Genomic DNA, 57,671 nt, shown 5'->3' on the forward strand with positions numbered 1-57,671 from the left:
GTGTTTAGACGCTCCTTTCTATCTAGTAGATTTTTATAACTCTCATTAGTAAATGCCTTCTTCTCCGAATTTTTTGGCCAAATAGTTGGAAGCTACTACAAGAATCAAGCCAACAACTGATTTAAACAAACCAACTGCTGTACTGAAGCTGTACTGCCCTTGACTAATACCGACAGCATACACATAAGTATCAAACACTTCGCCAATATCGCGATTCATCGCATTCAGCATCAAGAAGATTTGCTCGAAGCCGGTATCGAGGAAATGACCGAGCCGAAGGATTAACAGTATGACAATCGTGGTACGGATAGCGGGCAATGTGATGTGCACTAGCTGGCGAAACCGATTTGCTCCGTCCATGCGGGCAGCTTCATATAATTGCGGGTCCACTCCGGCCAGTGCGGCAAGGAATATTATCGTACCCCAGCCTGTTTCTTTCCAGATGACCTCGGCTGTAACTAACGTTCGGAACCAATCGGGACTCACCAGAAAATTGATTTTTTGTCCGCCAAATCGCACTAGCAGCTCATTAACAATCCCGTTTTCAGTAGTTAAGAAAATGTAAGCTATCCCGACAACAACAACCCAAGACATAAAATGCGGAATGTAAATCAGGGTCTGAAAAGTCCGCTTAAGAAACTCTTGTCTCAATTCATTCAACATGAGCGCAATAATAATGGGAAGCGGGAAGAAAAATACAATATTATAGAACGCTAAAATCAGAGTATTTCGAAAAAGTACAATAAAGTTGGAATCGTTAAAGAAACGCTCAAAGTGCTTGAGTCCGACAAAGGGGCTATCCCAAAAGCCAAGAAAAGGCTGATAGTCTTTGAATGCAATAAATATTCCGTACATAGGCCAGTACTTAAAAATCAAAAAGTACAGAAGACCAGGTAAGACCATGAAATAAAGCCATCGGTTTCGCAGCAGTTTTTTCCATAGCATGGATGACTTCGAAGCTGCCGGGATACGCGCTTCCATACTCGTTTGCATATTGCCTTCTTCCTCTCATTTCTCATGACTGATGTAATGTTTACACACTCAATGACTGATGAACTGATTACAAGTTTCGTAGCCTTATCATAATGGTGATGCCCAATTGCCGTCCATAGTCTCTACTTGCTCACCTTGCAAAGCCCCCTGCTCCAGAGGGGGAAACACGGTCTGATAGTCATTTGTTGCACATATTGTCACTGGTTGTTCTATGCTATCCGAACGGTAAAATATGAGGCTTGTACGGGTTCTGTGAAACAAAAGGAATGAACCCAAAAAAAACCGTCAGGGTAACTTTGAAGTTACCCTGACGGTTCAGTTTCTTTAATCGGTTCGACTATCGTTGCTATATTGGTGATTTTAGGTTAAAACAACACCATTGTGCAGCAGCACCTTCTGCAGCTGAGCCACATCGACCTCAGCAGCCGTAGTACCCGCAGCGCTGGCTAAAGCTGCTGCTGTCCCTGCAGCTTGTCCGGTCGCCATACAGCTTGGAGTCAATCTTGTTGTTGCCAATGCTTCATGGGTAGTTGACAGGCAGCGACCAGCTACGAGCAGATTGTGCACCTGCTGTGGCACCAAGCAGCGATAAGGAATATCATAAGCGCCATCACCTCGGACCAAAGCCTCCGTAACGCCTTTGCCGGATGGATCGTGGATATCGATCGGATAACCGCTGCGCGCAATGACGTCTCCAAAGCGTCTTCCTGTAACCACGTCATCCATACTAAGACGATATAACCCATCAATTCGTCGTGTCTCGCGTACACCGATCTGTGCAGCCACAGAGGAAATGGAAGCTTGTGAGAATCCGGGAACCGATTTTTGCAAAAACTCGGCCATCATCATCACCTGTCGAAGACCTTCCTCTTCGGCTAAAGTCAAGTCCTCGATGTCCGTACCATCCAGACCTTGGACACGGGTACAGTTGACCAGAATTTCGTCTGGCTCCGGTCCGGCGAATAGCAGCACCTGATCCCGATTAATCGGCAGCTTGGCCGCATTCCATTGGGAGTAAAAGCCTTGAATGCCCGTTAACGGCAATTCATTCAGCTCATGAAACGGTGTTTTATGATAAAAATTAGTTGGATTGTTGATCATCTCCTGGCGAATGGCTTCGAGATCTACTCCGCGCATACGAAATTTCATCGTCATCGGTTGGGTCCGCTTATCACCCTCACGCCCTGTTTGTGTAGGGGCTCCTGACAAATAAGCCATATCCGCATCCCCGGAAGTATCGACAAACATACGACCAGAAACTTGAATAGGTCCCGATTTCCCGGAAAGCTGAACGGACTGGATAACCTTATTTTCCACTTGGACGCCATCCACAAAACTATGTAGGAGCAGCTTTACCCCAGCCTCCTTCAGCATATCGATGGCAAGCAGCTTATAAATCTCAGGGTGATAGGGAGTCACAGTGTGGACAAAGCCGATTGTATCGCGTAAATGTCCAGGTGATCCGCCACGTTCAATCAACCGGTCGATGATTTCCTGAGCGATCCCTTTAATAACCTGCTGCCCGCTTTCCGTATGAAAGGTCATCCAGGGGTAAACCGAGGCGGCGGTTGACATCCCCCCAAGGAAACCATACCGTTCAATCAGTATGGTGCTTGCTCCTTGTCTTCCGGCGGCTATAGCAGCATTAATTCCAGCGGGGCCTCCTCCGACAACCACAACATCTGCCTGTAGCTTACGAGTCATTATCATCACTCCTATTCCTTTAATCCTGTCATCGCTACGCCTTCAATAAATTGCTTCTGTGCGAAGAAAAATACGATTAGCAGCGGCAATGTCGCCATAGTAGAAGCACTCATCAAATGATGCCACGATGTGCCGGCTTCATCCGTAAACAGCGATAGTGCCAACGGCAGCGTCATAAGCTTACGATCATTAATAAAAATGAGCGGTTCAAAAAAATCGTTCCAGCTCGTTAAAAAAGTAAAAATAGTTAAGGTCGCGATGGCCGGCCTGGCTAAGGGGACCATAATATTCCAATAAATACGGAACTGTGAGCATCCGTCGATCATCGCGGCCTCTTCCAGGTCCTTGGGCATTCCAAGAAAAAATTGGCGCATGACGAAGACACCAAAGACACCGCCCGCCCCGAAGATCGGCAGTATAATTAGAGGAAGATGTGTATTGATGAAGCCGATATCCCGCATGAACAGGAACAAGGGAATAGCTGTTACTTCAGAAGGAACCATCATGGTGCTTAACAGCAGCAAAAATATCAGGTTTCTGCCTGCGAAAGGAATTCGACCGATCGCATAACCGGCCAGAGAAGCAAAGAAAATCGTTCCAATGACAACCACAATGGCAATATACAAGCTGTTAAAGTAAAACAGATGAAACGGTATGAGATGTAGAACTTCCGTGTAATTTACCCAGCGGATCGGCGACGGTAAAAATACCGGAGGAAAAACAAAAATTTGGGACGGTTCCTTTAATGAGGTCGAGATCATCCAGATAAAAGGGAACAGCAGCAGGAGCGAGAAAAGCGTTAAAATGGCATAGTGTGCAGTAACACCCATCCGTCTGGAGGCCGTTTCCAGTAAGGATCTAGTTTTCATGAAAAATCCACCTCTTCCTAAGCGCCCACTGAATCAAAGTGAAAGCCATAATCAGAAAGAAAAGAATATAAGCCAAAGCCGAGGCATAGCCGAATTCAAACAGCTTGAACGCTTTTTCCCAAATGTAGTAGACCATCACCTTGGTGCTGCTTCCGGGTCCGCCCTGAGTCATGACATAAATCTGGCCAAACACCTTCATAGAGCCAATGACCGTCATGATAATGGTGAGAAACAAGGTCGGCGTTATGAGTGGAATCGTAACTCGTATAAATTGAGTGAATCGGTTGGCACCATCTATTTTTGCGGCTTCATACAGATGAACAGGCACCTGCTGCAGAGCTGCAATAAACAGCACCATGTTTAAGCCGACGTTCTTTAGCACGCTCGTAATGATGACAGCCGGCATCGCCAATTGAGGGTTATACAACCAGGCAGGCCCCACAATTCCGATGAGCTGCAAAATCTGATTAATAAAGCCGGAATCTGTAGCGAACATGTATTTCCAGACGATCGACCAGACGATTAACGAGGTCATAACAGGAACGAATATTGCCGTGCGGAACCAGCTGATGCCCGGCATGCTTTTGGCTAGCAGTACCGCAAAAAGAAGAGCAATAGCAATATTGAGTGGCACCAGCCCGGCTGCAAAATAAAAGGTGTTGCCGAGCACAACCCAAAAGTCGTGATCGGATAGGATGGTTACGTAATTATCAAAGCCGATAAACTTGGCTTCTCCAAGTAAGGGCCAATCCGTCAGGCTCATGTAAAAGGCTTGGAACAGTGGAACCATCAATATGGCAGCAAACCCCAAAACCATAGGTGAAACAAAAATCCATCCAGTAATATTCGCTTCACGCTTCAATGGATTCATTGCTTTTTTTCTTCTTGCTGAAGGCGTGCTTTCCATATATATTCACTCCTAACTGTCGATCGCATTGCGAAAGTCGTGTATCGCCCGTCTTATTTCATCGGCGCTTTTGCCAATGACGACAGCGCCAAGCAGCAAGGCTTGAACTCCGCTATCCTTTAGAGCCGGAACATCTCCAGGCACCAATTTGCGCTGAGATGGAACGATTACAGGCAAATCAGCTGTTTGCACCAACCAACGATATCGAAGCAGATCAGCAAAGTTAAGGGGTGTTCCATATTGCTCTGAAGGAATAACGGAAGCTTCCAGGGCTTGGATCGGAAAAGCTTTGGCTGCTTCGAGCAGTCTGGCATCAAACGTATGATCAATAGCAAAGGTAGGAGCCAATTGTGGATAATTTAATAAGAACGTTGGCATGTGCCAGGCATAAATCGAAAAGAAGTCTATGCCGAGTGAGATCAGCTGCTCGATTTCCTGCGGATTAATGGCATCAAGCGAGCCTCCAGGAACGATGCCTAAAGGTCCATTCAGCATGGAACGAATTTGGCCGAATGTCTCTGCATACTCCGATAAAGGCCCAAAGCTGTTCCCACTGGCGCGATGATCTACATTGATATGTACCTTCAGTCCATCAGCACCCTGCTCAATGGCCGCTTGCGCCAATGCCAAATCATTGGAAGGCAGGCTGACGAAGAGTTGAAGCTTAGGTTCATGCAACGCTTGGCGTAACCGATTCATAGTAACATCCCATCCTGTAGAGCTGCGGCCCAGTATGAAATGAACCGCAGCTTACATCATTGTTATTTTTTGAGCAGCGGAGTAATTTTATCTTCCATCGTTTTCATAATCTGTTCAGGCTGTGCAGTTTGACCAAAGAGCTGATCAAAGCCACCTAATATCTCATTATCGATTTTTTGCCATTGAACATGTCCTGGCTGTACGACGGCTTTCTCCATCTCGTCAATGACAACTTGTTTAATGATGGACGGGTCGGGGCTGTCAGGCTGTTTAAGAAATGAATCTGAGTTCAGCACAGTCTTGCGTGGTGGTACGAAGAACGTGGAAGAAGTCTGAATACCTTCCTGACTGGCAAAAAACTTCAGCAGGTCCTTTACTTCTTTTTGATGCTTGCTTTCTTTAAACACAACGTATCCTGCCTGGCCCATCATAGGAACTGAGCCTTTGGAACCCGATGGCATTGGAGCGATACTCCATTTAAAATCCTTGATGGTACGGGCTTTAGACATATAGCTGTAGCCATCGAAGAACATACCGATTTTTCCGGTTTCAAAATTGATTTGTTCTCCTGCTTTAGGATGGGATTGATCAACAAACATCATATTTTGAAGCATTTTCATAGTCTCTACACCGTATTGGTCAGACCATGTGAATTTCGTCATATCTTTATTGAACGGGCCACTGCCGTTAGACCATGCGTAGGAAGCAAGCATAATCCAGGTTTTCCAGTCACGGAAGAAATTGGCCCCGTATACTTTATTGGCTCCCGTACCGCTTGTTAGAGCTTTGGCGGATTTGGTAAACTCCTCCCACGTCCATTTCCCTTGCTTAGCCAGCTCGTTAGGAGACGTAAGTCCTGCTTTATCAAATAAATCCTGGTTATAGAACATCACGCTTGGAGGTGTTGAGAACGGCAGTCCATACAATTTCCCTTCCTTCGTAAACAAATTCAAGGTGGAAGGAATAAAATCGTTCAAATTGAAGGCTGCATCACTTTTGATATCAGACACATCGGCCAAGATGTCATTCGCCATGAATTGCGGCACCATCCGCTCGGATACCCAGGCAATGTCAGGCAGCTCTCGTCCGGCAGCAAGCACGGATACCTTCTGCTGATAATCTGCGAATGGGATGGATTCCAGCGTTACTGTGATGTTGGGATTTTGCTTTTTGTAGGTTTCCAGCAGCTTGGCATACATATCCAGATGTGCCTGGTTCCCCCACGTCAAAAACTTCAATGTTACTGGTTTATTGCTGGCATTTCCTGAATTACCACCCGCATTACTGGATACGGCTGCTTCCTGCTTGGAACATGCTGTGGACACGATGACCATAGCTACGACTAGAAGACTGCTTAACCATTTCTTTTTCTTCATACAATTCCCCCCTTAATAATAAGTAAACCTCTACAGCCCTCATTATACGGGTAGCCCTACACCAAAAAAATCACGCAGTTTTCAGATTTGGTCCGTTATTTATATATATTTTACAAACCTTGATCCTCTCGATATGCGCCTGGAGACATGCCAACCTGCTGTTTGAATACAAGCATAAAATGTTTTGGACTCTGGTATCCCGATAGCCGTGCAACATCGTAAATTTTTAATTGGGTCGAAATAAGTAAATATTTAGCTCTCTCTATTCGGGTTTCCATAATGTAATCAGATAAGTTCATAGCTGTTTCCAGTTTAAATAATTGACTGAGATACGTCGGATTTAAATGGATGTATTCAGCTAGAGCTTGCAGCCGCAAATCTCCTTCCGGATGCCCCTGTATGTATTCCTTAATTTTGCGAATAAGCCGTTTTCCGTCACTGTTCTTGATTATGGTTTCATCTGGGGCTGCTTCTGTGTGAAGCGCAGCCCGAGTCGGCTGTCCACCGTTTTCTTGGTGCTCAAGGGTTTGGTGAATACGTTCGAGTGCGGAGACCAATGCCAACCGATTAATAGGCTTTAGCAAATAATCTGATACTCCGAAGCGCATCGCCTTCTGCGCATACTCGAAGTCACTGTAGCCACTTATGATTAATAGCGGCATATGCGCATAACGCTCTCTCACTTTGGCAATTAGCGATAAACCATCCATCTCGCGCATTCGTATATCTGTAATGACCACATCCGGTATTTCAGCTTGCAAATATGCTAAAGCTTCTTTTCCATGCGAAGCTTCTTTGACAACTTCAAATTTACTGGATACTTTGGTAATGAGATTTTTAATACCTGTACGAATGATTTCTTCATCCTCAACCAGCATGATTTTATACATCTTCCTTCGTCCTTTCCGTAATCGGTATGGTAATGGTAAAAGCGATTCCTTGGTCAGGACTTCCATCAAATTGAAGCTCATAAGAAGCGCCAAACATTAATAAGAGACGCTGGTAAATATTTCGCAAGGCAACGCCTCGCTTCTGAACGTTATCATCTGGCAAGGAAGACCTTAAAGACGATCTCAATTGTTCGATTTCATTCTCCGTCATGCCGATTCCATCATCTCGAACCGTCAGCAGCAAATCATCCTCGAATCGAACGGCAGAGATCCATATCGTGCCCCCTTGAGGCCTGTCCCCAACACCATGAAAAATAGAATTTTCAACGAGCGGCTGCAATAACAGCTTGGGGACCAGGGCGTTCTCAAGCTCTGGCTCGATATCAAAAATAAAATGCAGTCTATTACCATAGCGCAGCTGCTGGATTTTTGCATAGGAGCCTACAGAAGCCAGCTCTTCCTTTAGCAGCACCAGCCTGTCGTAGGGATCAACCGAATATCGCATCAATTGTCCCAAGGTGGAGATCATGTCGGATACCTCGTAATTTTCTCGTTCTAGTGCTTTCATATTGATCGATTCAAGCGTATTGTAAATAAAGTGGGGGTTGATCTGGCTCTGCAGCGCCGCTAATTCGGCCTCCTTCTCTCTTAGTCCGATCACATAGACTTCTTTGACCAGGTGATTGATTTCCTCAGACATCCGGTTAAAGCCTTTGCTCAGTTGTCCAATCTCATCCTGCGTTACGACCGGCACGCTTTGATCAAACTGTCCCATTTCGATCAGCTGCATTTTGCGTTTAAGCTGAATTAAGGGACTGCTTAGGTTATAGGAGAAAATAAAGGCCAGAATACCAGTGGCAACAACGAAAATAACGGCTATGATGATAGTGAAGTTGCGTAAATTTTTAGTCTCTAACAGTAAGGAATCCACCGGAATAAAGTCAATAACCTTAAGCCCGGAATAATCGGAATAATCAACAATGGCTATAAAGGGCCTTCCACCCAGAACCAGATTCTTGACCTTATTCTCATTGGATGGATTCGTAGAACGGATAGCTGCTGCTAGACGGGGCTCCAGCGTGGGGCTGCTTTCTTCAAATAAAAACTCATTACGGTCATTTACTACGAGTATGCTGCCCTTATCCTCAAACTTGACATTGGACAATATTTGCCGGAATACGTCCAGCTTTAAATCTATTTTAATCATACCTATTACGTTATTGGTGTCAGGCTCACGAATCATACGGGCTACGGAAAACACTTGCGTGGAGTTTTGGGCGTAATAGCTTGGTTGATGCTGCGGGATGATGACCCAGGCTCCATCTGCTATCTGCGCTCTTCGATACCAATCTTCCTGCCGTACATCCACGTAAAAATTCATCAGAGACGAGTCTACATTGGAAAATATAAATCCGTTATCAGCAATAATCTGAATGCCTTTTACTTCAGATCGATTGTAGGCGGAGCCTGAGATATACAGGAACATTTTTTCCATTTCCGCAAGTGAAGGACGGGTTTGAGCATATTCGGGCTGGCTGTATTTATGCAAAATAGTTAACACTTGTGTATCGTATAGTGGCATCAGAGAGAGTCGCTGCATTTCCATTAGCGTCCGATCCAGGTTGCGGTTAATTTGCCCGACAATTTGCGTTGAATAGTCAGCCGACCTTCTTTGGACAGAAGCTGAAAATTCATAATAGGTAAGGATTCCCTGCAAGCTAAGCGGGATAACCAGAATCAGTATAAAGATCAACAAGATCTTGGAGCGCAGACCTAACTGGGAATATAAGGAAAAAGAAGGGTTTCTTCTGTGATTCATAGCGCACTCTCCTGTAAATAATCAACTAAAAGCAACCTGCTCAAGGGTGGATGTTTTTTCTATGGTAACAGATTTATACGATATTTGTTAATTAACTTTTGCAAAAAAATTATTTCCATATGGTATTGTTGCGTTACATACAAATAGAACCTGCCACCTTGGCAGGTTCATTAATACTTGGCATTGCCACCAAACAATCTATGCATTCCTTGCTCATATCTGGATTGTAGTATCCAATAGTAAGTTTCCCAATAGTATATTACTTTTTTTTACACATTGAATCGAACTCAACTGCCTGTGAGACTTATATTTTAAAGAGAGAAGGGTAAAATAATATAGTTGACAGTACTTTTGTATGGCAGTATAGTATTTTTACTAATCCTATTGTATAAGTGGGTAATGAAGGAGTGAACCATGTGAAAAACAATTTACTTGATGCTTTTCTAACCAATTGGATCAGCTTGCTTGTCTCTGCCATTCTGATAGGTCTGCTTTATGTGCTAGCAAGAAAGCGGGTCAATTTCGGATACCGGGTGTTGTTGGCACTTGGACTTGGATTGGTTGCAGGGATATTCTTTAATACTTTTAAAATTGATGCAACCAGTGTTGGAACCATCGGGACAATCTATGTCAATTTGGTCAAAATGCTCGTTATTCCCTTAGTATTCGTTCTGGTTATTACAAGTATCACCTCAATATCCAGTCTCGGACAGCTTCGTAAAATCGGCATTAAAACCATTTCACTATTTCTAGTTACTACCGGTATTGCAGCATTGATCGGCTTGCTAGTGGCTCTGGCCTTCGATCCGGGTGCTGGAATTTCGCAGACCATGCCGTCTAGCTTTAAGCCGCGGGATATTCCAACATTTTCGCAGGTTATTCTGGACCTGATTCCGACCAATCCGATCAGTGACATGGCAGGAGGTAAAGTCGTGCCTGTGCTTGTGTTCGCTTTCTTCGTAGCGATTGCCATTGTCCATGTCGGCACAAAAAAACCGGAAGCCGTGAAGCCAGTCAAGCAGGTGATCGATTCGTTTACCCAAGTCATGCATCAGGTGACGAAGTACATCATTCGTCTGACACCTTATGGCGTATACGCGCTTATTGCGACTATGGCTGCCAAATACGGACTTGAGACGTTAGCGCCATTAGCTAAAGTGATTGCTGCGACCTATGTAGCTCTGATTATTCACTTTATTTTTACTTTTGGTGGATTGGTTACTTTTGTCGCCAAGGTGAATCCTTTTAAATTTTTCCGTAAGGCATATCCAACGATTGCGATCGCATTCACCACACGGAGCAGCTATGTCACACTCCCGGTCAATCTGGAGGTCATCACGAAGCGGCTGCGCGTATCGCCTCGTATCGCAAGCTTCGTGGCACCTCTTGGTGCTACGATGAATATGAACGGCTGCGGCGGCGTCTGGCCGGCTGTAGTGGCGATCTTCGTTGCTCGGGTATACAATATTCCATTGGGTATCACCGAATATGTGCTGCTGGTGCTGGTCAGCATGATTTCCTCGATCGGGGTGGCAGGCGTACCTGGTCCGGCATCGATTTCGACGACAGTGGTGTTAACGGCATTAGGACTGCCTATCGAAGGCCTTGGACTTGTTCTTGCTATTGACGCTGTCGTTGATATGGGCCGGACCGCAGTGAATGCAACAGGGACGACTGTCTGCGCTCTGTTGGTGGCCAATTCTGAGGGCGAATTCGATAGGGAGTCATTCAATAGGGATGAAGAAGACCAGTTGGAACTTAATCATACTTGATTGGATTTATGAAGGGAGGAGCTGTAATCGGCTGCCTCCCTTTTTGTTGGGTTAGATGCTGGAATAGAAATGGAATTCCGCGTGTGTTTTCTTCAGCGATCTCCAAGGCGGATGTTGAATTCGGACAACCTTAGCGGTAGAATCCAACGCTGTGCTCCTCCAATTCGTTTCGTGTGCGGATCGAACCCCTGACCTGCCATGCAAGTGCTCTCCCGGAGTGGTTAGTTGCATTGCCCATTTCACTTGAAATCAATTTTATTAATGTTAACCCTTTATTTATATCGAACGTTTGTTATATAATAAACAAGGAACAACAGTCATTATCTATAAATGGAGGTGTATAGCAATCCCAAAAGTAGTTGATCATGAACACTTTCGAACGGAACTGCTAGATCGTTGCTTCGACCTATTTGCCAACAAGGCTATATCTTCGGTGACCATGCGGGAAATTGCAAAGCAACTGGGTGTTTCAACAGGAAAAATATATCATTATTTTCCTGATAAGCAACAATTGTTCGAGCAGATGGTTCGTCATCTAACAACAAAGGATATCTTTCAAAGTAATTTTGACATTTCGGGCAATACATCGGAGGAACGGCTTAAACATTTATTCCAGTATGTGTTGGAGCAGGAAAGCAATTATACTCGAAAATTATTATTCATCGTCGATTATTACCGAAGCACCGATCTCGCAGCGGAACATAGAAGCATATTGAATGAAGCGGTAGAGCAGTATATCGCCATGCTTCAGCGGATCGTCCCGAATCGGGAAGACGCTTCTTTTCTCCTTGTTATCATTCACGGCTTGTTGCTTCTAAGATATTTTGACGGGGGAGAGACGTTATTTGAGTTGCATGCAAAGCAAGCTATTGAATGGGTAATTAGTCGGGAAGACAAGTAAATTCAAAATACGAGGGTGAACCTGTATGAAGAGAGAACATGGTTATTTGCTATTAGCTATTGTAGGAACCGTGCTACCTTATTGGTACTTTATTCCGTTCCTCCAGACGCACGGATTAGATGTAAAAGAGTTTGTAAACCAATTATTTGCAAACAAAATCTCCGGTTTTTTTGCCATGGATGTCATCGTATCGTCCGTGGTACTATGGTATTTCATTCTGATTGAGGGGAAAAAGCTTGGAATAAAGCGTCTTTGGGTGTACGTAATCGCAAGTTTGACCGTTGGTGTCTCACTGGGGTTGCCCTTATTTCTGTATACGAGGGAGCGCAAGAAGAGCAGGGGAGTTTAATTGAATGACCTTTACGTCATCGCATTGGAGCCTAGGGGGATGTATGAATCTTGATAAAAATGGCTGACGAAGTAGAATCAGTGAATTCAAGCTCAGCGGTAGATTCAGACGCAGTGCTCCTGCACTGAAGTTTTTCTTCGAAGCTTATTCATCCGCTCCGTCCGTGCGGGCGAACCCTCAGGGGTTCTCTTCCCCAACCCCATAGAACAAAAGAAGCACACGACCATAAATGGCCATGTGCTTCTTTTGTTCTTATATGGAGCCTAGGGGTGACCGCATCGCTGCCAGCTATGGGCTCTCCCAGCTGAGCTATAACCCCAAGTCATCTGTTTCTTACTTGAGGCAGTGTACTGAGTAAATATTATTGCCCATAACCACATAACCAATGCCCTTTGAGCCGCCTGTCACATCTCATTACTGCTTTAGAACCATCAATATTACGCACTCCACAGTGTGGAGACGGTGAAAGGGATATATGCGATTTCAAAAAATGAAATTATGTGTGATTGTCGTAAATACCCTAAAAACTATAAAGTCTTTCGTTCCCCCGAAATAACTAAGTAAATTTGATCTTTTAGGTTCTTCTCAATGAATTCATCATGAACCCATAAGGTATCCGTTATCATGCCTCCACCTATACCTTCTTCCGAAAAATGAATTTCATAATATAAGCCTCTTCCATAAACATCATTACAGCCCCATGCTACCTTATCTAGATCAATCAACAAGGTCTGCAATTCCTCCTCTGAACATTCCACTAAACTCATAGGACAACTCAAATATATTTGTCCACCCCAATCACCTTCCATAATTACGTATGAATGCCCTGTTTCTTTTGCTTCTTGAAAATCCTTAATAAAAATTTCATTTGATAGTCCGTTTACTTCATTTAGAATATGTCTTACTGGGCTATGATGATCGGGTATTTGTTTAGAAACTTTATTATCTGTCATTTTGAAAAGCCTCCCTTTGCCAACCAAATACATACCTGCTTTGGCATACCATTTAACTCCTATTCATATAAAAACGCAAACCTGTTGATTAACCAGATTTTGTAACTCTAACCTCAACAGAAACGTACGTTTGAATGAAGTGCTGAATACGAACCATCCATTCAACGGGTAACTTACCAAGAACTAATAAACGTGAAAACTGAACAAACGGGAGCCTTGCATGCCGACGCATTCACGTGGAAACGGCGTCAAAAAACCAGGTAAGCAGGACATAATAGACCATTAAAGCGGTAAATAACTGGCCGTACACGGCATTTTCGGTGGTGCCGAATAGCGTAGCCAGGTTTAAATGCTGCTTGATCCAGCGAAAAAAGACTTCGATCTGCCAGCGAGCCTTGCACATCTGCGCGATTTGCTCCGCTGTCACTTGCATCAAATCGGTCACCACCCGGATTTCACGGCCTTCGAAATCTCGAAAGATCACGACCCGATGGCGCTTTTCCGAACGGCATTGAGGGGTTCCGAGCTGGCAGGTGATGTCGCGAATGACCGGAGAATCCGTCGGGCTTTGGCGACGCAATGCTTTTGGTTTTTCCAGATGGATATTGTCGCGTAGGCGAATGACAAAGGATTGTCCGTCTATTTTGTAGCGATCCAGACGCTCCAGCTTACCATATGCCCGGTCCATCCCAGGATGAAAGAGGATTGAGTCAGGCTTCACCGGCCCATCGTGTCGGGAGCCGACGGTTTCCACGACTTGCTGCTGTTGCTGCGTCTCGGCCCGAAGGGCCACATGCAATTTGACACCTGCTCGTTCGCCATGATAAGGAGCCCAAGGTAAACGGGTTTTACCTACAGTCACCGTGGTGGAGTCGATGAGCAGCAGTTCCTTCGGGAAAGCCAGTTTTCGCCTGGTTTCCCGGTTGCACTTACGGATAAGTAAATGATGGAGTTCCTTAAATACGGCAAACGGTACTTCGGCCGCTTTACTTGAAAACCGGGAATAATGATCTTCCGACAAGCCACTGAGGGAAGCCCGATCGGCACCGGTGCGATAACTCGGCCATTCTTCATAAGCGGCTGTGCACCAATACTGTAATAACTGGTGTACCGTAAATTTACGAGCTTTATCTTCGTGCCCTACCTCTTTGACGACGGATTCGACCTCTTCTTGGGTCAAAACGGATTGAAGAATAGACAGGATCGTGGTAGACTTTTTCAAATCCAAGCGATTCTTAATCCAATATTTGGTTTGCCCATATTGTTCTCGCCTCCATTTAAGTAAAATACCGGCTCAATGCTTACTTATACTTTTCCATAGATTGTAAGGTTACATTAATATTACCTTTAGCTTAATAAACCAAGGAGCAGATGCCGAGGCGGTCTTCTCTTTGAATAGACATATTTCCTTCTTTTCAAACAAATAATGCATCTTTTGTAATTAAAATCTAATTTTCATTCTCGCTGCAGCGTTTATCTTTTATCGGAACGAGCTGATATCGAGCAGAATTGCTGCATATGATCCACGCAACCAGTTTTCGGATGCAATTGCCAAAGACGCAACTACTCCTATCAAGTTTACTAGGTGCTGCAAAACGAAATCAAATAACCGGCATAAATGGATCTCACCTGTGAAAATGGTTTATGTATCGGCTATGCATTGTTTACTCCGTAAAATAACTCATTTTACAAAGTAAAGCTGTAGGATGACAAGAACTTGAGCCCCTTCCCAAACAAAAATCCGCTTTAGCGGATTTTTTATCATTCATATTGTTAACCTTGCAACATACGGATCAACATATTGACTTAGTAGTTTATTTATACCGCTTTGTTGATCCTTCTAATTAATCTTGTATATTAATCGGATTCACCCCCTAAGTTCATGCTTACTTAGGCTTGTATTTTCTTAGTTTTTCAATTTCATATTCGAACATCCTTAATTGGATATTTATGATATTTCTTGTTTCGTTCAATCGTTGACTTTATACTGTTAATGTTTTTTTCAAAAACTTGGAGTAGCTCGTCCATGACAACTACGTCTTTTCACATATAGATTAGAGCCTGCCGTCAATGCAGACTCGTTAAAGCTTAATATTTTACAACTACCGCTCCACCTTATAAAACTCATGATACAGCTTCATTAACGCACGCTTTTCGATCCGCGACACATACGAATGCGAAATGCCCAGCGACTTGGCAATCTCACGCTGCGTCCGCTCCTCACCACCAGCCTCCAGCCCGAACAGCCAACAACGACCTCGCGCTCACGCTCCTCCAAAATATCCAGATTCCTATAAATTTTCGATTTTTCAATTTTCAGCTGCACCAGATCGGCCACATCATCAGCTTCGGAGCCGAGAATATCGATCAAGGTGATCTCGTTCCCTTCCTTGTCTGTACCAATCGGATCATGTAGGGACACATCCTTGCGTGTTTTCTTTAACGATCTCAAATGCATAAGTATTCGTTCTCAATGCAGCGGGCTGCGAAGGTGGCCAGCCTTATTCCTTTATCAGGTGAAAAAGATTCAATCGCCTTGATCAATCCAATCGTGCCTATAGAGATCAAATATTCCAGATCTTCACCAGTTTTGTAAAATTTTTGACGATATGAACACGAAACGATGCAACTATGTTTTACTTCCGTGGTATAGAACATTATATTCGCTCCTCGCTTCTTCCTAATTCCCTATTGAGTAAGTCGAAGGCTGACGGAGTCTAGACAGCGAAAGCACCAGCACACCAAGTTCGGCAGCACTCCCAATGGACTGGGCCAATGCACCAATCGCTCCATTCCAATCTGGAACAAGCCAAATACCAATCAGGAGTACAACTAAAGTCATAACAATATTTGAACCCTGGGACCACACCATAATACCGGTTTGGCTGCGCAGCATGACAATTCCGTTGCAAAAGTCCACCCAAGGAAAAATAAGCGAGAACAGTACAAATATTTTTAGCGCTTGTGCGGTAGCTGTCAGCAGATCACCGTTAATTCCAACGAGATTCTGTAATACCCAATGTCCAAGCGGGGTGAATCCCAACAAGCAGAGGAAAAAGCCTGGCATAATTCCAAAGATGATTCCAAACTTAAAAACAAGATGAGGTGCTTTTTTGTAATAATTCAGAACGATCTGATGCATATATGTCTGAAAGCTTATCGCAAGCCAGGTAATACTGAATGCGATAGTGTAAGAGGCAATGGCTAGTTCCATATTAACTGTTTTGCCCAGCAGCACATTAATCGCAGGAGTAACACTAACAGCAAGAAATACAGATATGAGCATCGGCCGATAAAATCGAAAAACACCCCGAACATCCCGTGATTCGCCATCATCCGAAAAAGCGGGCAGCTTGTTTACAAGCATACGCCCCTCCGCATAACTCACTGCCGCTTCTACAATCATACCCGCCAAAAAAATAAAAGCACCCGTCCTGCCGCTAATTAAATGCGGATTGCTGATAAATAATAAAGATAATCCGTACATTACGGATAACCGGATAATCATGGCAATCGTTAGCCACTTGGTACGCATTTTGGAAATGATAATTCCCTGGTAAATACATCTAAGTACAGAAAAAATAGTGACGAGTACCAAAACCCTGTAGGTACTGAGAATATCCTTTTGAAGCTCCTCAGAGGCCCCGAATACATATCCGAACAACCAGGCTCCTGCAGGAGTGTATGCAACAACGGAAGAAATCAAAAGAATAAAAATAATCAGGAATAAACAAACAATTAAAAGCGATTTAAACGTACGTTTATCTTTTACCAGCACGGTACACGTTTGCCTCATTAAGACAGCAGCTTCTTCTGTCAAACCAAAAATACTGAAAGCCATCGCATAACCCGTTATCACGATTTCAGGATTGATGATCGCATGGGCCAACGTACTATTAATTATGACATGAGAAACCGATATCAGTAATGCGGAAAAACCCAATGGCAAAAAAAATGCAATCATTGTCCTAAAACGGATAGTTTGGTCTAGTTGAACCATACCGCAATTAACCTCCATGTACATGCTGTTTTGACAACGACATTATCATGAATTTCCAAAAGTTGCAAAGAAAATTTCAGGCACAAACATGACTTATGTCATATAAATTAGAAAATAATGGTAAAAAACAACCGAAATACAGCTGTCCTGATGAATTTCTTCATCTTGGTAAGCATATTTGATTCCTTTATAATAAGAATAGTCAGATAATTTAAATGGTATTGTCGTCCCGAGATACTTTATCCTTTGAATGTAACGAGTAAAAAGACTGAGGATTTGGTAGATTTTGCTGGATAAAAATGGGGGTACATTAATGAAGAGAATATCTTTGGGCAATGTCAGATCATTAAGAAAGATTAGGATTTATATGGACGGATCCAAAAGATACTGCGTTGAAATCGCCGGTTCTTATTTAGATAATTCAAAAGTAAATGGAGTTTACGATACATGGAACACTTTGGAAGATGCATTGGTATGTGCAAGAGGCATCTCCAAAATGTTCAAATCAAAGTTTGGCGTAGTATCCATTGAAATAGGCATCAATGAAATTCGAAAAATTGATTAAAGACGTGCAAAGCATTTCGCATTTTATGATTATGCCAACACACGACGAAACCATTCATAAGCGAGCCTACCCGATATTTCATGCTCACCGTCGAATAGATCTAATTCCAAGTTATCAACAGCACCTAATAAATGATAAATGCCTTGAAGCTTCTCATATGCCTCTTTGGTGGCGTGAACGGGGAAAATCGGGTCTCGCGTTCCCGCTTCAATAAGCAAAGGCTTAGGGGCGATCAGACTCAGCAGATCAGGCATTTCCGCAACAAGTGACAACCCAGGGACGTAATTATCCACACAATGATGCATAGATAAAATACTGGCTTCGAAGGTGTTGGTGAACCCGCTTACAACAGCGGCAGAAATCCGATCATCTAAGGCAGCTGCAAATGAGCAGACAAGACCTCCACCAGAAATGCCCATACATCCTATTCGTTCCGCATCAACATCTTCACGTGTAAGTAAATAGTCCACACAACGCAGTGTCTCAAAAACTCGATACCCCGCCATCGTCTGGCCTATTGCCAGGAGAAACGTAGATAACCTATGGCAGGAGTTCGCTGCCTTGGCATCCTCTTGAAGCTTGCGGTCTCCAAATCCAAACAATTCGGGCGCGATGGTAAGAAAACCTCGATTGACCAGCTCAACGGCAAAATCCTTTTGGTACCCTGGATTGCCCGTTTTTGTCGTGCCATCGGGGTTTAGACCCACGATATCCTTACTACCGTATCCGTGACCGTGGCAGGCGATAACCGCCCCAAGACGGCCTTTACTTTCTTTTGGGATAAGGACATAAATGGGCATATAGAGTTGTGGATAGGTTTGAATTTGAATGCGCTGACGGATATACGTTCCGCAGTCCTCCGATTCGAGCAGAGCCGGTGAAAGACTTGGCACCTCAATAGGAAAACCGCCAAGCAGTTCAACCAACTGTTTCCGTAAACGCCCTCTCCACTCCTCCCATTCCAGCTGCGAGTCCGCACGAAAGCTTTCAACGAGGCGCACGCTTTCATATAAATCCTTAAGATACTCATCCGGGCTCCACACCAAATATCACTCCTACGATTTGTAATCGAATTCATACTTCGAACAATTCGAGATCGTTAGAAAAATACCTTCAAATTTTCAATGCATTGTCCTTAATGGCTGCTTTGCCCTATCTTAACCTAAGACTTCCTAAAAACAGAGTTAGTGGCTTACTCATTACTCATCATATTCCGGATATAAATTTCCTGTTGTTTGAGCATATAATCCGAAGCATTTCTCATCATCTCGGCAAAGAGCAGGCTTTCTTCCTCACCTAGATGCTTAACGAGACCAACGAACATATTGAGGCGGGCCTCATTAATACGTTGTATATGCTTTTTACCTTTATCTGAAAGCTGGATTCTGACAACTCGCCGATCGGCAGGATCGGCATGACGTTCGACAAGTTCCTGTGCTTCCAGACTGTTGATATGCTGCGATACCGTTGGCGAAGTGACATTCAGTTTTCCGCTTATTTCCGAAACCATCAAACCCGGACTGTCATCCTTGACATTCATACTGATGAAATAGAGAACCATGATCTCGCCTGGCTTTTGATTGTATACCGCACGATTCTGCATCATATTTCCACCAACCTGCGATTGGAAGTACGATTCCATTAACTGCTTTGCGATTTCCTTTTGCTCTTTAGACAATCCATTCACTCCTCGAATACGAATACATTGGAAACTACATAGCTTAGTAGATCGGTTCAGATGCAATGACGATAGATTGTTCTAAGACTCCATTACGGCTGCATATCGCGCTGCGATGGTGTAAAATACTTCCTTGGGCTCCCAAGGCATGTCGGGGTATGTCGCTCCCTGGCTTTCTTGCAGAACCCGCACGATCCCATAAGACGCTCGATCAAAATCGTGATTGGGGTCTTCGTCGTACGGCAGGTTGTGGCAAGCAAAGGTACACCAGAATGCTGTGTCGACTCCAGCTTCTTCGAAAATGTTGACGCTATCGTTGAAGTATTGGCTCTGTTCGGACTCATCACGCTCGTAGCTGCCTGTCAGACGAACGGCACGCGCACCGTCCCACTCGACGATGAACATGCCCCGTGCGCCCAGATCGTGTGCACCCTTGAAGGTCGTACATCCGAACTCGGAGATCACTAGAGGCTTATTTGAACTGGAGGCCAGCTTTTTGATTGAATCAGCATATAGATGAGCAACTTCAGTAGAGTTGTAGGCGTCGACAGCGATGAAGTCGAAAGGTTCCCAGTTCACAGGTTCGATAGGCAGGGCCGCGTACGTGACACGACCCCCGAACTGGGCTCGGACTACGTCTACAGCACGTGCTAGGAAGTCGTTGAGAGGAGTCGGTAGTTTCGCGAACGCAGTACGGCTAACCGTCGGTTCGGACAGAGCCGCAATGCGCTCCGACAAAGTCTCGCCGGGCAAGAAGCCGCGGGTAAAGAGCATGAGTTCTGCACCCGTTACCATGACAACCTCAGCTCCTGTAACCCGGAGGCGTTCGGCGCGTTCGGCACAGTCCGCGAGCAAGGCAAGCAACTCTTCTTGGTCAAGATCGTTTGTAAACGGTGAGAACCATACCTCAAGGCCTGCTGCTGCTGCCGCTTGTGCAGCGATCTCCAGACGATCGAGCTCGCCGCCTGTCACTCTTACGGCAGTGCAATGCAGGTCGCACCGTATAATTTCCATCTCCCTATACACTCTCGCCGCATCGAAGTTGGGGTGTGTGCTGGTTCCTTCACTTAGAAATCCCGTGTCATAGGTCAATCCACGCATGCGCATAATGAATAAACTCCTTTCGCTTTCAAAATACATAGTTTACCTAATTATTTGATTACTAATTAAATAGGTAACCTAAGTATATGTGAATAAAAGTAGATAATCAACTACATTGTTGCTTAAACACTGCCTTAAATTCACCTTGAGCTTAATAAAAACAAGGAGCAATTGCCACGGCATACTGCTCCATCTTCAATAAATTAAAGTAATAAAATGTTATGACCTCAACTTCAAGGACTTACGACATTCGTGACAGATTTAATCTTTCTCAGTTTGATTGAAGACAGAGCATCCTCATTTAAGGCAGTAGACAAATCACAGTTAGATCCTAACCAAAAGTCACCATAACGCTCCATGACCAATACGTCCCCGCATCGGTAAAATGTATGAGTAGGTCCCTCTTCTTTGGGGCTAATATAGTACCCATTAAGCCACACATCTTCAATCGGCTTATCAAACAACATCTGTATATTTAGTGCGTTCCTGTGACATACATAACCCAATGCTACTTGCCAATGACAAGAAATGAGAAAAGCACCTCGTAGGGAAGGTGCTAATCCCGTTTGACTATTTGTCATTGTGAATAATCAGTTTTTTCAAAGCCGTTCTTGCGTATTGTCCTTCTCCATCAGACCACCTATTTATTTTTCTAAAATCAGTATTGTCTGTAATCTGATCTATGTTACCGATCAAGCGTTTATCTGCTAACAGCTTAATATCAGCATTGACAATTTGATTCGCAATAAGTCTAGCAACTACTTCACCATTCATCACTTTGAAGGGGCGATCATAAAAGCATGAAACGTCATTAGGAATCTTTTCTGTGACTTTAAGTCCGTTGTGCATATTTGATAAATGTTTGTAAGCATTATTAAATGCATGCTCACGTTCTCTCCATGTAGTTGCCGTTTGTGCAGTCCAAAGATAAGGCATTAATTGATCACTACATTTCAATTGCTTGAATGCTGTGCCAAACCATTTCGGATAAGGAGCATATTGACGCTCCATTAGAAAACAAAGGTTTATGATATCACGGACAAGGCGTGAAGCAATAATAGCGGAGCCAAGTTCGTCGCCTATAAAGCCTGAACGAAGCATTAGATGTTCTTCTTGACCGATGCGTTGCCAACTTGATGCCATTAGGTACAACCAAACATCTTGAGGGTAATATTTGAGTTGATTTCGTAACTTGTATAGTAGTCGATGATCGTCCTTGTAAACTGCTCCCCTAGTTATCTCAAGAAGCGACTGCGAAGGAAATGTGAGCCAATCCACTGACTCTATTGGTCCATCTTGGTTAACAGCCAAGTAGCTTTCAATGAACCTTGGCACCGTTGTAACTACGCTCATTTGTACATCAACCGGGATGCCATGAAACCGTCCCGGAGCTCGTCCCTGTAGAGATACTTGTATTTGATCGGAATCTTGTTCGTTAAGAAAAAGATATACCCGGGGTCCCCAATCGTGATCCGTTGACATTTCCGTATCATAACCCAGCACTTCACTGCCGGGACCCAATAGAGCCGATGAATAGGACAAAAAAGGGTAGGAGTCCGTCATGACAGGCTCAACGACTTCCGTATGAAATCGACGACATATTTCTATTCCATTTATAAAAGACATCTTCATTCCTCCGTAAAAAGCCAGTTATGCAACGGCATAGCTGCCATGTAAGTCTGTCCTCTTCCCTTCTACAAATCCACTATTCAAATGAATCCGAGCTATCGCGCACACACCGACTCCATCGCTCCAGCTCATTCGTGCATACAAGCACATTCGGAAATCTCGCCCGAAAAGCCCTCATCGACGTTTCATCATCAATCGTCCAAGCGATCACCTGAATGCCCTTGCTTTCACATAATTGAACATAGTCCTCTGTTAAATATATGTATTTGACAGCTAAATATTTAGCCTTCAGCTGTTCCATTAGCGGGAAGATGGATGGTGTCGCCCCATAAATAACTAGACCCAGCTCTATTGCAGGCGCCAGCTCACGCATCCGAATGATGGCATAATGATCGAACGAGGTTACAACCACTTGCTCTTCCATCCCAGATTGCTTGATGGCATCCCAGACAGCTCGTTCCATTCCTGGATACCAATCACCATTCTGCTTCAGCTCAATGTCCACAATCGCTCGGCCTTTAGCCAATTGCAAGACATCCAGGAGGAGGGGTATCCGTTCACCGTTACCCGCATCGAACTGCTGAAGCTCCTCCCAAGTGTAATCATACACCTTGCCAGTACCGTCGGTCGTACGATTAATAGTAGGATCATGAATAACAACAGGAATTCCATCTTTGGTCAGATTAACATCCAGTTCAAGATAGCTTAAAGAGCATTCGATCGCTGCTCGAAAAGATGCCAGCGTATTCTCGGGAAACTTCCTCGGATCTCCACGATGTGCCAAACCTGGTATCGTCATAACTAAAGTACACCTCCTATGCATGATAACAAAATTATACAGTCTTCCATACCATATCACCATAATCGTTCCATCTGAAGTTATAATCTGTCTACAGCAGATGTGTTTGTGATAAGGCTGATACACTGACGCTTAATAGCTAGGCTCCTGCAGCTATTTGATCCAGCAATCGCTTAAGTCTTCCCGGATAATCGGTAATGATACCGGACACACCATAGTTAATGGCATTGGCCATCAAGTCCTCATCGTTGATCGTATAAGGGTACACCTGCAGTCCTTGCTCTATAACATCGCGGACATCTTCGTTGCCGAGACGCTTAAAATTGGGATGGAGCGAATAGATCGGAACCTCTGCCGTAGCGGCCATCAAGGAATGTCGTACAGGATTGCAATCATAAAGAAGTCCGAGCTTGACCTCCTCCTCCAGAAGCTTCAGAAACACGAGACTCTTATGATCGAATGACGATACGACTACATTCTCGATTCGGTTATTTCTTTTCATTAGCTCGATCAAGACCGGCTCCAGCTTCCGTCCACGCGAGTCTTTAATCTCTATGTTGATCATCACATCGGGCGGAACCAGCTCAAACACTTCCTCAAGCAGCGGAATCTGCTCGCCTTCATACCTTTCATGAAACCAGGACCCGGCATCCGCCTGCTTCAATTCATCGACTGTCAGCTCGCAGATCGCTCCGCTCCTGTCGGATGTCCGATTGATAGTATGGTCATGGCAAACGACGATCTCACCATCCTTCGATAAATGTACATCAAGCTCAATAGCGTCACAGCCCTGTTCAAGCCCCAGCCGGAAAGCGGCTAACGTATTTTCAGGTGCGTCCCCAGCTGCTCCCCGATGGGCAATTGTTAGTATTCGTTTGTTATACATTCCAGTTCTCCTTCTCTAATCGTCTATTTCTTTATTTTCCCAGTTACTTGAATGTTGAATTGGACATGGCGGTAATAATGTGCTTTTGTGCAAAAACAAACACCACAACAATCGGAATAATGACCGTGACGCTGGCTGCCATCAGCAGATGAAAAGACAAGGCTTCATTGCCCCCGATGGAATCACGCATCTTGGCAAGTCCGACCGTAAGCACACGCATTTTATCCGAATTGGTCATAACCAGCGGCCAAAAGTAAGAATTCCAGCTGCCAATGAAGCTGATAACCAGCAAAGTAACTACCGTCGGCATCGCCATAGGCGCCAATACCTTGTACAGGATCTGCATCCGGTTTGCACCATCCATTTTTGAGGCCTCGATGACATCATTATTGATAGAACGGAACATTTGACGAAGCAGGAAGATCCCGTAGGCCGAGGCAGCATGTGGAATAATAAGCGCATAATAGGTATCGAGCCAGCCAATCTTGGACAGCATTACGTAAACAGGCACGAATACAACCTGGTCGGGTACGATCAAGGCAGCCAGAACAAGAAGAAACAGCTTGTCTCTGCCGATAAAGCTCCCTTTGGCAAATGCAGACGCAGCCATCAAGGCCACATTGATCTGCAGCACCACGATGCCGACCGTCTGGATGATCGTGTTTAAGGAAAAACGGGCGAACGGAATCTTATCAAACACGTTCAAGAAGTTGCTCCACATGAATTTCTCCGGCCAGAAGGTAGGCACGGCCAGCCTTAATTCCTCAGGAGACTTCAATGCTGTGACCCCCATCCAATAGATGGGAAAGAACATAAATAAGGTAACGATAACGGCAGCGATGATACGGGCAGATACGAACACCGAGCTTTTCATGTGATGGACAGCCTACCCTTCGTAATGGACTTTTTTCCTGGAAACATACATCTGAACGATCGTCAGAAGTACAATGATAATGAAGAAAATAATAACGAGCGCAGAGGCTCTGCCCGTCCTGAATTCGCCAAACGCCATTTCGTAGATCCAGAATACCATGGCCTTCGTTGCATCCAACGGACCTCCGTTCGTCATAACGTCGACGGATTGGAAAACTTGCATGGAGGAGATAAAGTTGGTGATAAATAGAAATAGAGTAGTAGGTGACAGTAGCGGAAGGGTAATGTTCCAGAACTGATGCCACTTGGTCGCTCCGTCGATACTTGACGCTTCATAGTAATCCAAAGGCACGCCTCGAAGACCGGCGATAAAGATGATCATCGTAAAACCGACTCCTTTCCAGACGGAAACAACTATCAATGCCCATAACGCCGTTTTCGGATTCATCAGCCAAAGAACGGGCTCGATGCCCATGTTCCCCAGCAATTTATTCAATACGCCGAACTGGCCGTTAAATATCCATAGGAAGATCATCGCAACGATAACCATTGAAATATAATGCGGCATGAAAATCAGGGAGCGCATGAAATTAAAAAACTTCGATGAATGATTAAACAGCAATGCGAGCAGCAAGCCAATCGATAGCGTAAGGGTCACGTCCAAAACTGTATAAGTAAACGTAATTTTCAGAACCTTGTAAAAGGTATCGCTCGTTAGCAAATACGTGTAGTTATCGAATCCGATAAACTTCTTGATAGGATTCGTCATATTCCAGCTTGTGAAGCTCAAATAAAAAGAGTTGATCAAAGGATAATAAACAAATATTAATAAACATAACAAAGCTGGCAAAGCAAAGGAAAAATCCTTCATGCCTTCCATCCAACGAAATCGGGATCGCTTGCTTTTTGAGCTGATAGGCAGCGATTCTGAACTTGCCCGACGATTAGTCATCGTCTTCATGGCGACTCCCCTCTCATTTACAGAATTGACAGTCAAGCAAGCCTGCCCAAGCACTTGCATTGACCGATATGATTGCTTAATGAATACTTATTGATAATCCTTCAAGATATCGTTCATCCCTTTAACTGCATCTTTTAGAAGAGGCACCGGATCCGCATTCTCCAACAACATCTTGCCAATGATGTCCAAATATTTCTTGCTAAACTCCGGATATGCAGGATGCTGCGGCCGCCCTACTATGTTATCGAAGTTGTCGAATAGCACTTTATATTGAGGATATTTCTCAAAAAACTTTTTGCCTTCCTCGGTGTTGATGACCGATTTGTGAGTCGGCAAATATCCAGTTCCATCTGCCCATCTGATATTGTTCTCCTTGTCTGTCAAAAACTTAACAAACTTCCAGGCTGCCTCTTTTTGCTTCTCCGGGGCTTTATCCATAATTACGATACCGGCCCCACCGATATGGGCCTTCCGTTCCTTATCACCCGGAAGAAACGACATGCCCACTTCAAACTTCGCATTATCGAGATAGGTTGCTTTCAAGGTTGCAGACGAATGCTCGACCATAGCGACCTTCTGATCAAGGAACATTTGCCGCATATTATCGGAAGCTCCTGGTCCGTACCCCATTTGTACAGAGCCATCCTGAGTCCATTTACGGAAATTCTCGATCCATCTCCAGCTCTCCGGCTGGTCAAAGCCTACCTTTTTCTTGTCCGCCGTAAGAATAGTACCTCCACCGTTGGTAATCCATGGATCGAAGTACCATGTATCCCAACCGGGCACCGAGAAGGCATACCGGGTTGTTTTGCCATTTTCCTTGACCGTTACCTTCTTGTTGAAATCTTCGATTTCCGACCACGTTTGAGGAGGTTTGACCCCGATCTTATCGAGCATCGTCTTATTGTATATGAACACGCTTGAACTGACGATCAATGGAAAGCCGTACTGCTTGTTATTGTACCCGTAAGCTTGAAGCATCCCTTTGGAGAAATCGTTCAGGTCGATCTGATCGCGCTTGATGAAAGAAGTCAGGTCCGCGAACACCCCGCCCTCTGCAAAGTTAGGAAGGGAAGCCACTTCCACATTAGTAACAGCTGGTACAGAGTTTGCGGCTACGGCCGCCTGCAATTTTTTGTGCAGATCGGGATAGCCGCCTTGGAACACCTGCTCTACCGTAATATACGGATATTTCTTCTTGAACTCTTCAATCATCGTGTTGACTATAGGTATTTGTTTCTCGGCATGGGAATGCCAGTATTGAATCGTGATGGGCGTTGTGTCCTCTACTACGGGCTTGGTTGCTGTAGCGGGTTCGGATCCTTGGGAACAACCGTTAAGCAGAGCCGCCGACATGGCTGCTACAGACAACATAGCTGTCATTTTTTTTAATTTCATAGTTTAAGAATACCCCTCTCATTTTATCTATCATAAAATTGCATTTTGAAGATTCCCTTATTGATGAAAGTATAAAAAAAAGACCATGAAAATACAGAAAAGACAACAGAATGGATCGTATGCAAACATACGATTTCTTTGTCTCTTGGGTAATCTCATGGTCTCCGTAACCCAGAGTGATTCAATTATAATTGGTAATTAAAGCGTTTTCTTTAAGCAATTTTATTATACCTTATGTCACTTTTGCATTCAAATATTATTTTGAATCCAAGATCAATGAAGCACGTCCTTATAATAGATACTTGCCTGCTTGGTAGTATCGGTTGTAGAAACATAGGAAGCAAAGCCAAATGACAAGCGTGCATAGCCCGGGGTGCTAGGATTTGGGATTTGGATGGCCATTCCTTCGGGTTCTCTGTACAGCAGCGAATATCCGGCTTTTGTAAGACCCCGATCCACTAGAGCTCCCGTGTTGAAATCATATATGCTAATGTAAGTATTACCGTTAGGGGCTACTGAGTTCCCATTCCCATATGCTGTGCCTTCCAACAAATAAGCATAATTTCCATAGGATGTATAACCTTGGAACGAAGTAACCGTTGTATCCACAGCTGGCATATTTATCGTGGACCGCACAACATAGTTTCCTAACTTCACTTGCGCCAGATCAAATAAGCTGAGCTTATAATTTCCATCGGTTGCTTTATACCGCGAAACCAAATAGCCATGTTTCATGTCAATACTGACTGTTGCATTGGTGGATCCAGGAACTAGCGTGTGCTTCTGAAGCCACGGGGTATTAGGCGTTACTACCGCGCCATCCGTGAAAGGAAATCTGGCAATCTTCGTCCCTCTTGCTCCATTCACACTATCAGGCACACCGTCAGTCTCTGTCCACAGATAAGCAACTGGCTGTCCATTCTGCCCAATGCCTGGCTCTACACCGATGGACACCCCGTGTCCGGCTCCTAACACATACATATAGCTGATAATGTTGCCGGCAAAATCGAGCTTGGTGATGCATAAATCCCCATTCGTTTTTCTAACCGCAGCAGTGGGGGCCGACGACTCGCCCGGCAGTTGAAGGCCACCGCCAATTAATTGAACCGTGTAAATATGTTGATTGACATTATCGTAGCCAAAAGATTGCAAGACTGTGCTGCGTTGTAGATTTTTTTTAAGAATTGATGGATCCGAGCTATCTGACAAATCAAATACCTGAGTGACCGGAAGCGGATCTGCTAAAACTTGTTGATTGGGTGGCAAAATTGGAATCAGCATCAAGACTACTAGCAAAACTGCACATATTTGTACAGCTAAACGGCAATTAAATATCGTACCCTTTCGTTCTCTCAACTGCGGCATTAACGTTTTCAATTAACAACACCTCCAAATTAGTATAAATTGCATCACTCCATTCACCTGGAGCACAGTATAAACTGTCTTTCCAGCGGTCTTTTCACCTCACCTTCCTGAAAGCCTGCCAATGCTATAGTCTAAAAATCCCGCTTCATCAAGTGATGAAAGAGATTTATGGCGGCATAGAGGTTACAACAGGTTACAATAGCACCTTCCCTGCTAGCTCTCCTTTTGACAGAGTAGCTTCGTAAGCGGGCATATCCTTGGGGGAATCGGCATGGGGCTCGACTCGGATTACCATAGTGACGATGTACCTGCCGATACTGCCAGAGCTCCAGCTTTCAAAGCATCATCGATTTCCTCTTGGTGGACGACAAGCCCTCCCGCAATAATTGGAAGCGGTGTCATATTCGTTATTTCTCGAATAACTCTGGGCATAACCCCCGGCATGACCTCGATAGCATCAGGCATGCTTTGCTCGACTGCCCTCATCCCCCTCGCTACCGCACTCCGATCAATTAGGAATATACGCTGAATAGCCATAAGCTGATGTTCCTTGGCAATCCGGATAAGGTTGCTTTTCGTGGAAATTATTCCGGTCGGTTGAACATGCTTTGCCATGTAAGTAACACCGCTGCGATCAGCGGCAATTCCTTCGATAAATTCCATATGAATAAAAACATGCTTCCCTGCGGCTTTAATCTGATCTACCAGTTCTTTGATGTTAAAAATGGATCCGGTTAATAAAAAAACGATATTAACCTCTCCTAACAAGGCTCTTTCCATATCTTCCTCTTTTTGAACTGCAGCTATTGTTTGGTGCTCTACCAAATCTACGATCGGATACATGTGATGCCCCCCTCAGCTAGATAGTGACATCATTCATTATACCATTTACTTATAATTACAGTTTGGGGACTATACTTATAAATAAATGATATCCTTGATACTCGGAATAATATATTTAGGGCGGCAAACGTCATTTTGTGCCATTTCTCTAGTGCTGATGCCTGTCAGTACAAGCACAGAGGACATACCCGCATCATTCCCCATCTTGATATCTGTTTCCAATCGGTCTCCGATCATAAAACAGTTGCTTGAATCGAGTCCAATATGCTGTAAGACCGCCTCCGCCGCAATGGGTGAAGGCTTCCCAACGACTAGATCAACAGGTCTGCCTGTGGCTGCTTCCAATGCTGCAATAAAGGTTCCTGTATCCGGCAATGTTCCATCTTCAAGCGGACAAGTCGAATCCGGATTCGAGGCAATGACCATTGCTCCACGTAGAACCGCCTGATAAACAAAATTAAGCGTGTCATAGTTAAAGCTCCGATCCCATGATAGAACGACGTAATCCGTTTTATGCCCTTCATCCGTCAACGGGACTCCGTGCAGCCGCAGCTCTTCACATATCGGCTCTTCACCAACAACGTACACATGCTGTCCTTGTTTTACATGCCTTTGCAGGTACCTCGCTACGATCAACGATGAATTCAGTACATCGTGGATAGAGGTCGGTATGCCCATTTTCGTCAGTTTCTCAGCATAAGAGATTCTCGGTGCAATCGGTTTATTGGATAGAAACACAACCTTATCACCTCTATCCCTCAGTTGGCTGATAGCCAAAGCTGCCCCTTCAATCATGGTGTCACCTAAGTAAACCGTTCCATCCAAGTCAAAAATGTAACCTTTCAAATCAAATCCTCTCTTTCCCGGTAAAACAAGAAAACCCTTATCCACAGTAAACAGATCCCGCCAGCAGCGGAAAATGTTTACGGATAAGGGTACTCGTTTACTCAACCTTTTACCGTATTTATTATTGATTTGAATTATAGAGGAAAGTTTAACTTCTTGTCAATCATTCTTTTTATTAATCGCTATGTAAAATTATAATGTTAATATTTGTTGTATTCGAACATTTCCTCTATAATTTAGCTAACATCTTATGACTAACTTTGGATCTAAGTATGCTCGTTACTTCATGTCTTTTCACGATAAATGTGACTAATGTCAGTCTTCGTCAAAGTAATGCGGCAATAATGAATCTCTAATTTTAAGGGTACAAAAGAAAATGGTTGGAACGGAGGATTACTGTATTGAGAAGTGAACAAGAAATGATGAATATCCTTGTAGATTTTGCTATGAATGATGATAGAATCCGATTGGTAACTTTGGAAGGGTCACGTACAAACAAAAACATTCCCCCTGATACATTCCAAGATTATGACATTTCTTACTTTGTAACAGATGTTGATTCTTTCAAGGAAAATGATCAATGGCTTAAAATTTTGGGGAATCGTGTTATGATGCAAAAACCTGAGGATATGGAGCTTTTTCCGTCAGAATTAGGTAATTGGTTTTCATATTTAATTCTTTTTGAGGATGGTAATAAAGTAGACCTAACACTTATTCCAATTAACGAGGTGGAGGATTATTTTACCAAGAGCGATGGTTTAGTTGAGGTCTTGCTTGATAAGGATACTCTAATCAAAAATGAAGTGATCGCTGATGATCGTCAATATTGGATTAAAAAGCCAAATGCAAGAGAATTTGATGATTGCTGCAATGAGTTCTGGATGGTTTCAACTTACGTAGTAAAAGGATTAGCGAGAAAAGAAATACTTTTTGCTATTGACCATTTAAACGAGATTGCAAGACCTAATTTATTGAGAATGATGGCTTGGCAAATTGGATCAGAGCAGGGATATACCTTTAGTGTGGGGAAAAACTATAAATTTATAAATCGTTACCTTCCAAATGAAGATTGGGAATCATTACTATCAACCTATTCTGAGAATGGGTATCAGGAAATGTGGCAGTCTTTATTAACTAGTTATGAGTTATTTAGAAAATACTCAAAGGCTGTGGCAAAAAGTCTCGAATATAAGTATCCAGATTACGATGAAACCATTACTAAGTATACTGAAAATATTTATACCTCATTGACTTGAACTAATGTGAATTAACAAGATTTCCGCTACGCTTGCCGCAGCTGTTCAACGCGGGGCGGAGCAAGCCGGCCACGAGGTTAAACTGCGTTTAGTGGATGATTATATTATTCTGATTTCCGAATCGATACTCCGTGGAGCGGAAGGGTATGGCCTTCGGACTAACAAATCGGCGCGATAGATTTCAATGCCGTGTTCTATACAAAAATAACATCTAATAACAATATTTACATTTTTTTACATTTACCTTATCAGGATTGAATCCCTGACATCATCGCTACCCGCGAAAAGTACTCCCATCCGCTCCCCAGTTGCAGATGATACTCTCACTATTATCATGAAACATTTTCAACAACTTAGAGTAGCTAGTCCATGACAAATACGTCCATTCACATATAGATGAGAGCCTGCCGTCAAGGCAGACTCGTTCATGCTTAATATTTCACAACTACCGTTTCACCTTGTAAAACTCATGATACAGCTTCATTAATGCACGCTTCTCAATCCTCGATACATACGAACGCGAGATGCCCAGCGACTTGGCAATTTCACGCTGTGTTCGCTCCTCGCCGCCAGCCTCCAGCCCGAAACGACCTACAACGACCTCGCGCTCACGCTCCTCCAAGATGTCCAGATTCCTGTAAATTTTTGACTTTTCAATCTTCAGCTGCACCAGATCTGCTACATCATCTGCTTCGGAACCGAGAATATCGATTAACGTAATCTCGTTCCCTTCCTTATCCGTTCCAATCGGATCATGCAGGGATACATCCTTGCGGGTTTTCTTAAGCGACCTTAAATGCATAAGTATTTCGTTCTCGATGCAGCGGGCTGCGAAGGTAGCCAGCTTTGTTCCTTTATCAGGCGAAAATGATTCGATCGCCTTGATCAATCCAATCGTGCCGATTGAGATCAGATCCTCTAGATCCTCGCCAGTGTTGTCAAACTTTTTGACGATATGCGCGACGAGACGTAAGTTATGTTCGATGAGTAAATTACGCGAATGTTGATTCCCGGCTGCCATTTGTCTTAAATGTTTATCCTCATCCGCTTCAGATAACGGTTGGGGAAAGGCATTGTTTTTGACATACGAAACCAGCAGTACGACCTCTTTAATAAACAAAGCTATTGCCGAGAACAGTCCAGGCATACTCAGTCACCCCCACGTTGCGATTAGTATCATCATATGTGGGTGATAGCCTATAAGTGCCTGTACCTTTAAAATTAGAAAAAACTCGATTTGGCAATGCCTTTTTGGATCGGGGGATTGCATTGTAATCTATAACAGGATTGCGAGCGATCAGCCGACGGTCTTACAGCTGAAGAAGCTCATGCTTGGCAAGCAGCAATGCTCCACTAAGCCCAGCATTATCGCCCAAACCAGGTGATACGATGTAGCGATCGATTCCTGAGACAAGCTCATCCATCTGTACATAGCCGTTTAACATCTGCGTAACTTGGTCATGGATCAGAGGGAATAGTTGCTTTTGCTTCATGACTCCACCACCCAGAATGATTTTTTTGGGTGAAAGAATATAGATGAGGTGCGTTACTGCTTGGGCTAAATAATAAGCTTCAAACTCCCAGACCTGGTCATTTTGCTGTAGATTATGCCCTTTCTGGCTCCATCTTTTTTCAATTGCAGGACCTGCAGCTACTCCCTCCAAACAATCCTGATGATAGGGACAGTTTCCTGCATATTTGTCTTCCGGATGCCGTTTTACAGGGATATGCCCCATTTCTGGATGGAGCAAGCCATGCAATAATTTCCCCTCGACGATGGCTCCAGCCCCAATTCCAGTACCAATCGTGACATATACACAGCTGTCCAGCCCTTTTGCCGCTCCCCACTGTGCTTCTCCTAAAGCTGCTGCATTAACATCTGTGTCAAAACCGATTGGGACATGAATATGTTTTTGAAGTTCTTGCAAAATAGGGTATTGATTCCAATGGGGCTTCGGTGTCGTTGTCACATAACCATAGGTAGGGCTTTTTTTATTCAAGTCCACCGGACCAAAAGAACCGATACCAATCGCTTCAACCTTCTTATTTTCAAAAAAACGAACAACCTGTCCCATTGTCTCGTCTGGTGTTGTTGTAGAAAAGCTCTCACGTTCTATGATCTCACCGTGCTCATTGCCTAATCCACAAACAAATTTCGTGCCCCCGGCTTCAATTGCACCCAAAATCATTGACGTAAATCCCCCTTAAGCAAGTAACTTCCTACACCATTTATAACGATCACATAGGCAATCGCTGGTGAACCCTCACCCTATCATGACCAGGACTAGTTTCAACTGAAAGAATGGAATCTAGTCCTTTGATCTGCTCGACCGCCAATAAGATTTTATTCCGATCCTTAACCTGCAGGTTAAAATAGAATTGGGTTTTCGCTCTCCCGTCTTCGTCATCCATTTGATCCAAATCATGCGTCATTTTTACATTTATGATTTGAATGCCTTGTTCACTGAATTTATAAGCAATGTTTCCAAGCATACCGGGATCATCATGCGCTTTGACCGTGACATCATTATTTCGGCGGTGCCTTAGTAAATACTTCTCCCATTTGTTTAACAGAAGAAGGCTGATAAGAACCAGAAGCGTCGCAACAAAGGCAGGGTATATAAACCCCGCGCCAACGCACAAGCCTATGCTTGCTACAACCCAAATCGAGGCTGCCGTGGTTAACCCTTTAATAGAAGAACCGTTACGGAGAATAGCGCCAGCTCCAAGAAAACCAATACCGCTAATGACCTGAGCCGCCAAACGGGCAGGGTCAATCCGTACGTTGACCTCCGCAACAAACTCGGAGAAGCCGTAGATCGAGAGCAGCATAATGGTGGCTGAACCCAAACATACCAAAATGTGTGTACGGAAGCCTGCTGCATGGTTATGCCATTCACGCTCCATGCCAACCAATCCACCGAGAACAACAGCAAGCACCATTCGCCATAGAAGCTCAACGTTGCTAATGAACCAAATGCTGGATATTCCGTTCAACGTGTTCACTTCTTTCTTCTCGCTTTCTAAATCAATAAACGATGATCCCTTTGGTCACATTCATACCTGCATAATTATCCATAATTTGCGGTACTTCATTTAGCGGGAATCGATGGCTGATTAAAGGCTCCACCTTGACGATCTTTTGGTCAATCAGAGCGATTGCTTCTTCATGCGTATGTGGATTAATAAAGGAACCGAATATACAAAGCTCCTTGGTGAAAATTGCATAAGGTGACACTTGGATTTGCGTTGACGGATTGGCGACGCCAAATAATAGCACCTGCCCCCCCTTTCTTGCAGCTTCAATGGCAAGCTCCATCGATTCCTTGCGTCCCACGCATTCAATGATTACGTCGAATTCTCCCTTGAGCTGCTCCATTACTAAAGCGGTTGGCTGCACGACTTCATCAGCACCCAGTGCCAACAACGCCTTATGCTTTTCTGCAGCAGGCTCACTAACCACGATCCTTGCTGCACTTTGCTTTTTCACCAATTGCAGGAATAATTGTCCGATAAAGCCACCACCGATCAGCAGCACGGAATGAATCGGGCGAATGTCGACTTTCTTGAAGCCATGTAGCACACAGCCAAGTGGCTCAACCATTGCCCCCTCCGCAAAGCTCATCGAATCCGGCAGTAAATAGCAATTCGCAGCGGGTACGATTGCATATTCACCCATGCCTCCATCACGTGTAACACCAACAGCTTGAAGGTGGTCACATAGATGCGATTGGCCATTGCGGCAATATCGGCAGCTTCCGCAGTACATATTCGGGTCTATCGATACCCGGTCTCCTGCTTTAAATGGCTTCACGTGCTCCCCGCATTCTGTGACGATACCAGCCAGCTCATGGCCGAGCACAATCGGTGGGGTTACGGCTGCGGAGCCTGGGTTTCCGTGATAAATGTGCTGGTCTGTGCCGCAAATGCCGCAGCTTTTGACTTGAATCCTCATTTCATCGGGTTTAAGCTCCGTTGTTTTCCATTCCATAACTTCAATCTGGTGAGCTTCTTTGAGTACGGCTGCTTTCATTGCTCTATCTCCTTCATCCAGTCATATAACCACACTTCATACGAACCGGCACAATGATTAAACCTCGAGACGCAATTTCGGGTTGCTTTTATAAAGGTCAGCCCAACGCTCCAGTTCATCGGTCGTAACCAATGCGGCCGGATATTTGTCCGCAATGATCTCCATTTCTTCCATAGAGTTGATCACTCCGGGACCACAAATAATGCCGTTATCTCTCATAAGCTTATCGTACACCGGTGTCAGGAATTTAAGCTGTGAACCCAGAAAGGTACAACGCATTTCTTTCATAAAAGGGAATACGTGCGGCATATTACCACTGCAAAGTGCTCCTAATTCAATGTCCTTATCAAGCTCTCTCGTCCGCATGAGGGAGAAATGGTCGAACGATATAATCTGTGACTGTTCCAGTGTATCTGTACTGTAAACGACGTTAAGCGTTGCTTCCTCCAGATTGGGATACATGTCACCGGCCTGCTTCAGTTCGATAAGCACTTTAATTTTACCCTTGAGCAAATCCATCGTCTCTTCAAGCGTCGGGATCGTTTCCGTCCCACCAATTGAGAATTGCTTCAATTCCTTCAGCGTATAATCTCGAATAAATCCTTTCCCGTCGGACAACCGATCAATGGAATAATCATGGGTAACAACCGGAACACCATCCTTACTCAAATGAACATCCAGTTCCAGGTGGGTAAAATTTAAATCGCAAGCAGCTTGAAACGACGACAATGTATTCTCTGGAAATTTCCTGGGATAACCACGATGTGCAATACCTCTGATTTTCATATAAAATTCCTCCATATACGATAGTTTATTGTTTTTAATTACGGCTGCATGACGGAAAATATACGGTTTCGCTGTAGTCCTGTGCTTCGGCACTGCAGGTCACACTGTAGCCGTCTGTCGTTAATTCGATCGTTTCGAATACATCCGTTCTGAACACTTTGGCACCATTTTTACTATAAAGATGGTTGTTTGCAGCAAAAGCGGCCTTGTTTTCAACAATATAATAATTACTCGGGATGATAACCACCCGTGCATCACAAGCTTCTATCAATTCCCGGTTAAGGGATTGGTCTCCACCATGATGTGCTGCTTTAAGCAAGAACAGCTTGGACAGCTGTTTGCTGGCAGCAGACTGCAGGATGCCTTCCGTCTGCTGTGCAGCGCAATCACCCGGAAACAATGCAGTAAACTCTTTAAAGCTTAGCTTCAACACCAAATTCAAGTTATTCAAATTAACGTTTGGCTCCATTTCATCCTGCTGAAACAACGGAACATCGATGATGTCCCAATACAAGTCAACATCGATCCGGATTTGCTCGCCAATATTCTCTCTACTAATAGCTCGATGGAGATGCTTATTTCGTTGAAGGATAGTATCAAATTGCTGCCAATTATCATAGTTTTGGTCGGCAACCCCGCCTTTTTCGACATCTTTTCCAGATACGGGAGCATAAATGATCTGGTCAACAGCAATGTCCGGATGCTCCAAAATATCAATGAAACCGCCAAAATGATCCTGATGGGGATGGGTGAGAATTGCCATATCTATTCGTGTAATGCCAGACTCCAGCAAATAAGGGATGATGATCTGCTGGCACTGGCTTTTCTTGCCTGCATCCATCAGGATATGAAACGTCCTTTCCGCTTGGTAGTAGCTGAACAGGAAGCTGTCGGCAGGCATTTCCACTGGCACACCCAATGGCGTATGCTCTTTTGAGTTCAGATTAAAGGTCTTGATGCGCAAATATCCTGTCTCAGGTTGATAAGCATGCTGCTGTTTCATCGCTAGTTCCCCTCGCATTAAATCGATATGCTTACAGGCTTAAGGTTGCGGAACATGATCAATTCCTTATAGCCCAATTGCTTCAATAAGGTGATTGTTGAATCCCAATGCTCCCCTACCCGCATAGGTCGGTGCGAATCGGAGCCAAAGGTGACTTTAACTCCATAATGGCTGGCTATTTCAAGCACCTCTCGGCACGGATTAATCCCTTCCCCACGCTCGATCCCTGAGGTATTGACCTCGTACACCGCATCGGTTTCTGCAAATACCTGCATCGTCTTTTCAACTAGCGGACCGCATGATTGCATGAAATCCTTATAATATCGTCTGATTAAATCCATATGGCCAATAATCTGAAACACGCCGCTTTTGGCTGCTTGCTGCAGCAGGTCAAAATAGATGAATTTCTCCAGTTCCAACTGCTCCTCATCAAGCACCGTCCACAGACCTCTATCCGATATATGCTTGCCGCCCGAAATATGGATAGATCCAATGAGATAGTCGATGGGATATTTGCGGTATATGTCGGCATAAAGCTTTATCGAATCCGTAAAATAATCCGACTCCACACCTACTAAAACTTCAATTTTACCTTCATACTGCTTCTTAAGCTTCACCACCTCTTCGATATACTTTGGAAACTCACTCTTCGCCATCGCCAATCCTGGTGAGGGATGGTCCTCTTCTGCGGCAAAATAAGGAGAATGATCTGAAATCCCGATTGCCGACAACCCTAAGTCGATAGCGGAGCGGATGTAACTCTCAATTTCATCGACTGCATGCCCGCAGCGATGATGGTGTGTGTGCAAATCAAACTTCATTTTATGCCTTCCTCCCAATTGGTTCCAACCAATAATTTCATCCAGCTCATCCCTTTACGGAACCAACCAGTGTGCCTTTTACAAAATACTTTTGAATAAATGGATATACCAATAAAATAGGCAAAGTGCTGACCATAATGACTGCTGATTTCAGTGTATCGGCAGGCGGTAATTCATTCGTCAAATCCATTTGTTCATCTTGAAGTGAACCGCTGAGTAATATATTGCGCATGAACACCTGAACCGGATACTTGTGTGTATCATTCAGATAGATAGAGGCTTGAAACCATTCATTCCAATGATAAACCCCGTAAAACAACCCGATTGTAGCAAACGACGGCATCGATAATGGGACAATGATCTTCATTAACACTTTAGCTGGTGAGGCGCCGTCAATTACGGCTGATTCCTCAAGCTCAATCGGAATCGACATGAAGAAATTGCGCATAATGAACGTATTCCACGCACTAACAAGCGATGGCAGAACTAATACCCATAACGAATTTTGCAAACCGATATACTTGATAAGCAAATAACTCGGGATTAAACCGCCGTGAAAGATCATCGTAATAAAAATGAAAGTAACGGCGATATTTTTCCCCGGCAATTCCCTGCGGGCCAGACTGTAAGCGAGCATGGCAGTCACGATCAAATTCAGCGCTGTTCCCACCAGTACACGGAAGAGAGTAACTTGGTACGCACCCCAAATTAATGTGCTGTCGAATAATACCATCCGATAAGCTGTCCAATCCAACTCTTCAGGGAATAAAATAAAGGCACCTCGCCGCATCCACTCTTTTTCACTAACCAAGGAAGTAGATAAAACCGACAAAAATGGCAGTAAAAAGGCTAGAGATACGAGGACAAGGACAATGTAGATCAACCATTGGGTTGTTTTTTCTCTTTTGTTAATCATAGTATTTCCCTCCCCTTACCACAGCCCAGGCTGATCCATTTTTTTGACGATGTAATTGGCGAGCAGAATTAAGACCATACCCACAATATTTTTGAACACACCAATGGCTGCCGCGAAAGAATATTGCATTTGCAGCAGGCCTTGCCGATATACATACGTATCAATGATATCCGCAACTTGATACACGGACGGAGAATACAATAGAAAGATCTGCTCGAACCCGGCTTCCAAAAATTTGCCTACATTCAAGATGAGCAGAATGGATACGACAAAACTAATGCCAGGCAAAGTAATATGCCACATTTGCCGTAAACGGTTGGCTCCGTCCATCTTGGCAGCTTCATAAAGCTGCGGATCGATCCCCGCCATGGCTGCAAGATATAAAATACTTCCCCAACCTATCGATTGCCATACGTCGGAAATGACCAGGATGGTTCGAAAATAGGCCGGCTCACCCAAAAAGGAAACTGCTTCTTTACCGAGCGCGCTTAGAATGGCATTCAGTATCCCATTGTCTGTTGACAACAAATTGGTCAATAACCCGGCAACAACAACCATGGAAATAAAGTGCGGCAAATAAGAAATGGTCTGCACGCTTTTTTTGAACCATTTGCTCGTGACCTCATTCAATAATAGAGCGAGCAGGATCGGAGCGGGAAAACCAAAAAAAAGTTTATACAAACTGATGATAACGGTATTTCCAAGCACATTCCAAAAATAATAGGAATCGAAAAAACGCTTGAAATGTGCGAGGCCTACCCACTCGCCGCCGAATATTCCCTCGATACCATCAAAAGGTGTGATGTCCTTGAACGCGATGGATACACCAAACATCGGGATGTAATGAAAGATGAAGAAGTAAAGCAGACCGGGAAGCATCAGAAAATAATAAAACTTCTGCCTTCTCCAAATATTTCCAACATTCTGTGAATTCATAGTTGTAACTCTCCCGTCCAGCCATTCAATAAGGCGATGCGGCAGGTCCAGATAAACCTAACCTGCCGATACGCAGTATGGGCTTATTTCTTTTGTTTGTTATACTGTTCCGTTTGGAAATCAATCAGTTTATCAAGACCTGCCTTGTATAGCTCATCTACAAACTTATTGTAGTCACTAATTGGACGGGCACCCATAATAAACTTGATAACTTCCTCTTTCCGGAGACGATCCAAATCGCCCGCGTTCGGTACCTTTTCCTTCAGAGCCATCTGGTCATAAATGACACCGAGATCGAGAGGCATTTTCACTTTGTCAAACTTGGTTAATTCATTATTCAGGAAATCGGAGTGCTTAACCCGCAGTGGATCATTCGTAGCATACTTTCTTTCCATAGCCAGTCCAAGAGTAATCATAAACTCTCCGGCGTATGGACTTGGATTGAATACCTCGACTGTCTTCTTGCCCTCGTCAGCCCATTTCCAATGTTTGTCCTTTAAACCGTACCAGGCAGTCAAGTGGTTCTCCACGTTTTGATACTGCCAGTTAATGAATTTAATGACCCCTTCCGGACTTTTCGAAGATTTAGTTACGAGCATGGCTGAAGATGTTCCAGGATATGCCGTTTGGAAGTAACCTTTAGGTCCTTTGATATCAGGAATTGCTTGGTAGTCCATCTCCTTCACCGTCTGTGCTACTTTCGGAGCATTAACAGTCAAACTAGAGTACCAGATGTCCACCGCACCAACACGATTGGTCTTCAACATTTCCAGTACATCATACTTGGCGAACGTCTCACGATAAATGTAGCCCTTCTGGTACCAGTCTGCCATCTTCGCCAAGAAATCGACATAACCTGGCTGCAGCTCGGGAATTTTCAGTTTGTTATCTTTTGGGTCTATCCAATTGCTGTAGCCGTTCTCGGTGAAAGCGCCGACCAAGCCATATTGAAACCGGTCGTCCAGCAGGATTGGAATGGAATCGTCCTTCCCGTTGCCATCTGGATCTTTTTCCTTGAAGGCTTTAAGCACATTCTCGAATTCATCAAGCGTCTTCGGCATCGGGAGGTTCAGCTTCTGCAGCCAGTCAGCACGAACCCAAAGCGGGAAAGGAGCTGTCGTAATAATTCGTGGAATACCCCAGATTTTCCCGTCCTTGTCCGTCATAAGCTTCCAAGCATCGGCATCCCACGCCTTCTTGATGTCGGGACCGTATTTGTCCAGAAGATCATTCAGTGGGATAATGGCCTGTTTGTATTCATCCCAGCCTCCTTGAAAAACATCCAGTTGGTCGCCTGAGGCGAGCAGAACATTCAGCTTATCCTTCTCGGAGCCTTTAGGAGGGATGATTGCCTTTGCTTCTACGCCAGTTTGTTCTTTAACATATTTCGTCACTTCTTCCAGCGCTTTCGGGTCACTGCCTTCCGGTTTGCGGGAGATCGCATTCGTGTTCATATAAATGACGATTTTGGAAGCGTCCTTAGACTGTTCTTTAACCGTACCTCCCGCCGCTGGTTTAGCCGGCGTATTGTTGGAGCACGCAGCAACGAGTGTGACCATCATTGATGCGGCAACGGTCGTTCCAATCCACTTTCTGTTCATTCTCTTTTACCTCCCCATATGTTTTCATTTGTTCGCGGTCATTATTAAGACCTTCTTGAATGAAGCGCTTTCATCCCGCAATCAGAGCATAGCATGCTTAAAACGATGAAATATATAGTAGTTTCACCATGTCAAAAGATTAATGCGAAAAATGGTGGTGTGTGCCCATCAAGTCGGCTTCTTTCCTTGATTTTAATAAAAGTGATATCAAGATTGTATTACTCCCGCACGTGCTGCTTACGGTATTCTCCAGGAGTCATGCCCGTCGCTTCTTTGAACAGCTTAATAAAATAATACGAATTCTGGTAGCCAACGCTTGTGGCCACATCGCCAACCTTCATGTCCGTCGTTTCCAGTAGCAGCTTTCCCTGTTCAATCCGCCGAGACGTCACAAATTCAACGAACGTCTTACCAACAAATTGCTTGAACAAACGGCTGACATAGGAAGGATTGAGCGACAATCGGCTGGCAACTGCATTTAAGCTCAGGTCTTGGCTCAAATCCGCATCAATGATATCCAGTATTTTGGTAATATGATTGGTTCCTTTGGCATTAAATTCTTCCGACACGGATACAATCACTCGATCCGTAAGTTCTTCGAACCAGTCGGTAATATCCTCAATCCTCTGTTTATTCGCAAGCTTCTGATAGGGATCCAGCCCGAACAACGTATCCGTCTTACCTCCGATCGCCGAAATCCCATACTGCAGACCCTGGAGCAGCTGTGCGAAGAAAGAACGGGCTTCATTGTAGTGGATGCGTTTCTCCTTGATGTTCTCCACAATGGCGTCCAACGTCTGCTTAGCATCCTCCGATTTCCCCAATTTAATGTTTGCGACATACGCTTCGGACAGCTGTTTGAACCAATCCTGGTCCCCACTGGAAATCAAAGATACGTCACCAATAAAAATGACTTGATTGCCGCCATATAAAAATCTAAATTGCAGCGACTCCAATGCGCCGTGATACGAACCAGGAAGTGTGGACATATCGCTGCACGGACTGCCAATGCCGACTGTAAATCCATCTCCCATTGATTCCTGTAGCTGCTGCATCATTCCTTCAGCAATCAAAAAGACATTATCCAATGACAAGTTTCCCATAGTCATTACAATTGCTAGCTTGTCATCCTCCACTTCAGTGATCAGGACCTGTTCGCCGTCATAATTACACTGCTGCAGTAAATGAATGACCTTGATTCGGTACAAATCAATAATTTTCGGATCTTCCGCCTCCAACAATATAGTATAGTTATCCATGGATACGACAAAACAAATGACAGGACCTAATTCAAACTCGATTCCTAAATAATCAAGCTTGGCATTAATCTCTTCTTCTGTCCGGGTACTCGGCTTCAGTAGCGAAAGAATAAATTTCTCCCTATAGTAAGGCAAGCTTTCCTGCAATCTGTCAATGATCCGTTCTTTCTCATATACGGTCAACCGAACGAAATCGGCAATGTCCTGAAATTCATCCTTCAACTCTGGTTTGGAGCTGCCATCTGCTTTCTGTTTTTGTACTCTCATCGTATCCATCACTTGCTGAAGAGGCCGGTACAGCTTTTTGGAAGATAAAAAGGCAATCAAAATGGTCGCAAAAATCAAAAACAACGATGACATGAGAATCTGCTGCTTCAAGTAATTCAATCCTTGCTCCAAGCTGTCCATACTCGTATAATTGACGAACGACCAGCCAAGCTCGGGCGAGAACGTGCTGGTGATCAGCATGTTTTTCTGGATAACGGTATTATTGGTATCTTGGAACACACGTGTATCATCCTTGATGAGTTCAAGCAATTCGTCAGTCGTTTTCTCCCCGTGGGATTTGAAAATCAATCCCCGTTCCCGGGAGACGATCAGCAGGTTATCCTGATCCGACAGCTTGGATACGATCTTATCCTCAAGCTTGTCCACATCCAGATTAATAATGAAGGCATTGGACACACTTGAACGGATGATCAGAGTGATCACATTTTTCAAGCTTTGATTCGCTTGCATGGCTGGACGGGTATCGAGAAAAACCATGCCACGCTCATCGAATCGGTCCAGTGAATCAAACCAGTCCTTATCATAAAAGGAGCCATAGTCGTATTGTTTGAGCAAGGTTTCGCCGCCGAAAGTTAACACGATGCTTTTGTCACGGTCATAATAATAAACCGTATCCACATAGGAACTGGACAGTTTGAACAGATTGATGCTGTTTACTGCTTCATCTTTGTTTCTCAAATACCAGTAGTTGGTCGGCAAATCCTCTGTTTTCAAATTACCCGACAAGTTCTCATAATAATACCCGTTGGGAAAATTCTCGAAATTACGAAACGACGTATTATAAATGACTTGCTTATTGTTCTCTTGTATTTGCTGTACGAGGATCTCCATCGCGCTTTTCATTTGAGTCAGAAGAACTTGGTTTTTGGTGCTGGCTTCCTGACGGAATACTTTCGTGACATTTACATAAGCCAAGATTGATGTAACCATATTCGGAATGATGGCAATCAACAAGGAATAGGTTAAAAGCTTCACGAAAAACTTTCTGCGATGAAATAACTTTCTGACATAGGTATTCATTTTTATCACAAGCACCTTCCACTAAATTTCACGGGTTATGCACCTTGTCGGTAGCACCTGCTCATTCCGCTCCTTCAATATATCATGATTTGAAAACAATACGATATAAGAAAAGCTTCTGATCGAAGCCTATTCGGTGAAGATACATTCGTGTCCAATAGGTTGCTTTTCTTGCAATATAAAAAAAGAGGGCTTCGGATCCTGATAAAATCTCATAAAATTACCCAGGGGTTCGGAAGCATCCAATTCACGAATCCTGTAAATGGTAATAAATTACTTTTTTAATACAAAAATAAGCCCGCCCCAGTTCAGGGCAAGGCTTATTTCGTTTATTTGTTCGATACTTAAATTTACAAATATTACCTTTTACCTCGTCACAACACGTTTAGGATTACCCTTTCACTGAACCAACCATGACACCCTTCGCAAAATGCTTTTGCAAAAAAGGATAGATGAACAGGATGGGAAGGATCGCGAGGATGATAGCCGCGGAACGGACAGTCTCCGACGGTGGGGCTGAGTCGCCGATAGAGGCTTCCATGCCGGAGGTTGAAGCGCGGTTATCGAGAACCAGCGATTTGACCAGTACCTGCAGCGTCCATTTTTTGGAATCGGTCAAAAACATAAGAGCATTAAAGTAGGTGTTCCAATGAGCCACAGCAAAAAATAGAAAAAATGCGGCCAAGGCCGGCTTGCTGAGCGGCAGGATGATACGGCCAAAAACACCCAGGTCCGTACAGCCATCGATTTTGGCTGACTCCATCACTTCTACCGGCAATGAATCCATAAAGCTTTTGACCACGATCAGACTCCATGCATTGGTCAGCGACGGGAGGATCAGTGCCCAATACGAGTTCATCAAGCCCAACTCCTTAACCAGAAAAAAGCCGGGGATTAACCCTGCGCTGAACACCAGAGAAAATACAACGATCCCGTAAATCCATTTCCGGTGGGGCAATCTTTTTTCGGTCAAGCCGTAAGCCATCGTAAAGGTAAAAGCCAAATTTAAAATCGAGCCTACAATCGTAATAAACAATGTGCTGTTCAAGGCATTCAGAAAACTATCCGATGACAAAATATAGGCATATGCAGCCAAAGACCATTTTTCAGGAAACAAATGGAAGGTATATGGAACATACACGGCTCGATCCGTCAAGGACAAGCTCAACACATAAACAAAAGGAAACAGACAGGATACCGAGATGATCGCCAACAACGTATAATTCACGATATCAAAAAGCGTTATTTTTTTGTGCTGCACAAAGCTCATGGTCGATTCCCCCAGCCTTTAGTAAATGCCTTCGTGTCCCAGTTTTTTGACAATATAATTCGAGGCCATGACCAGCGCCAGACCAATAAGGCCTTTAAAAAATCCGACTGTTACCCCCACACTGTACATACCACGGAGGATTCCGTTATTGTACACATACGTGTCGAATACATCGCCCACATTACGCACTAACGGGTTCATCATCAACAGAACCTGCTCAAAATTCACATCGGTAATATGGCCCAATCGGAGGATTAACAGGATAACGATCGTCGGGCGTATGGCCGGCAAAGTAACATGCCAGATTTGCTTGAATCGACCCGCACCGTCCACAACGGCTGCCTCATACCTCTCCGGGTTGACGCCTGCTATAGCAGCCAGGAAAATAATCGTTCCCCAGCCCGCATCCTTCCATATGCTTTGTACCGTGACCATTCCCCAGAACAGCTTGCTGTCATTCAGAAAGGAATAAGGCTCCAAACCGACAGCCCGTATGACCTTGTTAATCAAACCGACATCAACAGATAACATGAAAAAGGTCAGACTCGCAATCACGACCCATGACAAAAAATGCGGCATATAAATTAACGATTGATTCACCCTTTTGAACACTTCGTGACGAACCTCGTTGAGCATAATTGCCAAAAGCACAGGCAGCGGAAAAAAGAACACAAGCCCAAATACATTGATTAATAGTGTATTGCGCAGCATGATATAAAAATGCTCATCCGCAAACATCTCGTTAAAATGCTTCAGTCCCACCCACGGGCTGGCGGCAAATCCATCAATGGGGCTGTAATCTTTAAAGGCAAGCAGCAGGCCCCACATCGGTACCATCTTAAATACAGCAAAAAACAGAAATCCCGGTATCACCAGCAAATACATATGCCTGTATTTCACATATTGCGACCATGCTGAACGAGAACGGACCCGTTCCCGGGAGTTTGCTGCCGTTTTATTCCATTCAGCCTTTTGAACTTCCATCATCATGCTCCTTCCATTAAAAAATGGGAGGGTCAACGGATAGGTGCAGCCAGCTGTCAGCCGCCCGTTCGTCCGTTCCGTTGACCTGGGTTGATTAATTCCCGAAGTATTCCTTATAGCTGGCGGCAAGCTCTACGAACGATTTTTTCAATACGGCGTTATTCCTTAAGCCTTCAATATATTGCTTGTATTGATCCATCGTAATGATACCCATAATGGCTTCCGTTCTTTTCTTTTCAAATTCATCTGCAAATTTCGGCCATTCCGCCGTCCAGGTCGTCGATCGGATAATCCGGAAGGGATCGACCGTCAGCTCTTTATATAATGGCTTCACTTTTTCGCGATTTGCCAAATCGACTTCAATCGGGGCAAGCGGGCTGTCTACTTTATCCCACTCGTTTCTTTTAATTGTAAACGGATCATTCGTAAAGCTTTGAATTTCCTTGAGCCCGATATCGGTCATGATGTACTTTCCATTTTCCACCTTATGGTGGACGCCCTCATATCCATAAAATAACGCTTGGGAATTTTCATCGCTGGCTGCCATATTGAAAACATCAAGAATTTTTTTAACTTTTTCTTCAGGCACTTTTTTGGAAATGAACAGACCGCCTGTAAACCCCGGCTCCAAATAAGCGCTGTAGCCCCCTGGCCCTTTTAGTGACGGGACCAGCTCTACACTGGCTTTGGGGTTGACCTTTTTATTTTCCTGATCCATCCGGTATTGATGCCAGAAATTTTTGGTATGAAATATCGTTTTACCGGAACCGAAGAAATTATCCGGCTCAAGGCCTTTGACTGCGGAAAACTCCTTGGACATCAAGCCGTCCGCATATAATTTATGGTACCAATCCACCATGTCCGTATAAGCATCGCTTAGTAAATTACGGTACATGCCGCCTTCTTTGTTGTATTGTGGGGTAAAGGTGCCGAAGGAAGAAGCAATCGATTCAAAAAACAGCGTTCCTATCAGCTTGTTGCCTGTATCCTTGGCTTTGATCTGTTTTAACGCTGTGTACAGCTCATCTGTCGTTTTGGGTAAAGGCAGACCAACATCATCCAGCAAATCCTTGCGGATCATCCAGCCTGTATTGATTTGAGAGCGGGCTCTCGGAATAAAGAAATACGTGCCTTTATATTTGGAAAACTTCCATGCCGCTTCGGGTATGTTCTTTTTCAAATTCGGATATTTGCTTAAATCTCCGAGCAGTGGGCCTAAATCCCAAAAGATGCCTTTATCTACCGCGTTTAATGTACCGATATCATGAGGGTTCTGGGCGGATACGACATCCGGCAATTCTCCGGTCGCCATCGCCAGATTCAGCTTCGTTTGAAATTCGACATCCGGAATCCATTCAATAGCCAGCTGCAGGTTGTTATCCTTCTGAAATTTGGTCCAAAATTGATTTTTCATGTCGGGAACCGCAGCAAAGGTTGATACCATCGTGCTATAGGCAAAGGGCTTATTGTCTGCTGCAGTCGGCTGACTGTCCGTGCCCTTTGCATCATTGGCTGCTGGGGCCGCACTACAGGCTGCCAGCGCAGATAAGGTCATACCCAGTGCGAGATACCCGGCTGTTCTTGACAACACTTTACTTTGCATGCCAATCATCCCCTCATTATAGAAATCTTTAATGCGCCCTTGTTAAACGCTTACAAGTATGTGGTTATTCAGAGCTTGTAAAGCTGTTTGGCATTCTCTTTAAAGATTCTCTGCCATAACGGCTCAGGTAATTTAGGAAACGCAAGCTTCGGGGAATCAAAATCCCAATGCGGGTAGTCGCTTGAAAACATCAACAGATGCTCGGCATCCATCATTTCCAGCGTTTGCAGCAGGTGGCTGTCATTGTCAGGCCGCTCCAATGGCTGCGAAGTAATCCGTACATGGTCGCGCAAATAATCGCTCGGACGTTTCTTCACCCATGGAACCTCATAACGGAGAGCTTTATATTCGGCATCCAATCTCCACATTAAAGCTGGCAGCCAGGATACGCCGCCTTCTACTAGCACAACTTTAAACCCGGGAAACCGTTCAAAGACTCCTTCTGTAATAAAGCTGACCAGATGCGCCTGAAAGCCGAGCGAAAGACAGGTGTGCCACTCAATATAATGGGTTGGATACCCCGGTGTAGGCTGGATATTAATGCCCATACCGTCCGTACCCGGATGAATGGCCAAGGGCAGTCCGGCTTCCGCACAAGCCTCATAAATTGGATAATACTGCCGCTGTCCGAATGGTGCCCTTGCACCGGAATCCGTCATCACCTGAACAAAATGCGGATGGCCCGCCCATCTTCTGATCTCTGCCGCTGCCGCTAACGGATCTTGGTGAGCAATCGTAATCGATCCTTTGAATACACCGTCACCATTGTATTTGCCGAGCCATGTATCCGCCAGCCAATCGTTAAATGCAGCAGCTACGGCGGTTGCAAAATCCGGGTCGGGGAGTAAATTACAGAAGGCACGAGGAAGGAGAATACAATGATCGATACCATATTTCAGCACATGCTGCTCTCTTAGAAATTCAGGGTCGGAGCCGCTGGGTCCCCCGCCGGGGGGCTTGGCATCCTGCCGATCCCCATGCACTGGGTTACCGTAATGCCCCCTACCCCCACTATTGAACCGTTCCCGCCAAGGCTGCTTCATGTAGGACTGGATTTCTTCCTTGTTTTTCGGATAGGGATGTACATCACAATCAATGATTCCGGTTTTATTGGTGCTTCGATTATGAGTGCTTTTTATCTGTTCCTCCATAATGAGGTACCGCCCCTTTCTGTGTTTTCTGCCGCCGTGCCGAATAAACCTACATTATCTGTGCACAGAAACCATAACGCGCTCCTCCTCGACACTGACCGGGAACGTCTCCAGCTTGGGCTGCTCCTCCTCAGGCAGTTCTACCTCAACCTCATAGGTTTTCACCCAGCAGCGATTGGGGTCGAACAACGAGTGCCCGTTCGTTAGATCGAATTCCCAGCCATGCCATGGACAGCGGAGAATCTCTCCTTCCCTGCCATACAGAAACTCTCCTGGCTGAGAGGGAAGCGTCGTTCCCGATACTTTGCCCACACATAATGGCGCCTGCTGGTGAGGACAGCTGTTTTTCACTGCGTAGTACGTACCATTAACATTAAAAACACCCATCGTAATGCCTTCTACCGTAACAATTTTCCTTTGACCCGGTAATATTTCACTGGTGGCTCCTACCAAATGCTTGCCCATCTGCCGATTCTCCCCTCTTCCTAATATTTAATTTCAAGGTCCGGTGAACAATGAGCGGAGCGGTCAAATAATCCTGGAAAAGCGGAGCGGTCGCCTTTGTTTCCGTATTTATACAGCTAAATGTCTTATACGATCAGAGAAATACGGAAACAACAGCGATTGGAGGGATATTTGACCGCGCAGCTGAAACTTATTCACCGGACCTATAATCCATAAAACTCCTCCGCATTTTCAAAAAAGATTCGGTTGTACAGCTTCTCCGGAAGCTTGGGAAAAGCCGATTTCGGATTATCAAAATCCCAGTGCGGATAATCCGAGGAGAACATCAGCAGGTGCTCGGCATCCATCATTCTTAACATATCCATAAAATCCTCATCGTTATTTGGTCTTTCCAACGGCTGCGAAGTAATCCGCACATGGTCACGCAAATATTCACTTGGCATCTTTTTGACCCAGGGGATTTCGTGACGTAATGCCTTGTACTCCATATCGAGCCGCCACATCAACGGAACCAGCCATGTCGAGCTGCCCTCGACCAGCACGATACGCAGATCCGGGAACCGTTCAAACGTTCCTTCCGTCAAGAGACTGACCAAATGCGCCTGAAAGCTGAGAGACATACAGGTATGCCATTCAATGTAATGGCTTGGATTGCCTGGAGACGGAAGAATATTAATGCCAATCCCATCTAATCCCGGATGCAGAGCAAGCGGTAAATGATGTCTGCTGCACGCTTCGAATATCGGATGAAAATTGCGGTGTCCCATCAGAAATCTGGCACCCGAATCGGTAGTCACCTGGATGAAATGCTTGTGCCCTGCCCAACGGTCGATCTCCTTGGCAGCGGAGGCTGGATCGCTATGATTGATAACGATCGACGACTTGAATATGCCGTCATGATTATCGTCAGGGCCGATCCACGTATCGGCGATCCACTCGTTATAGGCCGAAGCAATTGCATTGCCGTAATCCAGATCGGGAAACTGGCAGCTGTTCTCGCGCGGAATCAAGATCGCGGTTTTGATATTATTGGCTTCAAGCAGCTGCTTGCGCATGAAGCCCGGGTCAGAGCCAGCCGGTCCTCCGTCGGGTGGAAGCGAATCCTGACGCATACCGTGGGAGGGGTTGCCGTAAAACAACCCTCTCCCTCCTCCCCGAAACCGTTCTTTCCAGAACTTCGGCAAGTATTGCCTAATTTGATCCATACTTTTGGGTATCGGATGCACATCACAATCGATAATGCCGTGCTTCACTTTCTTTCTTGCTGCTCTGGAAGCGTCCGAAGGTTCGTTTACTGCTGTCTGCTCATTTACTGACATCGCATATCCCCCTTGCTTAAGCATAGTCATTATGGTCGCTCTATCGTTGAACTCATCCATTTACCTGTGCATTGCTCTACCTATTTATTTGCCCACCTGCGCAGGTGCATGCTCCTTCAACCATATCTTCAGCGGCACCTCTTCATCCGTTGGTGTGTAATAACCGTTGCAGTTAATCCCGTCACCCAGTAGCTGCCGCTGAATCGGATCACACTTCGGATACAGATCCTGTACCGTCATGTCGTCCTTTGTCCGTATCCAACGGTATCCATAACCATAGAAGAGCACCTTGCGCGTAATGTCAGACCAATTCGGACTTGCCGCATGCCACAACCTCCGGTCGAAGAACACGGCCGTTCCCGGCTTCACACATACGGGAATCGCTCCTTCGAGCTGACCGATCCCACTCTCAGGTCTGACCATTGTATTATTCAAATGGCTGTTGGGAACGATCCAGAAATTACCGCGTCCAGGCTCGGAAATATCCGATAAAAAATACGCTACTTTCAACGACATACGTGGGCGCGGCTCCGATTCCATTTCGATATTCATCCGCCCGCTGTCCTGGTGCCAGCCGAACGTTTTATCGTTCTGCTCCGCGCCGCTCGGAGGGGTAACTATCATATGGGCATGATACAAATAGATGTTCCAGCCGAGAATTCCCCATACTTTAGGAAGTACCTTTTCATAATCGAGTAAATCAAGGAAAAGCTGATGATCCGGAATAAAGTTGGGATGAAACAATGCCTTCGTTGTATCATGACCGGCCTTTACCTTCGTTTCGAATATATGGTCAACCTCTTTGGTAAGCGCTGCCACTTGCTCGGGAGATAAAGCATTTTCCAGGATCAGGTACCCTGTCTCGTTAAACGTTTGACGCTCTTCCTCTGTTAATGCATACTGCAAACTCGATGGCTCCATTGATCATTTCCTCCATTTCAAATTATGATGGCTACTTGGCTATTTCAAGCGTAGAAGCTTTCTTCTTCTCTATCAGCATAGTCCCTTTTTTCCTTCAGCACCATTAACGATACCCGCCTCTTTGTACGATCTTACGATTGTTGCAAAGTTTTTTAGAAAGAAAAGACACCTGCTGCATTTCTGTGCAAGTGCCTCTATGAAAGTTAAATCTATCCGTATTTTTCATTCAAAAAATCTGTCGGCGAATAACCGGTTACCTTTTTAAAAACGCGGTGAAAATAAGCCTGGTCACAAAATCCCGTCTGCTCGGCAATCTCGCGAACTGTTATCGATTTGCTCAGCATCAAATCCTTCGCTACCGAGATCCGCACATCATGAAGATATTCTATCGGCGTAAAGCCGGTCACTTGCTTAAATAAACAGGATATGTAATTGGGCGTTTTTCCACTGTAATCCGACAAATCCTGCAGCTTGATGGATTCCTGATGATGATTGTGGATATAGTTTTTGATATCGGTAACGAGCTTCAATTTCCGTGTACCAAGCTCCCTGTGATCCAGGTCGCTGTTGATCATACTGAGCATCTCCAGCAGAATCGCATAACAGGTTGTGTCCAGATAAGGCCCCTTCATCTGCCAATGATGGGTTAACTGCGAGAATCTCAGCTTGAAATACGCGGAGTTTTGAATTTTCATTTTAAAGCTCTTTTTCTTGTCCAGTATCGGCAGCAGTCCTTGATCGGCTCCTGTCGAACTGAACACCGTTGCATACCTTTGATGGTATTCAATAGCTGCTCCGCTGCGCAGCGAACCCTCCGGAATGTACAAAATATCACCCTGCTGCAGCGGGATTTTCTCATTATCAACCCAATAAATCAATTTGCCGCTTGTAATAAAAATCAATAAATCATGTGTGGTTACGGTGCGATCCATCCTCCAGCTGCTGTCAAGCTCTTTCACATAACATGAGTGCAGGTTAAACATCCACATCCGCCTCCTTGTATTATCACTTTAATTGTAAACGTTTTCTAAGGGAATTCCAGAGATTCGTTTCGGACGATAGGGTAATAAATTCGGAACTTACAGCATTAAGATTCAATCATGAATATGACAAAAAGTGTTGTCCATCATGCAGTAGTACATCTTCACCGCTCTGCAGGCTGCTCGTCAAAGGAGATGGGGATTTGCAGGCTAACCTGAGTCCCTTCATTCTCGATGCTGTTAACTTCGATGCCGTACGGCTCACCAAAAGCAAGCTTGATTCTCCGCTGTATATTCAATAAGCCCAGCCCCTTTTCCGTGGAAAAGCTCTGATCGATATCCGCCGCTTGCAAGCGTTGGCGAAGCTTGTGAAGCTCTGCAGCAGGTATCCCTTTACCATTGTCGGCAATTTCGAAGCGTACCACATTGTCCACCGTTACCCAACCCTTTATGGTCAAAATCCCTTTGCCGTTCTTCCGCTCCAGTCCATGATAGATCGCATTTTCAACAATCGGCTGCAAGATCATTCGTGGAATCCTCATACTGAGAACGTTGTCTTCGATGCTGATGTGCTCACTGAATTTGTCAGTAAATCGGATGGTCATGATACGCATATAATCCTGAATGCAATCCATCTCATTGTTGATTTGGACAAAATGATCCTCCTTGATGCTGTACCTGAATATTTTGGCCATCGATGTAGCGATCTCCACAATTTCCATCACCCGGTTGGCAAGCCCGATGCTTCGAACACATTCCAACGTATTATACAGAAAATGAGGGTTGATCTGACTTTGCAGAGAAGCTAATTCAGCTTGTTTTTTGGCTAACTCCATCTGATACAATGAAATGCTGGCTTCCAGCAATTGCTCATTCGCTTCGTCAACCCGATCCAGCATCCTGTTGATTTCAATAGCCAAAAAACCCATTTCATTGCCGATCGACATTTTCAGTCTTTGCTTGCCGTCATTGTTCCCGATAAAATTGACAAAACGTATAATCCGCCCAAAGGGCAGCGTCACACTTCGGATAAACAGCAGGCCCATCACCAAAATAAGCAGCGTCATCGCCGTGCCGATCATAAAACCGCTGTTGCGGATAGCCCGCAGTTCGTCGGTCATTTCGTTAATCGGTATCATGCTGACAATTCTCCAATCCAGAAGTTCAATCTCGTTGATTTGAACATGGTTCAGCTTCTGACGATATTCCACCTGATGCTCCCTGCTGTCGCCTTCCATGCCTCCAAAAATCGATTTATCAAAAAAAGTTCCTTTCATCGAGCTTTCATCCGCCGTAACAATGTGGGATTCATTATCGAGAATCATCAGTAATGAATTGGGTGTGTTCTTAATGTTGGTTATATGCTGGTCCAAAATTTCTGTTTTATAAACGACAATACATTTTCCCAAATCCGAAACTGTGCTGTCACTGTTTAGCGTGGAAGAAATGGAATGATAAAAGAAGTAGGCGGGCCGCTCCATTTTTTCACTATTAAATACTTTCCCGAAAAATTTCGTTTGCGAACGAAAAACAGGCAAGCTGTATTTCTTCTCAAACTCCTCAAGCACTACATAATCCTCGGGGTTTAAGGCGCCGAGAATATTGTTGTTTTTATCCACGATCATAATCGATTGAATATTCTTGTTGGAGGCTTTAATACCGGACATAATTTCTATCACAATCTTGTTGAGTCGAAGTCTGTAGATCGGGTCATCCGAGCTTAAATAGTCATGTGTCATCGTGTTGTAAGAGGAGGCCAGGGCAGCATCCTTAATATCCTGCGCATAGGAAATCACCTTTTCCTCCACCTGCTTCAAGATTTTGGAGGTGTGTACATTTTCCTTGTCCTCGGTCAGCCCATAAAATTTGGAATAGTAATAAATTTGCAGTGAAAATATCATCAGTGTGGATATGCCGACAATGAGCAGCAGCTTGTGCATTAAAGTCATTTTTGTTAATAATCTCATGCCTGATCCACCTGCTGGCTCTTGCGGTAGCCTGTCGGAGTCATGCCAAACCATTTTTTAAAAACCTTATTGAAATAATTGCAGTCTTTATAGCCTACTGTCCGGGCAACCTCGTGAACCGATAAATGGCTTTCCTTGAGCATCTGTTCGGCTTTATTCATGCGCAGGCGGGTTACAAATTCGTTGAAGGTAGATTTCGTAGCCTTTTGAAATAAATCACAGCAATACGTGTAGTTGATATAAAATTTGTGCGAAAGCTCCTTCAGGTACAGCTCATCCTCATAATGATGATTGACATAGTCCAGCAATTGTTTGAAATTCTCATTGATGAGTGGGCTCGGCGCAGCATTCTCGGCTTTTGGCTCCAATTCTCTTGCCGCGACTTCTTTTGGTAGATGCATCGACTCCAAATGGTGGCTCAACCGCTCCAGCAAAGCATCCGCCGCATCGAATTGAAGCGGTTTCAACATATAATCAAAGCAGCCCAAGCGAATCGACTCCTGCGCATAATGAAAATCAGCCGCTCCACTAATAATAATGAACTCTGCTTTGATCCCCTGCTCCCGGCTCAGCTTCATCAGGTCTATCCCCGTCAGCTCCGGCATCCTGATGTCCGTCATAACCACATCCGGCTGCTGTTTAAGGATGGTGTCGTAGGCCAACAAAGGATCGGTTGTATCCGCTATCACCACAAAACCGAAATCGTCCCATCTGAACGTGTTGAGTATACCTTTAAGCACCCAAGGCTCATCATCTACAATTAAAACGCGATACATAGCTTTTCTCCTTTCGTAACCAAAAGGTACTTTGGATCCTCATCGTACCATCCTCGACTGATCAACAGAATTATAGGCACCTTCAAGCTCATTCTACTTGAGGATTCATCCAAGCGTAAAGGACAGCATGAAAAAAATCACAGTCATTTGACTATGATCATTCATTTTTTCCTCTTGGATTACTTGATGCTTGCGCCTTGTATCAGCTGGCTGTATCAGACGTTGGTGTTAAATGCCGGGTTAATGCCCAAAAGAGCAGCGCTAAGGCGCTGACCGCAGCACCCAGCAAGCATACGGCGATCCAGCCTGCATGTGCGTACACGAAGGTTGAAGCCACTGAACCCGTTGCACTGCCGATGGAATAAAAGATCATATAGCCCGCTGTAAGACGGCTGCGCGATTCCGGACGAACACTCAAGATCATGCTCTGGCTAGTCACGTGCACAGCCTGCACGGCGAAGTCCAGGGCGATCACACCAACAATGAGTGCCCACAATGAGTGCTCGGCCAAGCTGATTGCCAGCCACGATCCCAGTAATACGACAAGAGCTATACCTGTTGTTCGCTGCCCTAACCCACGATCAGCCAGTTGTCCTGCTCGCGCTGCCGCTAACGCTCCCGCAGCACCTGCTAGCCCAAACGATCCGATTGCGGTATGTGACAGTGAAAGTGGCGGTGCACTGAGCGGCAGAACCAGCGAAGTCCACAAGATGCTGAACGCAGTAAAAATCAACAAAGCGATCACGGCACGGATAAGCAATACCGGTTCCTGAACAAACAGCATGAACACCGAGCGCAGCAATTTGGGATACGATAACGCCGCTGTCATTTTTCCCTGGTGAGGCAATACCCGGAACATCACACAAGCCATTACCAGTGTTAATGCCGCAGAGATCATATAAACCGCACGCCATCCGGCAAGATCGGTCCAGACACCGGCAAAAGTACGCGCCAGCAAAATACCAATAACCACACCGCTCGTCACCAAGCCAACCACATGTCCACGATCAGCGGGCGCAGCCAGAGTCGCCGCATATGCGACAAACACCTGCACGACTACCGCCATTAATCCGACTACAGCCATACCTATCAACATGACAGCACTATTAGGTGCACAACCGACCGTTATAAGTGCAAGAACAGATATGAGCATCATAGTGACAACCAACTTGCGCCGATCCAACAGGTCGCCAAGCGGTACCAGCAAGAAAAGCCCCAACGCATAACATATTTGAGTAATCGTAATGATAATCCCAATCGACGAATAAGCGATACCGAATTCGTTAGCTATCGTGTCAAGCAGTGGCTGCGCAAAATAGATGTTGGCTACAGCCAGCCCACAGGCAACTGCCAACAACAGCGTAATGGAGCGTGAAAGGGATGGAACCCTACCTGAACCGGATTTAGTAGACTCTACAGTTGTTCTGGGTTCTACACCGCTTGAATCCTCATTGACAGCTAATGCTTGTTCATCAAGCTTTTCCATAAGCTAACACTCCTTATATATAAATCTTCATTTTATACTGATCAGTATGTTATGATGGTTAATAATATATAAGTTATCATTTGTTATGTCAATGGATTTGACAATATCGCAAACGAATAATAAAATCATACTATACTGATCGATATGAAAAGAGGGTTCCACATGGTACGTCTTCGTGAATTTGATGAGCACAAGGCATTAGACGCAGCTATGCTTGTATTTTGGGAGAAAGGATACGAGGCCACCTCATTAAGTGATTTGACTTCTACAATGGGTATTCAACGACCCAGTATTTACGCAGCATTCGGGAATAAAAAGGAACTATTTGAAGCTGCACTTCGAAAGTATATCCAGTCTCATGCTTCAAGTATAAGAGCTCAACTTCAAAAGAATCCATCAGTCAAAGCTGCAATTCGTTCCTATTTTGAAAATTTGGTGGCACAGGAATACGAAGAGGCGCCTAATCGGGGATGCTTTTGCATTAATACGATGGTAGAGCTTTCCCCTCATGATGCCAAATTTGAAATATTGACCAGAGAGCATCAGATGTATTTGTCCGTCATATTTCAAGAAACGATCGAACGAGGCCAACAATCGGGTGAGCTAGATCCAGCTGCGAATGCAACCGCTTTGGCGCAGACACTTGTCGTGTCA

Annotated in this window: 51 protein-coding genes and 1 pseudogene (1 of these 52 running past the window's edge); 6 read left to right on the forward strand and 46 right to left on the reverse strand. The window is 44.6% G+C overall.

Features of this window, described 5'->3' with window-relative positions; all coding sequences use genetic code 11:
• Positions 1–45 precede the first annotated feature (45 nt).
• The 8 genes from OB236_RS04395 to OB236_RS04430 all read right to left on the reverse strand — a co-directional run bounded on the left by OB236_RS04395 (position 46) and on the right by OB236_RS04430 (position 9,257).
• The gene (locus OB236_RS04395) at positions 46–993 is read right to left on the reverse strand and encodes an ABC transporter permease (protein WP_076229329.1); all 948 of its coding nucleotides are present in this window, start codon (positions 991–993) and stop codon (positions 46–48) included.
• A 360-nt stretch (positions 994–1,353) separates the two neighbouring features.
• Complete coding sequence (locus tag OB236_RS04400) at positions 1,354–2,697, reverse strand: FAD-dependent oxidoreductase (RefSeq protein WP_262682941.1); 1,344 nt, start codon at positions 2,695–2,697, stop codon at positions 1,354–1,356.
• 11 nt (positions 2,698–2,708) lie between these two features.
• The gene (locus tag OB236_RS04405; protein WP_256711229.1) at positions 2,709–3,527 is read right to left on the reverse strand and encodes a carbohydrate ABC transporter permease; all 819 of its coding nucleotides are present in this window, start codon (positions 3,525–3,527) and stop codon (positions 2,709–2,711) included.
• 28 nt (positions 3,528–3,555) lie between these two features.
• Positions 3,556–4,473: a carbohydrate ABC transporter permease gene (locus tag OB236_RS04410; RefSeq protein ID WP_076229326.1), complete on the reverse strand. Its 918-nt coding sequence runs from the start codon at positions 4,471–4,473 to the stop codon at positions 3,556–3,558.
• 12 nt (positions 4,474–4,485) lie between these two features.
• Positions 4,486–5,172: a hypothetical protein gene (locus OB236_RS04415; protein WP_262682942.1), complete on the reverse strand. Its 687-nt coding sequence runs from the start codon at positions 5,170–5,172 to the stop codon at positions 4,486–4,488.
• Positions 5,173–5,234: 62 nt separating this feature from the next.
• The gene (locus OB236_RS04420; RefSeq protein ID WP_262682943.1) at positions 5,235–6,548 is read right to left on the reverse strand and encodes an ABC transporter substrate-binding protein; all 1,314 of its coding nucleotides are present in this window, start codon (positions 6,546–6,548) and stop codon (positions 5,235–5,237) included.
• Between the two features lie 110 nt (positions 6,549–6,658).
• Positions 6,659–7,438: a response regulator transcription factor gene (locus OB236_RS04425; RefSeq protein ID WP_262682944.1), complete on the reverse strand. Its 780-nt coding sequence runs from the start codon at positions 7,436–7,438 to the stop codon at positions 6,659–6,661.
• Positions 7,431–9,257 carry a sensor histidine kinase gene (locus OB236_RS04430; protein WP_076229322.1) on the reverse strand — a complete coding sequence of 609 codons (1,827 nt, stop codon included), beginning with the start codon at positions 9,255–9,257 and terminating at the stop codon, positions 7,431–7,433. Before OB236_RS04430 ends, OB236_RS04425 begins: the two co-directional genes overlap by 8 nt.
• Before the next feature lie 416 nt (positions 9,258–9,673).
• Here OB236_RS04430 and OB236_RS04435 point away from each other — a divergent pair, with 416 nt between their 5' ends.
• From OB236_RS04435 to OB236_RS04445, 3 genes are all read left to right on the forward strand, one after another.
• Positions 9,674–11,029 (forward strand): dicarboxylate/amino acid:cation symporter, encoded by a 1,356-nt coding sequence (locus OB236_RS04435; protein ID WP_076229321.1) that lies wholly within the window; start codon positions 9,674–9,676, stop codon positions 11,027–11,029.
• Between the two features lie 289 nt (positions 11,030–11,318).
• Positions 11,319–11,930: a TetR/AcrR family transcriptional regulator gene (locus OB236_RS04440; protein ID WP_262682945.1), complete on the forward strand. Its 612-nt coding sequence runs from the start codon at positions 11,319–11,321 to the stop codon at positions 11,928–11,930.
• A 25-nt stretch (positions 11,931–11,955) separates the two neighbouring features.
• Entirely contained in the window at positions 11,956–12,279 is a 324-nt protein-coding gene (locus OB236_RS04445) for a DUF2834 domain-containing protein (protein WP_262682946.1), read from the forward strand.
• A gap of 527 nt (positions 12,280–12,806) precedes the next feature.
• Here OB236_RS04445 and OB236_RS04450 read toward each other — a convergent pair.
• From OB236_RS04450 to OB236_RS04465, 4 genes and pseudogenes are all read right to left on the reverse strand, one after another.
• Positions 12,807–13,232 (reverse strand): hypothetical protein, encoded by a 426-nt coding sequence (locus OB236_RS04450; RefSeq protein WP_262682947.1) that lies wholly within the window; start codon positions 13,230–13,232, stop codon positions 12,807–12,809.
• 232 nt (positions 13,233–13,464) lie between these two features.
• Complete coding sequence (locus OB236_RS04455; protein WP_262682948.1) at positions 13,465–14,460, reverse strand: IS4 family transposase; 996 nt, start codon at positions 14,458–14,460, stop codon at positions 13,465–13,467.
• An 874-nt stretch (positions 14,461–15,334) separates the two neighbouring features.
• Positions 15,335–15,833, reverse strand: a pseudogene (gene sigK, locus OB236_RS04460) (RNA polymerase sporulation sigma factor SigK); the annotation flags it as partial.
• 79 nt (positions 15,834–15,912) lie between these two features.
• The gene (locus tag OB236_RS04465) at positions 15,913–17,232 is read right to left on the reverse strand and encodes a multi antimicrobial extrusion protein MatE (RefSeq protein WP_262682949.1); all 1,320 of its coding nucleotides are present in this window, start codon (positions 17,230–17,232) and stop codon (positions 15,913–15,915) included.
• A 313-nt stretch (positions 17,233–17,545) separates the two neighbouring features.
• Between OB236_RS04465 and OB236_RS04470 the strand changes: the two genes are divergently transcribed.
• Positions 17,546–17,797, forward strand: a complete 252-nt coding sequence (locus OB236_RS04470) for a hypothetical protein (RefSeq protein ID WP_262682950.1) — start codon at positions 17,546–17,548, stop codon at positions 17,795–17,797.
• A 29-nt stretch (positions 17,798–17,826) separates the two neighbouring features.
• Here the strand turns inward: OB236_RS04470 and OB236_RS04475 are convergent, their stop codons facing one another.
• The 12 genes from OB236_RS04475 to OB236_RS04530 all read right to left on the reverse strand — a co-directional run bounded on the left by OB236_RS04475 (position 17,827) and on the right by OB236_RS04530 (position 30,176).
• Complete coding sequence (locus OB236_RS04475; RefSeq protein WP_262682951.1) at positions 17,827–18,840, reverse strand: alpha/beta hydrolase family protein; 1,014 nt, start codon at positions 18,838–18,840, stop codon at positions 17,827–17,829.
• Between the two features lie 149 nt (positions 18,841–18,989).
• Positions 18,990–19,475: a MarR family winged helix-turn-helix transcriptional regulator gene (locus OB236_RS04480; RefSeq protein ID WP_408638403.1), complete on the reverse strand. Its 486-nt coding sequence runs from the start codon at positions 19,473–19,475 to the stop codon at positions 18,990–18,992.
• 81 nt (positions 19,476–19,556) lie between these two features.
• On the reverse strand, positions 19,557–20,582 hold the full coding sequence (locus OB236_RS04485) for a hypothetical protein (protein ID WP_262682953.1): 1,026 nt from the start codon (positions 20,580–20,582) through the stop codon (positions 19,557–19,559).
• A gap of 564 nt (positions 20,583–21,146) precedes the next feature.
• Entirely contained in the window at positions 21,147–22,202 is a 1,056-nt protein-coding gene (locus OB236_RS04490; protein WP_262682954.1) for a DUF4037 domain-containing protein, read from the reverse strand.
• A 79-nt stretch (positions 22,203–22,281) separates the two neighbouring features.
• Positions 22,282–23,004, reverse strand: coding sequence for a glycerophosphodiester phosphodiesterase (locus OB236_RS04495; protein WP_262682955.1), 723 nt, complete (start codon positions 23,002–23,004; stop codon positions 22,282–22,284).
• 139 nt (positions 23,005–23,143) lie between these two features.
• Positions 23,144–23,890: a glycerophosphodiester phosphodiesterase gene (locus OB236_RS04500; protein ID WP_262682956.1), complete on the reverse strand. Its 747-nt coding sequence runs from the start codon at positions 23,888–23,890 to the stop codon at positions 23,144–23,146.
• A gap of 43 nt (positions 23,891–23,933) precedes the next feature.
• Positions 23,934–24,764 carry a carbohydrate ABC transporter permease gene (locus tag OB236_RS04505; protein WP_262682957.1) on the reverse strand — a complete coding sequence of 277 codons (831 nt, stop codon included), beginning with the start codon at positions 24,762–24,764 and terminating at the stop codon, positions 23,934–23,936.
• 12 nt (positions 24,765–24,776) lie between these two features.
• The gene (locus tag OB236_RS04510) at positions 24,777–25,724 is read right to left on the reverse strand and encodes a carbohydrate ABC transporter permease (RefSeq protein WP_408638405.1); all 948 of its coding nucleotides are present in this window, start codon (positions 25,722–25,724) and stop codon (positions 24,777–24,779) included.
• 87 nt (positions 25,725–25,811) lie between these two features.
• Positions 25,812–27,122: an ABC transporter substrate-binding protein gene (locus OB236_RS04515; RefSeq protein ID WP_262682958.1), complete on the reverse strand. Its 1,311-nt coding sequence runs from the start codon at positions 27,120–27,122 to the stop codon at positions 25,812–25,814.
• A gap of 273 nt (positions 27,123–27,395) precedes the next feature.
• A complete protein-coding gene (locus OB236_RS04520) occupies positions 27,396–28,499 on the reverse strand; it encodes a phage baseplate protein (RefSeq protein WP_262682959.1) in 1,104 nt (367 codons plus the stop codon).
• 276 nt (positions 28,500–28,775) lie between these two features.
• Positions 28,776–29,330, reverse strand: a complete 555-nt coding sequence (locus tag OB236_RS04525) for a glycerol-3-phosphate responsive antiterminator (RefSeq protein WP_262682960.1) — start codon at positions 29,328–29,330, stop codon at positions 28,776–28,778.
• 75 nt (positions 29,331–29,405) lie between these two features.
• Positions 29,406–30,176, reverse strand: coding sequence for an HAD-IIA family hydrolase (locus tag OB236_RS04530; protein ID WP_262682961.1), 771 nt, complete (start codon positions 30,174–30,176; stop codon positions 29,406–29,408).
• Positions 30,177–30,577: 401 nt separating this feature from the next.
• Here OB236_RS04530 and ant(6) point away from each other — a divergent pair, with 401 nt between their 5' ends.
• Positions 30,578–31,432 carry an aminoglycoside 6-adenylyltransferase gene (gene ant(6) / locus OB236_RS04535; protein ID WP_262682962.1) on the forward strand — a complete coding sequence of 285 codons (855 nt, stop codon included), beginning with the start codon at positions 30,578–30,580 and terminating at the stop codon, positions 31,430–31,432.
• A 445-nt stretch (positions 31,433–31,877) separates the two neighbouring features.
• Here the strand turns inward: ant(6) and sigK (OB236_RS04540) are convergent, their stop codons facing one another.
• The 22 genes from sigK (OB236_RS04540) to OB236_RS04645 all read right to left on the reverse strand — a co-directional run bounded on the left by sigK (OB236_RS04540) (position 31,878) and on the right by OB236_RS04645 (position 57,017).
• The gene (gene sigK / locus OB236_RS04540; protein ID WP_262682963.1) at positions 31,878–32,579 is read right to left on the reverse strand and encodes an RNA polymerase sporulation sigma factor SigK; all 702 of its coding nucleotides are present in this window, start codon (positions 32,577–32,579) and stop codon (positions 31,878–31,880) included.
• A 163-nt stretch (positions 32,580–32,742) separates the two neighbouring features.
• A complete protein-coding gene (locus tag OB236_RS04545; protein ID WP_317259311.1) occupies positions 32,743–33,621 on the reverse strand; it encodes an ROK family protein in 879 nt (292 codons plus the stop codon).
• 49 nt (positions 33,622–33,670) lie between these two features.
• Positions 33,671–34,375, reverse strand: a complete 705-nt coding sequence (locus OB236_RS04550; protein WP_179097504.1) for an MgtC/SapB family protein — start codon at positions 34,373–34,375, stop codon at positions 33,671–33,673.
• A gap of 85 nt (positions 34,376–34,460) precedes the next feature.
• Complete coding sequence (locus tag OB236_RS04555; RefSeq protein WP_262682965.1) at positions 34,461–35,465, reverse strand: zinc-dependent alcohol dehydrogenase family protein; 1,005 nt, start codon at positions 35,463–35,465, stop codon at positions 34,461–34,463.
• A gap of 57 nt (positions 35,466–35,522) precedes the next feature.
• Positions 35,523–36,251, reverse strand: coding sequence for a glycerophosphodiester phosphodiesterase (locus OB236_RS04560; RefSeq protein WP_262682966.1), 729 nt, complete (start codon positions 36,249–36,251; stop codon positions 35,523–35,525).
• Positions 36,252–36,285: 34 nt separating this feature from the next.
• The gene (locus OB236_RS04565; protein WP_262682967.1) at positions 36,286–37,254 is read right to left on the reverse strand and encodes a ComEC/Rec2 family competence protein; all 969 of its coding nucleotides are present in this window, start codon (positions 37,252–37,254) and stop codon (positions 36,286–36,288) included.
• Between the two features lie 17 nt (positions 37,255–37,271).
• Positions 37,272–38,075, reverse strand: a complete 804-nt coding sequence (locus OB236_RS04570; protein WP_262682968.1) for a histidinol-phosphatase — start codon at positions 38,073–38,075, stop codon at positions 37,272–37,274.
• A 46-nt stretch (positions 38,076–38,121) separates the two neighbouring features.
• Positions 38,122–38,991: a carbohydrate ABC transporter permease gene (locus OB236_RS04575; RefSeq protein ID WP_076231859.1), complete on the reverse strand. Its 870-nt coding sequence runs from the start codon at positions 38,989–38,991 to the stop codon at positions 38,122–38,124.
• A gap of 15 nt (positions 38,992–39,006) precedes the next feature.
• Positions 39,007–39,927 carry an ABC transporter permease gene (locus OB236_RS04580; protein ID WP_262682969.1) on the reverse strand — a complete coding sequence of 307 codons (921 nt, stop codon included), beginning with the start codon at positions 39,925–39,927 and terminating at the stop codon, positions 39,007–39,009.
• An 83-nt stretch (positions 39,928–40,010) separates the two neighbouring features.
• Positions 40,011–41,528 (reverse strand): type 2 periplasmic-binding domain-containing protein, encoded by a 1,518-nt coding sequence (locus tag OB236_RS04585; RefSeq protein ID WP_076231855.1) that lies wholly within the window; start codon positions 41,526–41,528, stop codon positions 40,011–40,013.
• Positions 41,529–41,746: 218 nt separating this feature from the next.
• The gene (locus tag OB236_RS04590) at positions 41,747–44,095 is read right to left on the reverse strand and encodes an AraC family transcriptional regulator (RefSeq protein WP_262683079.1); all 2,349 of its coding nucleotides are present in this window, start codon (positions 44,093–44,095) and stop codon (positions 41,747–41,749) included.
• A 391-nt stretch (positions 44,096–44,486) separates the two neighbouring features.
• Positions 44,487–45,365 (reverse strand): carbohydrate ABC transporter permease, encoded by an 879-nt coding sequence (locus OB236_RS04595; protein ID WP_076231850.1) that lies wholly within the window; start codon positions 45,363–45,365, stop codon positions 44,487–44,489.
• 18 nt (positions 45,366–45,383) lie between these two features.
• Positions 45,384–46,349: an ABC transporter permease gene (locus OB236_RS04600; RefSeq protein ID WP_317259312.1), complete on the reverse strand. Its 966-nt coding sequence runs from the start codon at positions 46,347–46,349 to the stop codon at positions 45,384–45,386.
• A gap of 94 nt (positions 46,350–46,443) precedes the next feature.
• Complete coding sequence (locus OB236_RS04605) at positions 46,444–47,952, reverse strand: extracellular solute-binding protein (protein ID WP_262682971.1); 1,509 nt, start codon at positions 47,950–47,952, stop codon at positions 46,444–46,446.
• A 68-nt stretch (positions 47,953–48,020) separates the two neighbouring features.
• A complete protein-coding gene (locus OB236_RS04610; protein WP_076231844.1) occupies positions 48,021–49,103 on the reverse strand; it encodes an amidohydrolase family protein in 1,083 nt (360 codons plus the stop codon).
• A gap of 54 nt (positions 49,104–49,157) precedes the next feature.
• A complete protein-coding gene (locus tag OB236_RS04615) occupies positions 49,158–49,568 on the reverse strand; it encodes a Rieske (2Fe-2S) protein (RefSeq protein ID WP_262682972.1) in 411 nt (136 codons plus the stop codon).
• Between the two features lie 203 nt (positions 49,569–49,771).
• Complete coding sequence (locus tag OB236_RS04620) at positions 49,772–50,887, reverse strand: amidohydrolase family protein (RefSeq protein WP_262682973.1); 1,116 nt, start codon at positions 50,885–50,887, stop codon at positions 49,772–49,774.
• Positions 50,888–50,971: 84 nt separating this feature from the next.
• Complete coding sequence (locus tag OB236_RS04625; RefSeq protein WP_262682974.1) at positions 50,972–51,808, reverse strand: phytanoyl-CoA dioxygenase family protein; 837 nt, start codon at positions 51,806–51,808, stop codon at positions 50,972–50,974.
• 209 nt (positions 51,809–52,017) lie between these two features.
• Entirely contained in the window at positions 52,018–52,791 is a 774-nt protein-coding gene (locus OB236_RS04630; RefSeq protein WP_262682975.1) for an AraC family transcriptional regulator, read from the reverse strand.
• A 161-nt stretch (positions 52,792–52,952) separates the two neighbouring features.
• Complete coding sequence (locus tag OB236_RS04635; protein ID WP_262682976.1) at positions 52,953–54,755, reverse strand: sensor histidine kinase; 1,803 nt, start codon at positions 54,753–54,755, stop codon at positions 52,953–52,955.
• Positions 54,752–55,531 (reverse strand): response regulator transcription factor, encoded by a 780-nt coding sequence (locus OB236_RS04640; RefSeq protein WP_262682977.1) that lies wholly within the window; start codon positions 55,529–55,531, stop codon positions 54,752–54,754. The genes OB236_RS04635 and OB236_RS04640 overlap by 4 nt, the downstream gene beginning before the upstream one ends.
• A gap of 202 nt (positions 55,532–55,733) precedes the next feature.
• The gene (locus OB236_RS04645; RefSeq protein ID WP_262682978.1) at positions 55,734–57,017 is read right to left on the reverse strand and encodes an MFS transporter; all 1,284 of its coding nucleotides are present in this window, start codon (positions 57,015–57,017) and stop codon (positions 55,734–55,736) included.
• 162 nt (positions 57,018–57,179) lie between these two features.
• Between OB236_RS04645 and OB236_RS04650 the strand changes: the two genes are divergently transcribed.
• A protein-coding gene (locus OB236_RS04650; protein ID WP_262682979.1) for a TetR/AcrR family transcriptional regulator crosses the window boundary here: on the forward strand, positions 57,180–57,671 show its 5' portion. It continues 90 nt past the right edge of the window; only the first 492 of its 582 coding nucleotides appear in the window; its start codon is at positions 57,180–57,182; the stop codon falls past the right edge of the window.

It is taken from the genome of Paenibacillus baimaensis (assembly GCF_025567575.1).

Excerpts from the sequence above, each read along its gene's own strand:
- OB236_RS04525 (WP_262682960.1), bottom strand. The coding sequence starts at position 29,330 with ATGTATCCGATCGTAGATTTGGTAGAGCACCAAACAATAGCTGCAGTT.
- OB236_RS04555 (WP_262682965.1), bottom strand. The coding sequence starts at position 35,465 with ATGAAAGCAGCCGTACTCAAAGAAGCTCACCAGATTGAAGTTATGGAA.
- OB236_RS04430 (WP_076229322.1), bottom strand. The coding sequence starts at position 9,257 with ATGAATCACAGAAGAAACCCTTCTTTTTCCTTATATTCCCAGTTAGGT.
- OB236_RS04470 (WP_262682950.1), top strand. The coding sequence starts at position 17,546 with ATGAAGAGAATATCTTTGGGCAATGTCAGATCATTAAGAAAGATTAGG.
- OB236_RS04605 (WP_262682971.1), bottom strand. The coding sequence starts at position 47,952 with ATGCAAAGTAAAGTGTTGTCAAGAACAGCCGGGTATCTCGCACTGGGT.
- OB236_RS04615 (WP_262682972.1), bottom strand. The coding sequence starts at position 49,568 with ATGGGCAAGCATTTGGTAGGAGCCACCAGTGAAATATTACCGGGTCAA.
- OB236_RS04415 (WP_262682942.1), bottom strand. The coding sequence starts at position 5,172 with ATGAATCGGTTACGCCAAGCGTTGCATGAACCTAAGCTTCAACTCTTC.
- OB236_RS04465 (WP_262682949.1), bottom strand. The coding sequence starts at position 17,232 with ATGGTTCAACTAGACCAAACTATCCGTTTTAGGACAATGATTGCATTT.
- OB236_RS04570 (WP_262682968.1), bottom strand. The coding sequence starts at position 38,075 with ATGAAGTTTGATTTGCACACACACCATCATCGCTGCGGGCATGCAGTC.
- OB236_RS04485 (WP_262682953.1), bottom strand. The coding sequence starts at position 20,582 with ATGCGCATGCGTGGATTGACCTATGACACGGGATTTCTAAGTGAAGGA.
- OB236_RS04600 (WP_317259312.1), bottom strand. The coding sequence starts at position 46,349 with ATGGAAGTTCAAAAGGCTGAATGGAATAAAACGGCAGCAAACTCCCGG.
- OB236_RS04510 (WP_408638405.1), bottom strand. The coding sequence starts at position 25,724 with ATGAAGACGATGACTAATCGTCGGGCAAGTTCAGAATCGCTGCCTATC.
- OB236_RS04590 (WP_262683079.1), bottom strand. The coding sequence starts at position 44,095 with ATGAATACCTATGTCAGAAAGTTATTTCATCGCAGAAAGTTTTTCGTG.
- OB236_RS04635 (WP_262682976.1), bottom strand. The coding sequence starts at position 54,755 with ATGAGATTATTAACAAAAATGACTTTAATGCACAAGCTGCTGCTCATT.
- OB236_RS04610 (WP_076231844.1), bottom strand. The coding sequence starts at position 49,103 with ATGGAGGAACAGATAAAAAGCACTCATAATCGAAGCACCAATAAAACC.
- OB236_RS04420 (WP_262682943.1), bottom strand. The coding sequence starts at position 6,548 with ATGAAGAAAAAGAAATGGTTAAGCAGTCTTCTAGTCGTAGCTATGGTC.
- OB236_RS04580 (WP_262682969.1), bottom strand. The coding sequence starts at position 39,927 with ATGAATTCACAGAATGTTGGAAATATTTGGAGAAGGCAGAAGTTTTAT.
- OB236_RS04595 (WP_076231850.1), bottom strand. The coding sequence starts at position 45,365 with ATGAGCTTTGTGCAGCACAAAAAAATAACGCTTTTTGATATCGTGAAT.
- OB236_RS04405 (WP_256711229.1), bottom strand. The coding sequence starts at position 3,527 with ATGGGTGTTACTGCACACTATGCCATTTTAACGCTTTTCTCGCTCCTG.
- OB236_RS04640 (WP_262682977.1), bottom strand. The coding sequence starts at position 55,531 with ATGTATCGCGTTTTAATTGTAGATGATGAGCCTTGGGTGCTTAAAGGT.
- OB236_RS04410 (WP_076229326.1), bottom strand. The coding sequence starts at position 4,473 with ATGGAAAGCACGCCTTCAGCAAGAAGAAAAAAAGCAATGAATCCATTG.
- OB236_RS04400 (WP_262682941.1), bottom strand. The coding sequence starts at position 2,697 with ATGACTCGTAAGCTACAGGCAGATGTTGTGGTTGTCGGAGGAGGCCCC.
- OB236_RS04490 (WP_262682954.1), bottom strand. The coding sequence starts at position 22,202 with ATGTCTTTTATAAATGGAATAGAAATATGTCGTCGATTTCATACGGAA.
- OB236_RS04560 (WP_262682966.1), bottom strand. The coding sequence starts at position 36,251 with ATGAAAATCAGAGGTATTGCACATCGTGGTTATCCCAGGAAATTTCCA.
- OB236_RS04515 (WP_262682958.1), bottom strand. The coding sequence starts at position 27,122 with ATGAAATTAAAAAAAATGACAGCTATGTTGTCTGTAGCAGCCATGTCG.
- OB236_RS04500 (WP_262682956.1), bottom strand. The coding sequence starts at position 23,890 with ATGTATAACAAACGAATACTAACAATTGCCCATCGGGGAGCAGCTGGG.
- OB236_RS04545 (WP_317259311.1), bottom strand. The coding sequence starts at position 33,621 with ATGATTTTGGGTGCAATTGAAGCCGGGGGCACGAAATTTGTTTGTGGA.
- OB236_RS04575 (WP_076231859.1), bottom strand. The coding sequence starts at position 38,991 with ATGATTAACAAAAGAGAAAAAACAACCCAATGGTTGATCTACATTGTC.
- OB236_RS04445 (WP_262682946.1), top strand. The coding sequence starts at position 11,956 with ATGAAGAGAGAACATGGTTATTTGCTATTAGCTATTGTAGGAACCGTG.
- OB236_RS04425 (WP_262682944.1), bottom strand. The coding sequence starts at position 7,438 with ATGTATAAAATCATGCTGGTTGAGGATGAAGAAATCATTCGTACAGGT.
- OB236_RS04585 (WP_076231855.1), bottom strand. The coding sequence starts at position 41,528 with ATGAACAGAAAGTGGATTGGAACGACCGTTGCCGCATCAATGATGGTC.
- OB236_RS04625 (WP_262682974.1), bottom strand. The coding sequence starts at position 51,808 with ATGGAGCCATCGAGTTTGCAGTATGCATTAACAGAGGAAGAGCGTCAA.
- OB236_RS04495 (WP_262682955.1), bottom strand. The coding sequence starts at position 23,004 with ATGACGATACCAGGTTTGGCACATCGTGGAGATCCGAGGAAGTTTCCC.
- OB236_RS04645 (WP_262682978.1), bottom strand. The coding sequence starts at position 57,017 with ATGGAAAAGCTTGATGAACAAGCATTAGCTGTCAATGAGGATTCAAGC.
- OB236_RS04550 (WP_179097504.1), bottom strand. The coding sequence starts at position 34,375 with ATGGTGCTTGCTGTTGTTCTCGGTGGATTGGTTGGCATGGAGCGTGAA.
- OB236_RS04630 (WP_262682975.1), bottom strand. The coding sequence starts at position 52,791 with ATGTTTAACCTGCACTCATGTTATGTGAAAGAGCTTGACAGCAGCTGG.
- OB236_RS04505 (WP_262682957.1), bottom strand. The coding sequence starts at position 24,764 with ATGAAAAGCTCGGTGTTCGTATCTGCCCGTATCATCGCTGCCGTTATC.
- OB236_RS04395 (WP_076229329.1), bottom strand. The coding sequence starts at position 993 with ATGCAAACGAGTATGGAAGCGCGTATCCCGGCAGCTTCGAAGTCATCC.
- sigK (WP_262682963.1), bottom strand. The coding sequence starts at position 32,579 with ATGCCTGGACTGTTCTCGGCAATAGCTTTGTTTATTAAAGAGGTCGTA.
- OB236_RS04565 (WP_262682967.1), bottom strand. The coding sequence starts at position 37,254 with ATGAAACAGCAGCATGCTTATCAACCTGAGACAGGATATTTGCGCATC.
- OB236_RS04620 (WP_262682973.1), bottom strand. The coding sequence starts at position 50,887 with ATGTCAGTAAATGAGCAGACAGCAGTAAACGAACCTTCGGACGCTTCC.
- OB236_RS04450 (WP_262682947.1), bottom strand. The coding sequence starts at position 13,232 with ATGACAGATAATAAAGTTTCTAAACAAATACCCGATCATCATAGCCCA.